Origin of the sequence: Peribacillus phoenicis (genome assembly GCF_047238085.1) — a bacterium.
Lineage (GTDB): Bacteria > Bacillota > Bacilli > Bacillales > DSM-1321 > Peribacillus.
On sequence record NZ_JBDFMF010000001.1, the window covers coordinates 762,228 to 819,898 of the forward strand.

At 41.5% G+C, this 57,671-nt stretch carries 59 protein-coding genes and 2 riboswitches (2 of these 61 cut by a window edge); of the genes, 35 read left to right on the top strand and 24 right to left on the bottom strand.

Annotated features, from left to right (window positions below; translation table 11 throughout):
* The 3 genes from ABC374_RS03800 to paaX form a co-directional block, all read left to right on the top strand.
* A protein-coding gene (locus tag ABC374_RS03800) for an acetyl-CoA C-acyltransferase (protein WP_413016039.1) crosses the window boundary here: on the top strand, positions 1-664 show its 3' portion. It extends 545 nt beyond the left edge of the window; only the last 664 of its 1,209 coding nucleotides appear in the window; the start codon falls outside the window, past its left edge; the stop codon is at positions 662-664.
* A 13-nt stretch (positions 665-677) separates the two neighbouring features.
* Positions 678-1,454, top strand: a complete 777-nt coding sequence (locus ABC374_RS03805; RefSeq protein ID WP_350301600.1) for an enoyl-CoA hydratase-related protein — start codon at positions 678-680, stop codon at positions 1,452-1,454.
* Positions 1,455-1,539: 85 nt separating this feature from the next.
* Positions 1,540-2,421: a phenylacetic acid degradation operon negative regulatory protein PaaX gene (gene paaX / locus ABC374_RS03810; RefSeq protein WP_413020261.1), complete on the top strand. Its 882-nt coding sequence runs from the start codon at positions 1,540-1,542 to the stop codon at positions 2,419-2,421.
* 77 nt (positions 2,422-2,498) lie between these two features.
* Here the strand turns inward: paaX and ABC374_RS03815 are convergent, their stop codons facing one another.
* Positions 2,499-3,011 (bottom strand): gamma carbonic anhydrase family protein, encoded by a 513-nt coding sequence (locus tag ABC374_RS03815; protein WP_413016041.1) that lies wholly within the window; start codon positions 3,009-3,011, stop codon positions 2,499-2,501.
* Positions 3,012-3,091: 80 nt separating this feature from the next.
* Between ABC374_RS03815 and ABC374_RS03820 the strand changes: the two genes are divergently transcribed.
* Both ABC374_RS03820 and ABC374_RS03825 read left to right on the top strand, forming a co-directional pair.
* A complete protein-coding gene (locus ABC374_RS03820; protein WP_413016043.1) occupies positions 3,092-4,057 on the top strand; it encodes an NAD(P)H-dependent flavin oxidoreductase in 966 nt (321 codons plus the stop codon).
* Positions 4,058-4,399: 342 nt separating this feature from the next.
* Positions 4,400-5,011: a DedA family protein gene (locus ABC374_RS03825; RefSeq protein WP_413016045.1), complete on the top strand. Its 612-nt coding sequence runs from the start codon at positions 4,400-4,402 to the stop codon at positions 5,009-5,011.
* Between the two features lie 45 nt (positions 5,012-5,056).
* Here the strand turns inward: ABC374_RS03825 and ABC374_RS03830 are convergent, their stop codons facing one another.
* The gene (locus ABC374_RS03830; RefSeq protein WP_350301603.1) at positions 5,057-5,200 is read right to left on the bottom strand and encodes a YjcZ family sporulation protein; all 144 of its coding nucleotides are present in this window, start codon (positions 5,198-5,200) and stop codon (positions 5,057-5,059) included.
* 216 nt (positions 5,201-5,416) lie between these two features.
* Here ABC374_RS03830 and ABC374_RS03835 point away from each other — a divergent pair, with 216 nt between their 5' ends.
* From ABC374_RS03835 to ABC374_RS03855, 5 genes are all read left to right on the top strand, one after another.
* Positions 5,417-6,160 carry a metallophosphoesterase family protein gene (locus tag ABC374_RS03835; protein WP_413016048.1) on the top strand — a complete coding sequence of 248 codons (744 nt, stop codon included), beginning with the start codon at positions 5,417-5,419 and terminating at the stop codon, positions 6,158-6,160.
* A gap of 99 nt (positions 6,161-6,259) precedes the next feature.
* Positions 6,260-6,391, top strand: a complete 132-nt coding sequence (locus tag ABC374_RS03840) for a hypothetical protein (protein ID WP_272492837.1) — start codon at positions 6,260-6,262, stop codon at positions 6,389-6,391.
* Positions 6,392-6,600: 209 nt separating this feature from the next.
* Positions 6,601-7,533, top strand: coding sequence for a cation diffusion facilitator family transporter (locus tag ABC374_RS03845; protein WP_413016050.1), 933 nt, complete (start codon positions 6,601-6,603; stop codon positions 7,531-7,533).
* Between the two features lie 277 nt (positions 7,534-7,810).
* Positions 7,811-8,500: a response regulator transcription factor gene (locus tag ABC374_RS03850; protein ID WP_350301606.1), complete on the top strand. Its 690-nt coding sequence runs from the start codon at positions 7,811-7,813 to the stop codon at positions 8,498-8,500.
* Positions 8,490-9,920: a HAMP domain-containing sensor histidine kinase gene (locus ABC374_RS03855; RefSeq protein ID WP_413020263.1), complete on the top strand. Its 1,431-nt coding sequence runs from the start codon at positions 8,490-8,492 to the stop codon at positions 9,918-9,920. Before ABC374_RS03850 ends, ABC374_RS03855 begins: the two co-directional genes overlap by 11 nt.
* Positions 9,921-9,975: 55 nt before the next feature.
* On the opposite strand, the gene spx is transcribed toward ABC374_RS03855, so the two are convergent.
* Positions 9,976-10,371: a transcriptional regulator Spx gene (gene spx / locus ABC374_RS03860; protein ID WP_034314875.1), complete on the bottom strand. Its 396-nt coding sequence runs from the start codon at positions 10,369-10,371 to the stop codon at positions 9,976-9,978.
* Positions 10,372-10,618: 247 nt separating this feature from the next.
* Between spx and modB the strand changes: the two genes are divergently transcribed.
* Entirely contained in the window at positions 10,619-11,272 is a 654-nt protein-coding gene (gene modB, locus ABC374_RS03865; protein WP_350301607.1) for a molybdate ABC transporter permease subunit, read from the top strand.
* Here the strand turns inward: modB and ABC374_RS03870 are convergent.
* On the bottom strand, positions 11,234-11,713 hold the full coding sequence (locus tag ABC374_RS03870; protein ID WP_413020265.1) for a GNAT family N-acetyltransferase: 480 nt from the start codon (positions 11,711-11,713) through the stop codon (positions 11,234-11,236). The genes modB and ABC374_RS03870 overlap by 39 nt on opposite strands.
* A gap of 115 nt (positions 11,714-11,828) precedes the next feature.
* Between ABC374_RS03870 and ABC374_RS03875 the strand changes: the two genes are divergently transcribed.
* Both ABC374_RS03875 and ABC374_RS03880 read left to right on the top strand, forming a co-directional pair.
* Positions 11,829-12,320: a hypothetical protein gene (locus ABC374_RS03875; protein ID WP_413016053.1), complete on the top strand. Its 492-nt coding sequence runs from the start codon at positions 11,829-11,831 to the stop codon at positions 12,318-12,320.
* 197 nt (positions 12,321-12,517) lie between these two features.
* Entirely contained in the window at positions 12,518-12,715 is a 198-nt protein-coding gene (locus tag ABC374_RS03880; RefSeq protein ID WP_028393295.1) for a cold-shock protein, read from the top strand.
* A gap of 41 nt (positions 12,716-12,756) precedes the next feature.
* Here ABC374_RS03880 and ABC374_RS03885 read toward each other — a convergent pair whose 3' ends face one another.
* The 4 genes from ABC374_RS03885 to ABC374_RS03900 form a co-directional block, all read right to left on the bottom strand.
* Positions 12,757-12,924 carry a hypothetical protein gene (locus ABC374_RS03885; protein ID WP_402941076.1) on the bottom strand — a complete coding sequence of 56 codons (168 nt, stop codon included), beginning with the start codon at positions 12,922-12,924 and terminating at the stop codon, positions 12,757-12,759.
* A gap of 121 nt (positions 12,925-13,045) precedes the next feature.
* The gene (locus ABC374_RS03890) at positions 13,046-13,483 is read right to left on the bottom strand and encodes a flavodoxin domain-containing protein (RefSeq protein ID WP_413016056.1); all 438 of its coding nucleotides are present in this window, start codon (positions 13,481-13,483) and stop codon (positions 13,046-13,048) included.
* Positions 13,455-14,507, bottom strand: a complete 1,053-nt coding sequence (locus ABC374_RS03895) for a ribonucleotide-diphosphate reductase subunit beta (RefSeq protein WP_137023613.1) — start codon at positions 14,505-14,507, stop codon at positions 13,455-13,457. The genes ABC374_RS03890 and ABC374_RS03895 overlap by 29 nt, the downstream gene beginning before the upstream one ends.
* Before the next feature lie 45 nt (positions 14,508-14,552).
* Positions 14,553-16,850 carry a ribonucleoside-diphosphate reductase subunit alpha gene (locus ABC374_RS03900; protein ID WP_413016058.1) on the bottom strand — a complete coding sequence of 766 codons (2,298 nt, stop codon included), beginning with the start codon at positions 16,848-16,850 and terminating at the stop codon, positions 14,553-14,555.
* Positions 16,851-16,988: 138 nt separating this feature from the next.
* Positions 16,989-17,169: riboswitch (cobalamin riboswitch) on the bottom strand.
* Between the two features lie 293 nt (positions 17,170-17,462).
* On the opposite strand from ABC374_RS03900, the gene ABC374_RS03905 reads away from it, so the two are divergent.
* Positions 17,463-18,392, top strand: a complete 930-nt coding sequence (locus ABC374_RS03905; RefSeq protein ID WP_214743462.1) for a manganese-dependent inorganic pyrophosphatase — start codon at positions 17,463-17,465, stop codon at positions 18,390-18,392.
* Positions 18,393-18,491: 99 nt separating this feature from the next.
* Here ABC374_RS03905 and ABC374_RS03910 read toward each other — a convergent pair whose 3' ends face one another.
* The 3 genes from ABC374_RS03910 to ABC374_RS03920 form a co-directional block, all read right to left on the bottom strand.
* Positions 18,492-18,638, bottom strand: a complete 147-nt coding sequence (locus ABC374_RS03910; RefSeq protein ID WP_155726446.1) for a hypothetical protein — start codon at positions 18,636-18,638, stop codon at positions 18,492-18,494.
* 85 nt (positions 18,639-18,723) lie between these two features.
* Positions 18,724-20,181 carry a SulP family inorganic anion transporter gene (locus ABC374_RS03915; RefSeq protein ID WP_413016061.1) on the bottom strand — a complete coding sequence of 486 codons (1,458 nt, stop codon included), beginning with the start codon at positions 20,179-20,181 and terminating at the stop codon, positions 18,724-18,726.
* A gap of 968 nt (positions 20,182-21,149) precedes the next feature.
* Positions 21,150-21,239, bottom strand: a riboswitch (cyclic di-GMP riboswitch).
* 214 nt (positions 21,240-21,453) lie between these two features.
* Positions 21,454-22,665, bottom strand: a complete 1,212-nt coding sequence (locus ABC374_RS03920) for an MFS transporter (protein ID WP_137019406.1) — start codon at positions 22,663-22,665, stop codon at positions 21,454-21,456.
* A gap of 200 nt (positions 22,666-22,865) precedes the next feature.
* Between ABC374_RS03920 and ABC374_RS03925 the strand changes: the two genes are divergently transcribed.
* Positions 22,866-24,173 carry a CitMHS family transporter gene (locus ABC374_RS03925; protein WP_413016063.1) on the top strand — a complete coding sequence of 436 codons (1,308 nt, stop codon included), beginning with the start codon at positions 22,866-22,868 and terminating at the stop codon, positions 24,171-24,173.
* Between the two features lie 169 nt (positions 24,174-24,342).
* On the top strand, positions 24,343-24,975 hold the full coding sequence (locus tag ABC374_RS03930) for a superoxide dismutase family protein (protein ID WP_413016065.1): 633 nt from the start codon (positions 24,343-24,345) through the stop codon (positions 24,973-24,975).
* A gap of 303 nt (positions 24,976-25,278) precedes the next feature.
* Here ABC374_RS03930 and trhO read toward each other — a convergent pair whose 3' ends face one another.
* Entirely contained in the window at positions 25,279-26,244 is a 966-nt protein-coding gene (trhO, locus tag ABC374_RS03935; RefSeq protein WP_413016067.1) for an oxygen-dependent tRNA uridine(34) hydroxylase TrhO, read from the bottom strand.
* Positions 26,245-26,385: 141 nt separating this feature from the next.
* Between trhO and ABC374_RS03940 the strand changes: the two genes are divergently transcribed.
* From ABC374_RS03940 to ABC374_RS03950, 3 genes are all read left to right on the top strand, one after another.
* A complete protein-coding gene (locus ABC374_RS03940) occupies positions 26,386-27,402 on the top strand; it encodes a nitronate monooxygenase (protein ID WP_413016070.1) in 1,017 nt (338 codons plus the stop codon).
* A gap of 17 nt (positions 27,403-27,419) precedes the next feature.
* A complete protein-coding gene (locus tag ABC374_RS03945; RefSeq protein WP_350302806.1) occupies positions 27,420-27,875 on the top strand; it encodes a GNAT family N-acetyltransferase in 456 nt (151 codons plus the stop codon).
* Positions 27,876-27,949: 74 nt separating this feature from the next.
* Entirely contained in the window at positions 27,950-28,093 is a 144-nt protein-coding gene (locus tag ABC374_RS03950; RefSeq protein ID WP_350301616.1) for a hypothetical protein, read from the top strand.
* Between the two features lie 46 nt (positions 28,094-28,139).
* Here the strand turns inward: ABC374_RS03950 and ABC374_RS03955 are convergent, their stop codons facing one another.
* Positions 28,140-28,718, bottom strand: a complete 579-nt coding sequence (locus ABC374_RS03955; protein ID WP_413016072.1) for a GNAT family N-acetyltransferase — start codon at positions 28,716-28,718, stop codon at positions 28,140-28,142.
* Between the two features lie 103 nt (positions 28,719-28,821).
* Between ABC374_RS03955 and pdxR the strand changes: the two genes are divergently transcribed.
* The gene (gene pdxR, locus ABC374_RS03960) at positions 28,822-30,213 is read left to right on the top strand and encodes a MocR-like pyridoxine biosynthesis transcription factor PdxR (RefSeq protein ID WP_413016074.1); all 1,392 of its coding nucleotides are present in this window, start codon (positions 28,822-28,824) and stop codon (positions 30,211-30,213) included.
* A 65-nt stretch (positions 30,214-30,278) separates the two neighbouring features.
* On the opposite strand, the gene ABC374_RS03965 is transcribed toward pdxR, so the two are convergent.
* A complete protein-coding gene (locus ABC374_RS03965) occupies positions 30,279-30,698 on the bottom strand; it encodes a MarR family winged helix-turn-helix transcriptional regulator (RefSeq protein ID WP_336863169.1) in 420 nt (139 codons plus the stop codon).
* A gap of 498 nt (positions 30,699-31,196) precedes the next feature.
* Positions 31,197-31,400 (bottom strand): hypothetical protein, encoded by a 204-nt coding sequence (locus ABC374_RS03970; protein WP_350301619.1) that lies wholly within the window; start codon positions 31,398-31,400, stop codon positions 31,197-31,199.
* A gap of 128 nt (positions 31,401-31,528) precedes the next feature.
* Between ABC374_RS03970 and ytvI the strand changes: the two genes are divergently transcribed.
* The gene (gene ytvI, locus ABC374_RS03975; RefSeq protein ID WP_350301620.1) at positions 31,529-32,572 is read left to right on the top strand and encodes a sporulation integral membrane protein YtvI; all 1,044 of its coding nucleotides are present in this window, start codon (positions 31,529-31,531) and stop codon (positions 32,570-32,572) included.
* A gap of 344 nt (positions 32,573-32,916) precedes the next feature.
* Here ytvI and ABC374_RS03980 read toward each other — a convergent pair whose 3' ends face one another.
* Positions 32,917-34,269 carry a hemolysin family protein gene (locus ABC374_RS03980; protein WP_350301621.1) on the bottom strand — a complete coding sequence of 451 codons (1,353 nt, stop codon included), beginning with the start codon at positions 34,267-34,269 and terminating at the stop codon, positions 32,917-32,919.
* 615 nt (positions 34,270-34,884) lie between these two features.
* Here ABC374_RS03980 and ABC374_RS03985 point away from each other — a divergent pair.
* The 4 genes from ABC374_RS03985 to uptA all read left to right on the top strand — a co-directional run bounded on the left by ABC374_RS03985 (position 34,885) and on the right by uptA (position 37,313).
* Positions 34,885-35,457 carry a YitT family protein gene (locus ABC374_RS03985; RefSeq protein ID WP_413016078.1) on the top strand — a complete coding sequence of 191 codons (573 nt, stop codon included), beginning with the start codon at positions 34,885-34,887 and terminating at the stop codon, positions 35,455-35,457.
* Between the two features lie 94 nt (positions 35,458-35,551).
* Positions 35,552-36,265, top strand: coding sequence for a FixH family protein (locus tag ABC374_RS03990; protein ID WP_413016080.1), 714 nt, complete (start codon positions 35,552-35,554; stop codon positions 36,263-36,265).
* A gap of 91 nt (positions 36,266-36,356) precedes the next feature.
* A complete protein-coding gene (locus ABC374_RS03995; RefSeq protein ID WP_157831095.1) occupies positions 36,357-36,521 on the top strand; it encodes a hypothetical protein in 165 nt (54 codons plus the stop codon).
* Positions 36,522-36,683: 162 nt separating this feature from the next.
* Positions 36,684-37,313: an undecaprenyl phosphate transporter UptA gene (gene uptA, locus ABC374_RS04000; RefSeq protein ID WP_350302807.1), complete on the top strand. Its 630-nt coding sequence runs from the start codon at positions 36,684-36,686 to the stop codon at positions 37,311-37,313.
* A gap of 53 nt (positions 37,314-37,366) precedes the next feature.
* Here the strand turns inward: uptA and ABC374_RS04005 are convergent, their stop codons facing one another.
* The 4 genes from ABC374_RS04005 to ABC374_RS04020 form a co-directional block, all read right to left on the bottom strand.
* Positions 37,367-38,698, bottom strand: coding sequence for a hemolysin family protein (locus ABC374_RS04005; protein ID WP_137019416.1), 1,332 nt, complete (start codon positions 38,696-38,698; stop codon positions 37,367-37,369).
* Positions 38,699-38,972: 274 nt separating this feature from the next.
* Positions 38,973-40,082 (bottom strand): histidine kinase N-terminal domain-containing protein, encoded by a 1,110-nt coding sequence (locus ABC374_RS04010; RefSeq protein WP_350301624.1) that lies wholly within the window; start codon positions 40,080-40,082, stop codon positions 38,973-38,975.
* Between the two features lie 236 nt (positions 40,083-40,318).
* Positions 40,319-41,206 carry a cation diffusion facilitator family transporter gene (locus tag ABC374_RS04015; RefSeq protein WP_350301625.1) on the bottom strand — a complete coding sequence of 296 codons (888 nt, stop codon included), beginning with the start codon at positions 41,204-41,206 and terminating at the stop codon, positions 40,319-40,321.
* Between the two features lie 394 nt (positions 41,207-41,600).
* Positions 41,601-42,125: a universal stress protein gene (locus ABC374_RS04020; RefSeq protein WP_413016084.1), complete on the bottom strand. Its 525-nt coding sequence runs from the start codon at positions 42,123-42,125 to the stop codon at positions 41,601-41,603.
* 293 nt (positions 42,126-42,418) lie between these two features.
* Here ABC374_RS04020 and ABC374_RS04025 point away from each other — a divergent pair, with 293 nt between their 5' ends.
* Complete coding sequence (locus ABC374_RS04025) at positions 42,419-44,452, top strand: transglycosylase domain-containing protein (RefSeq protein WP_413016086.1); 2,034 nt, start codon at positions 42,419-42,421, stop codon at positions 44,450-44,452.
* Between the two features lie 669 nt (positions 44,453-45,121).
* Here ABC374_RS04025 and ABC374_RS04030 read toward each other — a convergent pair.
* Complete coding sequence (locus ABC374_RS04030) at positions 45,122-45,430, bottom strand: hypothetical protein (RefSeq protein WP_241590726.1); 309 nt, start codon at positions 45,428-45,430, stop codon at positions 45,122-45,124.
* A 193-nt stretch (positions 45,431-45,623) separates the two neighbouring features.
* Between ABC374_RS04030 and iadA the strand changes: the two genes are divergently transcribed.
* The 7 genes from iadA (at position 45,624) to ABC374_RS04065 (ending at position 54,340) form a co-directional block, all read left to right on the top strand.
* Positions 45,624-46,799 (top strand): beta-aspartyl-peptidase, encoded by a 1,176-nt coding sequence (gene iadA / locus ABC374_RS04035; protein WP_413016088.1) that lies wholly within the window; start codon positions 45,624-45,626, stop codon positions 46,797-46,799.
* A gap of 378 nt (positions 46,800-47,177) precedes the next feature.
* On the top strand, positions 47,178-47,384 hold the full coding sequence (locus tag ABC374_RS04040; protein ID WP_413016090.1) for a hypothetical protein: 207 nt from the start codon (positions 47,178-47,180) through the stop codon (positions 47,382-47,384).
* Between the two features lie 368 nt (positions 47,385-47,752).
* A complete protein-coding gene (gene pdhA, locus ABC374_RS04045) occupies positions 47,753-48,865 on the top strand; it encodes a pyruvate dehydrogenase (acetyl-transferring) E1 component subunit alpha (RefSeq protein WP_413016092.1) in 1,113 nt (370 codons plus the stop codon).
* A complete protein-coding gene (locus tag ABC374_RS04050; RefSeq protein ID WP_350301631.1) occupies positions 48,865-49,848 on the top strand; it encodes an alpha-ketoacid dehydrogenase subunit beta in 984 nt (327 codons plus the stop codon). Before pdhA ends, ABC374_RS04050 begins: the two co-directional genes overlap by 1 nt.
* Before the next feature lie 29 nt (positions 49,849-49,877).
* Positions 49,878-51,158 (top strand): dihydrolipoamide acetyltransferase family protein, encoded by a 1,281-nt coding sequence (locus ABC374_RS04055; protein WP_413016095.1) that lies wholly within the window; start codon positions 49,878-49,880, stop codon positions 51,156-51,158.
* Positions 51,159-52,583 carry a dihydrolipoyl dehydrogenase gene (lpdA, locus tag ABC374_RS04060; protein ID WP_413016097.1) on the top strand — a complete coding sequence of 475 codons (1,425 nt, stop codon included), beginning with the start codon at positions 51,159-51,161 and terminating at the stop codon, positions 52,581-52,583.
* Positions 52,584-52,960: 377 nt separating this feature from the next.
* Entirely contained in the window at positions 52,961-54,340 is a 1,380-nt protein-coding gene (locus tag ABC374_RS04065) for an amino acid permease (RefSeq protein WP_413016099.1), read from the top strand.
* Between the two features lie 90 nt (positions 54,341-54,430).
* Here ABC374_RS04065 and hisC read toward each other — a convergent pair whose 3' ends face one another.
* Positions 54,431-55,543 carry a histidinol-phosphate transaminase gene (gene hisC / locus ABC374_RS04070; RefSeq protein WP_350301635.1) on the bottom strand — a complete coding sequence of 371 codons (1,113 nt, stop codon included), beginning with the start codon at positions 55,541-55,543 and terminating at the stop codon, positions 54,431-54,433.
* 173 nt (positions 55,544-55,716) lie between these two features.
* Between hisC and ABC374_RS04075 the strand changes: the two genes are divergently transcribed.
* Positions 55,717-56,184 carry an Lrp/AsnC family transcriptional regulator gene (locus ABC374_RS04075; protein ID WP_413016102.1) on the top strand — a complete coding sequence of 156 codons (468 nt, stop codon included), beginning with the start codon at positions 55,717-55,719 and terminating at the stop codon, positions 56,182-56,184.
* Between the two features lie 300 nt (positions 56,185-56,484).
* Here the strand turns inward: ABC374_RS04075 and ABC374_RS04080 are convergent, their stop codons facing one another.
* Complete coding sequence (locus ABC374_RS04080; protein WP_413016104.1) at positions 56,485-57,123, bottom strand: hypothetical protein; 639 nt, start codon at positions 57,121-57,123, stop codon at positions 56,485-56,487.
* A 91-nt stretch (positions 57,124-57,214) separates the two neighbouring features.
* Here ABC374_RS04080 and ABC374_RS04085 point away from each other — a divergent pair, with 91 nt between their 5' ends.
* Entirely contained in the window at positions 57,215-57,397 is a 183-nt protein-coding gene (locus ABC374_RS04085; protein WP_413016106.1) for a hypothetical protein, read from the top strand.
* A 120-nt stretch (positions 57,398-57,517) separates the two neighbouring features.
* On the opposite strand, the gene ABC374_RS04090 is transcribed toward ABC374_RS04085, so the two are convergent.
* A protein-coding gene (locus ABC374_RS04090) for a carboxymuconolactone decarboxylase family protein (protein WP_350301640.1) crosses the window boundary here: on the bottom strand, positions 57,518-57,671 show its end. 245 nt of this gene lie beyond the right edge of the window; 154 of the gene's 399 nt are visible here — the last part of the coding sequence; its start codon lies beyond the right edge, outside the window; it ends in the stop codon at positions 57,518-57,520.

Genomic DNA, 57,671 nt, shown 5'->3' on the forward strand with positions numbered 1-57,671 from the left:
AGATCAATTCGCGTATCAAAGCCAGCAAAGAGCGAAAAAAGCAGTGGAAAATGAGCGTTTCATTAATGAAATCGTACCTGTTCGATATACAAATCGTAAAGGGAATGAGGTCATTATCGAGAAGGATGAACACCCTCGTCCTGACACGACCATCGAAAAGTTGGAAAAACTCAAACCGATCTTTAAAGGCGGCACTGTAACGGCCGGTAATGCTTCAGGTGTAAATGATGGAGCCTCGGCATTACTTTTGATGAGTGCAGAAAAAGCACGGGAGCTTGGATTGAAGCCACTGGCCAAATATGTTGTAGGGGCGGTAGCGGGTTTGGAACCGTCCATTATGGGCCTTGGTCCGATTCATGCCACTAAAAAGGCATTGGAGAGGGCAAGCTTGGCGATTGAAGACATCGGGCTAGTGGAATTGAATGAAGCATTCGCTTCCCAATCCTTGGAGTGCATCCGCCAGTTGAAATTGGATCAGGGGAAAGTGAATGTCAACGGCGGAGCAATAGCGTTTGGCCATCCGCTCGGTGCAAGCGGGGCGCGTATTTTAACAACACTTGTCCACGAAATGAAAAAGCGGAAAGTACGCTATGGTCTTGCGACGATGTGTGTAGGCGTTGGCCAAGGCATATCCGCCATTATAGAAAATATCGAAACAAATTAAGGGGAGGAGACTCATGTCCAAGGTTATTTATGAAGTGATAAATCAAATCGGTTATATAACAGTGAATCGGCCCGACGTATTGAACTGCTTCGACTATGAGACACTTTGTGAACTTCAGGAAGTCATCGATGCAGTTTTTTATGACGGCGATATCCGTGTCGTCATTTTCACCGGTGCTGGGGAAAAAGCATTCAGCGCGGGAGCGGATTTGAAAGAAAGAAAGTCTTTGAATGATGCGGAAGTAAGAAGGAACGTTAAAGCGATTCGTGATGTTTTTAATAGTATCGCAGGGCTTCCGCAGCCAACCATAGCTGCCGTCAATGGATATGCATTGGGGGGAGGATTTGAATGGCTGCTTTCATGTGACTTTGCAATTGCTGCCGAAGGTGTTTCTTTGGGGCTCACTGAAACTAGCTGGGCCATTATTCCTGGGGCAGGCGGTACACAGCGGCTGCCGAGATTGATTGGAGAAATGAAAGCGAAGGAATTGATCTTCACCGCTAAAAAATTGACTGCAGAAGAGGCATATCAATTAGGGATCCTTTTGAAGGTCGTGCCAAGGGATCAACTAATGTCAGCTTGTGGAGAATTGGCAGCCAATATCATGAAAAACGGGCCGATTGCAGTCAAACAAGCCAAATATGCGATTGACCAAGGAATGAATACGGACTTGCAAACCGGAATGGCCATAGAAGGAAAAGCCTATGAATTGACCATCCCGACTCAAGACAGATCGGAAGCGCTCCTGGCATTTAGTGAACGGAGAAAAGCACGATTTACTGGTGAATAATATTGCGCTTTCATTTAAAAAAGATATAATAATTATTATGTCTTCCGTGTGAAAATAGTAACAATGTCAGGACGAGGTGAGAAAGATAGGTACTAATACACAATCCATGATTTTTACGATATACGGCGATTATATCCGTAACTATGGAAGTAAAATCTGGATAGGCAGTTTAATTCGTTTGTTAAAGGAATTCGGCCATAATGAGCAGGGCGTTCGTGTAGCCGTTTCACGAATGGTCAAGCAAGGTTGGATTCAATCAGAGAAGCAGGGAAATAAAAGCTATTACTTTTTGACTGATCGCGGTGTGCAGAGAATGGATGAAGCGGCCAACCGCATATATAAGATGAAACCGAATGAATGGGACGGTAAATGGCGTATCTTAATGTACACGATCCCTGAAGATAAGCGGCAATTACGGGATGATCTCCGTAAAGAATTATTATGGAGCGGGTTTGGCAGTTTTTCAAGTGGTTGCTGGATTTCCCCTAACGATTTGGAGAAACAAATCAATCGCTTGATCGAGAAATATGACATAGATGAATATGTTGATTTTTTCATTTCGGAGTACAAAGGTCCAAAGGAAAACCAATCGCTTGTCGAGAAGAGCTGGCATTTAGAAGAGATTGAAAGTAAATATGAAGAATTCATCGAGAAATACAGCAAACAATTCATCGTTCATCAAAGCATCATTAGCAGGGGCGAAATGTCCGATGCTGATTGTTTTGTGGAACGAACGAATTTGGTGCATGAATACCGGAAATTTTTATTTATCGATCCGGGCCTGCCAAAGGAACTTCTGCCTTTAAAGTGGAATGGGAATCATGCTGCTCTTTTATTTAGCCAGTATTATCAAGTCTTGGCTGAACCAGCAAGCCGTTTCTTTGAAAGCGTATTTCAGGAAAACAATGATTTATGCCGGAAAGACGAAACCTATGATGCCAAGGACCATCCACTGATCATTAAGTGAAAAAGAGCCTCAGCCAGTCACTAATGACGACTTGCCGAGGCTCTTTTAACATTATCATTTTCGACTCTTGCTTTTACTTAATCAAGTATCCCTTTGAAGTCTTTTCCTTTTTGAACATATGTATCGATTGAAAGTTGGATCAATTCAAGATCTTTATCATTCAATCTGCGAACCACTTTCCCCGGGGAACCAATAACCAGTGAACGTGGAGGTATGATTTTGCCAGAGGAAATCAATGTGTTCGCTCCGACGATGCATTCTTCGCCGATTTCTACATTATCCAATATCGTTGATCCCATACCGATAATGGAGCGTTTGCCTATTTTACAGCCATGCAGGATGACATTGTGACCAACCGTCACTTCGTCTTCAATGACAACTGGGCATCCTTCAAATAAATGAATGGTGGAATTATCTTGTATGCTGCATTTTTCACCTATTATAATTGAATCTTCATCACCGCGCAGTACGGAATTAAACCAAATGGTAGAGTCTTTCCCAATCGAAACATCACCGATTAGATGAGCACCGGGTGCAACAAAAACAGTATCATCAATGGATGGTTTTTTATTATTGTACGGAATAATCATAGTCTCGCTCCTTTTTGAAAAGTCAGAATTGTTTTTCTAATGAATATAGTATAACATTAAATTGACAGGGGGGGATGAAAGTGAAATATATTTGTGAACTTTTTGCGATAAAATATCCCATTATACAAGGCGGCATGGGGAATATAAGCAATGCAAGTCTTGCGGCTGCAGTATCCAATGCAGGAGGACTGGGGACAATAGGGTGCGGTACCATGAATCCTGAACAGGTGGAAGCCATCATTCTCGAAACCAAAGATAAAACCAATAACAATTTCGCGTTGAACATTCCAATAAATGTTAGTCCATATACAGATGAGTTAGTGAGTCTTGTCCTGAAGCATGAAATACCTGTAGTTTCCCTATCTGCAGGAAATCCTGCCCCTTTCATTCCGCTATTGCAAAAAAAGAATATAAAAGTGATTGCCATCGTTGCGTCGGTCAAGCACGCGCAAAAAGCGCAAGCGGCAGGGGCTGATGTGTTGGTCGCAGAAGGGTTTGAAGCTGCCGGCATCAATTCGAACCTGGAAATGACGACCTTTACACTCATTCCGCAAATCAGCAAGCATGTGACGCTCCCAGTTTTGGCAGCTGGCGGAATAGGCAATGGACAGGGTTTGGCAGCGGCATTGATGCTGGGGGCTTCAGGAGTCCAATTGGGAACCAGGCTGATCGCTACACAAGAGGCACCGTTCCATCCGTCATATAAACAGAAACTGATCGAAGCTATGGGCAATGATACGGTAATTTTGGGCAGAACGTTTGGCCAGGTCAGAAGGGTATTGAAGGACCCATATACCGAGAAAGTCCTGGATTTGGAAAAACAGGGGCTGTCTCCTGTGAATTATCGTGAAATGACCTCTGAGGTCCATCATATTAATGGGGCGATGAACGGGGATGTTAACAATGGTTTTATGAACAGCGGCCAGGTTGCCGGATTGATTGACGATATACCCACGGTAAAGGAATTACTTGATGGCATGATGAAAGATGCAAGAAAACAAATGGAAGATGGATTGAAGAGGCTCTCTGCTCCTTTTATGATTTGAGAGCTTGGTACCGATCTTGTCATGTGTACATCTCTACCAATTAGGGGCTATTCACTTGGTTAACTATATCGAATGCTTGAGGTCAATTCGTCCTCAAGTTTTTTTCGTTTCTGGACCATCTGATATTCTATTATCGTTCTTCTTACAAGCATAGTTCTATAGTAAATAGCCCGATAACAAAACATGACTCCATAAGAACATTGTTTTAGGATAACATTAAGGAAAAATGCGGGTTAACTTGTGATACAATGGACAATGTCCTTTTTGACATCATGGGTGCCCGGATTCATCTTGGAGCACCCCTTATTATATGTAATAAAAGTTAGAAAAGGGGAAACCTCATTGGAAACTTTAATAATGAATATGATTGAAGCGTTTAAATCTTTATCTTATTTCGGTGTTTTGCTAGCTTTGACTTTTGAATTCATTCCTGCTGAAATAGTTTTGCCACTGGCAGGATACTGGGTTTATCAAGGTGATATGAATTTATACTTGACTATCCTTGCTGGTTCGCTTGGTGGGGTAACGGGACCATTGACGCTTTATGCCTTAGGTAAGTATGGCGGGAGACCGCTTGTATTAAAGTTCGGAAAATACTTTTTGATCAAAGATGAGCAGTTGAACAAAGCTGACCGCTTCTTTGAAAGGTATGGTGGGGGAATTGCCTTCTTTGGACGGTTTGTACCAGGTATTCGTACCGCCGTGTCGCTGCCATGCGGAATATTGCAAATGAATATTTGGAAATTCATATTATATACCTATATGGCGATGCTTCCTGTTACAAGCGTTTATGTTTATTTAGGGTTTAAGTTAGGACCTAGATGGGAGCAGGCGGGAGCTATCTTTTCACAATATGCGAATTTCTTGCTTATCCCCATTGCACTTATAGTCATTTGGTTCATTATGAAGACTCGAAAACAAAAGCAAAGAGAAAAAATAAAAGTCAATTCATAACAAAGAAGGCGCCATGATCAGGCGCCTTTTTGATTTATGTCATTATTAGCAGCATCCACCGAAGCCGCCGCCGAATCCCCAACTGCATCCAATGATGATCAACAAGATGAATAATACGATCAGCAATGCGAATCCGTTATCGAAACCGCCGTGGCTGCCTCCACAACATTCGTTACCATTTCCACCCATTTGATTTCCTCCTCATACATATTATGAATTACATACCTAGCAAAACATCTTTACCGGGAATACTTCATACTATGTATTCTAGGCCGAAGTGTTTGCTTATTCATAAAAAATGGGCGTAGGCAAAATCAAGGGAATAAGCCCGAATATTTTTTTGATTTTGTTTTAAATGTTATAATATACCATGTGGATTGTGGGGGAAGGGAGCTGAACTAACTCATGAAAGTTGCCATTATAACGGATGTGCATGGTAATGCTTCAGCGTTGAAAGCCGTTCTTAAGGATATTGATCAAAGGGAAGATATAGATCGTCTCTATTGTTTGGGAGATATGGTCGGGATTGGCCCGGATACTAATGAAGTCCTTGAACTTTTATTTTCAAGAAATGATTTATCGATGATAACTGGAAATCATGATGAAGCTGTCCTGGCCATCGTTAACGGGGAGCCTCATCCGGACGGTCATATTCATGTTAAGGAGCATCATGAATGGATAGCTGAAAGGATGCATTGGAAATTCATAAATGAATTGGAAAAATTGCCTCGAACCATACATCATATCATTAATGATCACTCCGTTTACTTCACCCATTATCACATGGAATCGAAGAAATTGGATGAGCACATAAGCCAAAATCCATTTAGTAAAATCGTTGAACCGAGTTTAAATAACTTAGAAACGCTTTTCAAAGATCAGCATCATGATTTAATAGGATTTGGACATCATCATCCTATCCACCTTTTTAAAAATGACCGAACGATATTCCTGAACCCTGGTTCTCTTGGCTGTAATGGTGAACCAGTTGCTCCTTATGCGATTGTTGTGATTGAAAATACCGGTATTCAGGTAAAGCTTGAAAAAGTCGCCTATGATAATACATCGTTCCTGTCATCGTATCAAAGCTTACAAGTCCCAGAGCATGAATTCATTATACGTGCCTTCCATGGCGGCCAGCAGGTCTAGGACGTTTAAAAAAGATGAAGTATGGGGAAATGTTGAGGCATAAAGGTACATGCCTGTGGATACGATAATAGGCAAACTCAACGAAGGTGGAGGTAGGTCATGAAGGAAAAGGAACAGGTAGTAAATCAAGAGCAGGAAGAGATGGAACGGCACAGTTTTGTCTGTAATGATGAATTGTTCAATAAGGATCTTTACGCCATTGTCGATGATACGATGCAAGAGGAAGGATAAACGGGAAAACGCTGCAGGTAATGTCTGTAGCGTTTATTTTTACGTTGAAATGGCTGAAGCCAGAATTTTGGATTTCCGTAAAGGATCACGTCTCCTCCTGATTCCATCACTCTTTTTACAGCCAGTGAATCCCGGAAGTGAATCATTTGAAACCATTCTGGATTTATCCCATACTATATATAAGTTTCAAATCCGAGAGGAGGGATGGCATGGGACATCATCATGGTCACTCCCATGATCATGATCATGGGCACGGACACCACCACCATTCTAATAATAAAAAAGCCTTGTTGGCATCTTTCTTATTAATCTCCACATTCATGATCGTCGAGGTCATTGGCGGATTCTTGACAAATAGTCTGGCTTTACTGTCGGATGCAGGTCACATGCTTAGCGATGCTGCAGCTTTAGGGCTTAGTTATACAGCGATAAGGTTGGGGGAAAGGAAAGCGACATCGTCCAAATCGTTTGGATATAAACGGTTTGAAATCATTGCTGCTTGTTTGAATGGATTGACCTTGATCGTCATATCCGTATTCATTTTCGTAGAGGCAATTAAGAGGTTCCTGGATCCCCCTGAGGTGCAAAGCTTGGGAATGCTAATGATTTCAATCATCGGATTACTTGTTAATATCATTGCGGCCTGGATTTTAATGAGCGGAGATAAGGAAGACAATCTGAATGTACGGAGTGCTTTTTTACATGTTATTGGTGATATGCTTGGATCTGTGGGTGCCATTGCGGCCGCACTTTTGATTTACTTTTTCGATTGGGGAATTGCAGATCCGATTGCGAGCGTCATAGTCGCGATTTTAATCATTATCAGCGGTTTTAGGGTAGTGAGGGATTCTTTCCATATCTTGATGGAGGGCACACCAGAACAAGTCGATATGGATGAAGTGAAAGCATCCTTGATGGAATTGGAGGGTGTATCCGATGTCCATGATCTCCATATCTGGACGATCACCTCTGGCTTTTTGACAATGAGCTGCCATGTTGTCATAGATGAGAGCGGTAATCACGATTCAGTTTTAGCAGAAGCGCAAAAACTACTTCATGATCAGTTTGGGATTGAACATAGCACGATCCAAGTGGAAAGACAGGAAGCGGGCTGTCCGAATCCACACGAGACATGTAATTGAAAAGGGCTGGCTCAGTTTAGAGCCAGCCTCTTAAGAGTGTATAAGGGGATCATAGTTTTTTTCTGGATGATTTTTACGACCATGCAGAAGCATTCCTGTTAAAATGAATCGAGATCACTTACACAACAAGGTTACTATGTGAAAACATCGGTTAATTTTACTGCGAACATAATCCTGACACATAAAAATGGTAGGATTGAGGGAAAATGCTTGGTCTTTTTAATAGTTAGCATATATAAAATGATTCCACTATAATTCAGGAAGGAGGAATCCGTCAATGAAGAAAATTCTTGTCGTAGAAGATGAAATCGCCATATCGATGGTATTGAAAGCATATTTGGAGCGGGAAGGTTTTGATGTAGTCCAAGTTTACGATGGGCTAAAAGCCATTCCGGTGTTTGAAGAAACGAAGCCAGACCTTGTCCTGCTTGATGTCATGCTGCCTGGTAAGGAAGGCTGGGATATACTGAAGGAAATTCGGGAGGACGATACATGTCCGGTTATCATGTTGACTGCACTGACAGATGTCGATTACAGATTATCGGGATTTAAGTCAGGTGCGGATGATTACATCTCCAAACCCTTTGTTGCCGAAGAAGTCGTGGCCCGGGTGCATGCCGTTTTAAGAAGATCATCATCGGTTGTTACGGAAGATGGTCATGTACATCAATTTGGAAGTTTAACCATCGATGATCTGTCTTATATGGTTCATTTAAATGGGGAAGAGATAAACTTGACGCCGCGTGATTTGTCGCTGCTCGTTTTTTTCGCTAAGCACCCTAATCAAATTTTCACGAGAGAACAGCTGCTTGACCAAGTGTGGGGCATAGATTATGACGGCAGTGACCGTGCGGTGGACCTGGCGATCAAACGAATCAGGAAGGCGATAGATGCATGGCCTGTAACTGAGGGGGAAATAAAAACATTGCGTGGATTGGGGTATCAATTGAGTGTCTATGAAAACTAAAAAAAGAACCACTTTACAACGCTATTGGACAAAGAGGTACGTATTGACCTTGATTTCCGGTTTGATATTATTGTCTGTTTTTTCCTTATGGTGGATGGAAAAAACGGCTTTGGAATATAGGCTCAGCCTTCTTAAATACTTAGCTGATGAAACATCCGATCGCGCGATTAAGGAAAATGGCCAGATTGTCGTTGGCCCGGTCCTTTCGGAAATTGTTGAGGAAAGGGAGAAAATCCTCCATCTGAACCAACAGCCAATCATCTATATCGTCGATCCCGATGCCACCATCATATATACGATGCCACAATTGTATATCGATCCGGATGAAAATAAACTCCCGGACGTCATCATGAAAAATACGGAGTTAGTCCAGAAGGTCAAGATTTCCGACAACAAAGTATATGTCGTCAAATCCCCCATTACGTTTAACGATGAGACGAGAGGCTGGGTGGTCATTGCCCAGGAAGAAGGGGCATTGAAGGAAATCAACCAAGATCATGGCTTGTTGGCGATCATGATTGGAGGACTTCTGATTCTGGGAACGGGAGTCATTTATTTTCTTTCCAGGCAGATTTCGCGCCCCATCCAAGACGTAGCTAACGCCGCTGTCCAGGTTCGTGAAGGCAACTATGATATCCATTTCAAAGAGGAAGAGGAAATCAAGGAAGAAGAAATTTATGAACTGATAGAATCATTTAAGGAAATGACCAATCGATTGAAGGTCATGGAGAAGTTGCGGGCGGAATTGCTTGCAGGCGTAACCCATGATTTGAAAACGCCAGTCACTTCCATTAGCGGACTGATACAAGCGGTTAAGGATGATGTCGTTAAGGGAGAGCAAAGTAAGGAATTCCTCGATATTTCCTTAAAGGAAACTCAGCGTTTACAAGGTATGATAGAGGATTTACTCAATTATAATGCCATATCGGCAGGCGCTTTTAAAATCCGGGTGCAAAAAGAGAATATCAATATATTCATCAAGGAAATCGCCTATCGCTGGCAGGTGACCCAGGATGATGATCAAGCGTTCGCTTTTGAGATAAAAGTTCCTGATGAACCGGTCTTTGGTCAAATTGATTCATTGCGGATGCAGCAAATCGTCATTAACCTTTTGAATAATGCCAGACATGCACTTGACGGCAAAGGGAAAATAGCGATTCACCTTTATGAAAAGGATGAAGAACGGATCTGCATTGATGTACTGGACAGCGGGCGGGGGATTCCGAAACATGAACAGCAATATGTGTTCGAACCATTTTATCGAGGTGAAAACAAAAAGCTGAAGGTACGTGGGTTAGGTTTGGGACTGCCATTCAGTAAGATGCTCGCAAAAGCGCAAAAGGGAGATCTTGTGCTTAAGGATAGCGATGAACAAGGCACCACCTTCACGATTATCATAGAGAAAGCGGATAAGATATAAAAAAGGGTTGTCCGATGTAATGGACAACCCTCTTATTATGCAGAATGTTAACTGATTAAGCCAATTGGCTGATTGCACGCCATAATTGTACATGACGGACCTTCCTTGGAAGGAAGCGTCCCATTTCTTCTTCATTATATCCTGCATGCAAGTTCTTATGGTCGAAAATGATTGGCCGGCGAAGTAAATCCGGGTTATCTTGAATAAGCTTGCAAAGATCATTAAGTGGTGTATTATTTATATCGATATTCAGGCTTTTGAATTTTTTGGAACGGGTTGAGATGATTTCATCTGTCCCGCCTTCCGTTTTACGTAAAATCTCTTTTATTTCTTCTATAGAAAGAGGTTGGGAATATAGGTTACGTTCATTAAAGGAAATTTCGTTCTTCTTAAGCCAAGCTTTTGCTTTACGACAGGCTAAACTGCTTGGGGTAGTATAAATTGTTACCATTAAAATCGACTCCTTCAAAGTTTTCAAGTTTATTGGAATGAAATTATTTTTATATTTGTGATACTCTTACTTTAACGTTCCTTTGTGTCAGCAAGATGTCAAGAAAAATAAACTTAAATGTTATTTTAAAAAGAAAGGGAGAAAATGAAATGGAATCTGCCTTTAATGAAAAAGAAACGGTTTTGGTAATGATGCCGAAAAAGGACCTGCATAGACCGTTATTTAACAGTGATGTGCGGATGGTATCATGACAGGGGATTTTTGGTCACCAGTCAGGCTATCGATACAAGTAGCGGGACTATCGGGTATCCTTGTTTTCATTTTAGGAATTATCCTAGCGCGAATGATGGCTAAAAAGAAATTCAGGGGAAGAGTCCTGTTGGAAACAGCGTTTTTATTGCCGCTTGTTTTGCCGCCTTCCGTCGTGGGGTTTTTATTGATTGTGATTTTTGGCAAGAGTGGAATGCCGGGACAATTCATTGAAAGGGTTTTTGATCAGCCCCTAATGTTCACGTGGTGGGCGGCGGTCATTGCATCTACCGTGGTAGCGTTTCCGCTTATGTACCAATCCGCTAAAACGGGCTTTGAAGGTATCGATGAAGAAATCGAAAATGCAGCAAGGGTTGACGGGGCCGGCGAGTGGAGATTATTCCTGAATGTATCCCTTCCATTGGCGGTCAAATCCATCGTCACAGGTGCCATCTTGAGTTCTGCGCGTGCATTGGGGGAATTCGGGGCAACGCTCATGTTTGCCGGAAACATTCCCGGACAGACACAAACCATACCGACCGCGATTTATATCGCCATGGACTCCGGGAATATGACATTAGCCTGGCTATGGGTTGCCGTAATCATTGTCATTTCATTCATTATGCTTTTTATCGTGACATACATAAAATGAATGCTGTTTCTCGAATATGCTTATGAAAAAGAGAGGTGCGGCTTCTACGTCCTCTTTATGGGTGAATCCGTTTTTTTCGTAAAGGTTCCGTGCAGGCAGGTTCATTTTACCGGTCGAAACGGATATCTTTTCCCAGTCGCCGTGTAATTGAAGAGCATGCAGCAGTGCATCCGCGATACCCTGCCGAAAATAATCAGGATGGACGACCATCCGGCAAATCAGTATTTGACCATTTTCTTTTGTATAAGATATTGCACCCGCTAAGGCATCACCCTTTAAAAAGCATAAAAACGTTTCATGACAATGAATGAATTGTTCATATGTTTCCAATAATGGAGGGATATCGGCAAAGCCGATCATATCCGCTTCCACCTTATAGGCTTCTTTCTGAAGTTTAAAAAGCTGTAGGCCATAATCGGTGTCCAGGTCCCGAATTGTCATGATCAATCAAATCACTCCCTTTCCTTACATTATAATGGAAGAGGGAAATTATTGTTTCTAATCAGTCTATGTTATAATCGACAAACAATATGAACTAATGAAATGAGGAAGAAATTTGTTAACATTTGAAGAAAAATTGAGCATCATTGAAACTTTTCCGGAATTACAGCGAAAAGACGTTTCATTGGGACGTGTGAACTTCCATTATCCAGATAGCGTCCAGGAGAAAAAAATCGTCGTTCAGCACTTGCATCCCAATGGAAATGGATTCGTTTACGCAGGGCATATGAGAAAAAAAGACACTGACCGTAAAGGGTTTATCAATATACGTGACTATAATGAAGCGGAATTGAAAGAATTGATCCAAAAAAGCGTGGATTACCTATCGAAACCTCCGGTTGAAGTCGAAGAAGAGGAAAACGAGTTCGCTAGGTTGGAAGGGGCATGGATTGGCCCTGAAAAGCAAGAGCTTACACTTGAAAGGGAAAACCTGCTTTGGAATGTTTATTCAGGGTCGAATCTTGAGGAATGTTTCGAGAGTCCGATAGAGGCGGAGCGCTACTTATTGGACGAAGGCTTCCGACAAAGCAAGAAGAGGAATATGTAGAATTTTAGGATAATTTGTCGGTTGATTTACTGCGATATTCTTGTTTTTTTTGGATTTCCCATGATATAATATGAGTAATTATTTTTGTTCGGAAAAGTTTGATAGAAGGATTTACTGTAATAGGATTCCTCTTGAAACATTATCCAGAACCAAAAATAGTAATAAAATGGATTTTTCCAAACACAGGAGGAACTATCATGGTACAAGGTAAAGTAAAATGGTTTAACGCAGAAAAAGGTTTCGGTTTCATCGAAGTTGAAGGCCAAGACGATGTATTCGTACATTTCTCAGCTATCCAAGGAGAAGGCTTCAAAACGCTTGAAGAAGGCCAAGAAGTTTCTTTCGAAATCGAGCAAGGCGCTCGTGGACCACAAGCAGCTAACGTTCAAAAATAATTGAACGCATATAAAAAAAAGACTCCGATTTTGGAGTCTTTTTATTTTTCTTTTATTTCGGCGATTTCCTTTAATGCTTTGTCCAATTTTTCTTCGATCCGTTTAGAACGATTAAAATGACCTGACAGGAAAAACACGATGAATATAACGAATACGACAAGCACTAGCATAAAAAGGATAGGAAGGAACTGGGTTATATTTTCAGTCATTGGATATTTTCTCCTTTTTTCTTTCATTATACTTCATGCTTACGGCTGCTATGATGGAGGGAGCCAAGTTTTTTAAAAAAACACTGAAAGGGGATATGCGAACATGCATATCCCCTTTCAGTCAGTTCTGGAATCGCGAGGCGAACTTTTGAAGTCTGGGCAAGTCTGATTCTTGATACATCTGTTCTATCTTCAATGTCACCAATAACTGGCTCTTGGCAAATAACATGTCCCGGAAATGATCGACCGCCCCACAAAAATGATTATAGTTGGTTTCACCAGTGCCGAAGACTCCCGTTTTCAGATGAGCTATAGGCAATTGTTCCAGTTCTTTATAAAGGGCTGCTGTTTTAGCGGGAAGCTCCCCATTGCCCCATGTATAGGTGCCGACGATCAATGCATCGTAATCCGGCAATGTACGTAAATCGAATTCATTCATTCGAAATAGTCCAGCTTCAGGTATAAGGGAAGCGAGGGCTTCAGCAAGCGCTTTTGTATTGCCGCCGGCAGAATGATAGACAATGGCAACTTTACAGCTCATCGAACCCATTGCTGGCATTTACTTGACTGTATGTCCTTGATTTCTGTTCAAAGAAATCGGTTTTGGTAAGTCCGATGGATTCATCATCGAACGTTTTGATCCATGGCATCGGGTTCTCGCCATACTCTTTATACAAATTTTCAAGGCCTAGCATACGTAACCGTTTGTTGGCGATATATTCGATGTACTCATTGAATTCTTCCAAATCAAGATCGGCTTTGGTTTGGATATCTTCGAGCATATATTCAGACCATTCCTTTTCGAGTTCGACTGCTTTTTCAATCGTTGTATAGATGAACTTCGTGTTTTCTTCATTATTTAACTCAGGATATTCATACATCAAGATTTGAATGAGCATTCCAATGAAATCGAAATGGACCATTTCATCGCGGTGAATATAGGATATCATCGTAGCGGAACCGGTCATTAGATTTTGGCGACCTAAATTATAATAAAAGGCGAAAGCCAGATAGAAATAAATCCCTTCAAGGTTCGTTGAATGGATCAATGCCTCGAATAAATGCTGTGGGCTGGGATCGTCCACGAACGTTTGATAAGCATCAACGATCGGTTGGTTACGCTTAATCACTTCAGGATGTTCTTTGATGCGGTCGAAAAGCTGTTTTTGCTTGCCTACCGGAATCAAGGAAGCAAGGATATAGGAATAAGATTCATTATGGATCGATTCCTGCTGGGCCATGTTGGCCAGGATAGCTTTTGCCGCCGGATCTTTGATGTACCGAAGGATTTCTACTAATGTGGGCGTTTGAAGACTGTCCATTCCAGCAATCATCGTAAGGATATCGAGAAAAGCATCCTGGATATCTTCGTCCAATTCGCCCCACTGCTTTTTATCTTGAATCATGTTCACGCTCGAAGGCTTCCAAAAGTTATTGATGAGCTGTGTATAGGTATCATAGAATTTTTCATACTGAATATCGTTCCAAAGGAGGAAGCCTGAAGCTTCTCCTTTGAAAACACCGGTTGCCTTGGTTGGATGCGTCGGTTCAAGCATCCGAATTTTTTTGATATGATTGGTCATTCGTGAAAACTCCTTTAAGAATAGATTACTGGGTCATGATTGTCATTAACTTGAACAGCTTTCGCAGGCATTGTCATATTCGGAAGAAGTCGAACGAACATAATACGTTGATTTCAACCCGCTTTCCCATGCAGTTAAATGGATATCCAACAGGACCTTCGCTTTGATTGTATTGTGTACATACAGATTAAAGCTGATTGCTTGGTCAATATGGCGTTGTCGGGCTGCATTTTGCCTGATGCTTTCCAGTTGGTCCAAATTGAATCGCGTCTTTTTATAATATTCATACGTATTTGGCGTCAAGCCTGGTGCGGTCACCTTGAATTTGAAGTTTTTCTTTTCTTCGTAAAATTCAATTTCATACAAAGGGTCGATGCCATCCGTGGAATTACCGATTTTGGCTGTCGATGAATTGGGGGCAATCGCCATTAAATATCCATTACGGGTCCCGTGTTCCTGCACGTCTGCTTTTAAATCCATCCATTTTTGATCTGTATAGTCACGCAGTTCGAAATAGTCCCCTGTATGCCAATCAGATCCTTCAAAATATGGGTATGATCCTTTTTCCTTGGCCAATTCGTTGGATGCCTTGATTGTTAAGTAAGCGATCTTTTCGTATAAAGCATCGGCATATTGAACAGCCTCATCGGATTCCCAATAAATATTCTGTGTGGCAAGTAAATGATGCCATCCAAACGTTCCTAAACCAATTGCCCGGTAACGTTTGTTCGAGATGGATGCTTGTTTGACAGGAAGATTATTCACATCAATGACATTGTCCAGCATACGGATCTGAATGGGAATCAATCTTTCCAAAACATCGCTGCCCACCGCTCGTGGCAAGTTAATGGATGAAAGGTTGCAGACAACGAAATCGCCGCTTTTACGAACCACAACAACATCTCCATCTTCTGTTTCATATTCATCCGTGATCGTCGAAGGGCTTAGGTTTTGGGCAATCTCCGTACAAAGGTTAGAACAATAAATCATACCTTTATGTTTATTGGGATTCTTCCGATTAACTTCATCGCGGTAGAACATATACGGTACGCCTTCTTCTAATTGAGAAATCATGATGCTTTTCATGATGTCCATCGCATTGATTTTTTCAAAGCTATAGTTTGGAAGCGTGCCATTTTCTGCGGCCTCGACAGCAAGTGCATAATGATTCCTGAAGCTTCCTTCGCCTTTCTTCTCGTCATAAAGATCTTCAAGTGAAAATCCAAGGATTTGCTTAACGGTATGCGGATCAAAAAGATACCATTCTTTTCTGTCGCGTACAGCCTCCATGAATAAATCCGGTATGCATACGCCTGTAAAAATATCATGGGCTTTTAATCTGTCATCCCCGTTTTGTGTCTTCAAATCGAGGAAGCTCATGATATCTTTATGCCAGGCATCCAAGTAAATCGCGATGGCACCTTTACGTTGACCCAATTGATCGACACTTACAGCTGTCTGGTTGAATAGTCGAATCCAGGGCGTCGTGCCGGAACTGTTTCCAGAGAAACCCCGGATATCAGAACCAAGCGAGCGAACCTTACCAACGTAAAGGCCGACACCGCCGCCGAATTTAGATACTTTTGCTGCATCGTAGTTTGATAGATAGATGCCATCAATCGAATCTTCAATTGCGTCGATAAAGCAAGAGCTTAACTGTCCATGTGTTTTACCTGCATTGGAGAGTGTAGGAGTCGCAACGGTCATATAAAGGTTGGACATGGCCCAGTATGCTTCTTTTATAAGTTGCAGGCGGTGCTCCGTTTTTTCCATTCGCATGATTTCCATCGCAATGATCATGAAACGTTCTTGTGGCAATTCGTAGACCTTGTCCTTTTTTGGGCGGGCCAGATAGCGGTCGTTCAATAAGTAGATGCCTATGTAAGAGAATAATTTATCTTTTTCCGGGTCGATCACCGAACCCAATTCCTCAATTTCCGCTTTTGTATATGAAGATAGCAGTTCTGGTTTATAAATTGGATAACGCTGACCTTCCGAAAGCTGGGAGAGTTCTGTGATCAGCTCATAGAATGGGCCATAACTCTTGCCTTCATAACCTCGATTGGCTTGTGCATCCCTATACATTGTATTCAACAGTTCTGCTGCAGCAACGAATGTCCAATCCGGAGCATCGATATCCACACCTTCAAGAGCGAGCTGAATCAGTTTTTTTGATGCCTGTTCTTCGGTTGAGTCACTTTTGCGATCAAGCCATTTTGTAAAACGCTTTTTGAACTTTTCCATATCGAGACGGCCTTCGAATTCCTTCGATAACATCTCAAGCTGGATGGATTTCGTTTCTGTGTCATTTTCACTTATGGTAGAGTTATATGTTTGAGTCATTAATAATCCTCCTTGTTAACTTCCGCTAAAATAAAAAAACCGCCCAAAGAATTGAGCGGATCAAACGATAGAATAAAAGAGCCATGAAAAAATAGCCGTTATACTATCGTTTCATCATCTCAATCCCCGAAGAATAAGAAACGTGAAAAATTCAAGGCAGGTCTCCTGACTCATGATCATCCTACTTTGAGTCCTTCCCGTATAGAGAGCTATACAGTGGGTTTCTCATTTCGTCACATTTACAGTTGCGGGGACAGTTCCGGGTTTACACCGGATTCCCTTTTCAGCCATCACTGGCACCTTGGATTACAAAAAATTCTATATATAGTTATTGGTATTGTTTATGTAATCAATATCTAGTATTTCTGCTTATATTATCGTAAGCCATATACGATGATAATTCAACTAATATATTTGAAAAAAACCAACCCTTATCTATTGACAAAGTGATGGCAGAGGGTGAAGTAATGAAAGATTTTATTGGGGAATGGATAATTCAAGCGCTGATTTTACTGGATTTTGTGTTAAAATAAAGTGTCTAGTAAAGGTGGCTCTCCCTTATTGCGGTGAGGGGATTCGCGGAAAAATATTTATGAAAAAGGGGATAAAATCTTGGAAAAAGTATTAGTTTTTGGACATAAAAACCCGGATACAGACACAATCTGTTCAGCAATCGCTTATGCAGATCTGAAAAAGCAGTTAGGTATCAATGCTGAACCAGTTCGTCTGGGTGAAGTGAATGGTGAAACTCAATATGCATTGGACCAATTCAAATTCGAAGCTCCCCGTCTTGTGGAAAAAGTTGCAGGGGAAGCTGATGGAGTAATTTTGGTCGATCATAACGAACGCCAGCAAAGTGCTGAAGATATTGACCAAGTCCGTGTGTTGGAAGTTATCGACCATCACCGTATCGCTAACTTCGAAACGAGCGATCCTTTATATTACCGTGCGGAACCAGTTGGCTGTACGGCAACCATTTTAAATAAAATTTATAAAGAAAACGGCATTGAAGTTCCTAAAGCGATCGCAGGTCTTATGCTGTCTGCCATCATTTCCGATTCTTTATTGTTCAAATCACCTACATGCACGGAGCAAGACGTTGCAGCAGCTATGGAATTGGCTGCCATTGCGGGAGTCGACGCTGAAACATATGGCTTGGAAATGTTGAAGGCGGGAGCTGACTTGAGCGACAAAACGATTGCTCAGCTTATCACTCTTGATGCAAAGGAATTCTCCATGGGAATGGCTAAAGTGGAGATAGCACAGGTAAATGCTGTTGATCCGAACGAAGTCCTTGCTAAGCAAGCTGAATTGGAAGCGGCGATTGAAGCGGTAATCGCTGTGAAGGAATTGGACTTATTCCTATTCGTCGTAACGGATATCTTGACTAATGATTCTGTTGCCTTGGCTCTTGGTAAAGCAGCTTATGCAGTGGAAAAAGCATACGACGTGTCATTAAACAACAACATCGCCGTCTTAGAAGGCGTTGTATCGCGTAAAAAACAAATCGTGCCGGTCTTAACGGACGTATTCAGCAAGTAATAAAGGAAAAGGGATGATCATTAAAAATTTGGGCATCCTTTCTCTGTACATGCAAAAAAAAGACTCAACCATCCATTAAGGGTGTTTGAGTCTTTTTTCTTAATTCAAGGCTTCCTTTTCTTTTTCATAGGCGATGACAATCAATTCTTTATTGGCTTCCTCGCCAAGTTTGCTTTCAAAGCTTTTCAGTTCATTCAATAAATCCGGTGACAGATTTGCTGCTGTATAATCCTGCTCGGGTGTCATGCTTTTCGCTCCTTTCAAAAGGAAATGATTCATGTTATCTATTTTGTCGGTTTGAAAAGTTTCTATTCAGCAGAATGTTACTTCTTCAAGATATTTTACTTTCTGAGGTGGCGAGTTTTTCAAGCAATGACGAACTTTCTTCATCGAGCCCTTGGACTTGGACAGGAATTCCCAGAAGCTGATATTTAAGGATAACCGTATCAACAGCACCGACTGCTGAAGCATCCCAAATTTTGGAATGGTTGAAGTCGATGACGATTGCATCAGCTTTTTCCTTGAAGTCGAACTTCGAAACAAAGTCTTGGACAGAAGCAAAAAATATTTGTCCGCTGATACGATAAGTGATTTTCTTAGCCTGGATGTCTTCCGTTTTCTCTACTGCCACTTTAGAAATCTTAGCCGAGAAGAAAATCATGCTCAAAAGCACTCCGGCAAATACCCCTTTTGATAAGTCATGTGTATAAAGGACAATGAGGACCGTCACGATCATTACGGCTGCATCCGACTTAGGAGCTTTAGTGAGCCTCTTTAGGGAAGACCAGTCAAATGTCCCGATTGAAACCATGATCATGACTGCGACAAGTGCAGCCATCGGTATTTTAATAAGTACATCATTCAATACCACGATTAATACCATAAGGAATGCGCCCGCTACAAATGTCGAGAGCCGGCCCCTTCCACCCGATTTAATGTTGATACCGGATTGGCCGATCATCGCACATCCTGCCATGCCACCAAAACATCCGGCGATGATATTCGAAATCCCCTGGCCTTTGGCTTCCTTATTTTTATTACTGTCCGTGTCAGTCATCTCATCGACAATTTGAGCTGTCAATAACGATTCAAGCAGCCCAACAAACGCAAGGGCAATGGAATAAGGGAAAATGATCGCCAAAGTTTCGAAGGTCAAAGGGGTGTCTGGAAGCATGAACATCGGAAGCGCTTCGGTCAATTGCCCCATATCCCCAACCGTCCGCACCGTAGCCCCCGTGGTAACTGCAACGATCGTCATGAATATGATGGCGACAAGTGGTGAAGGTATGACTTTCGTGATCTTCGGAAAAAGATAAATGATAGCTAATGAAACGGCTGTCATGACATACATGATCCATGTTTCGCCCACGAAATGGGTGAGCTGTGCCGTGAAAATCAAGATGGCTAAAGAATTCACAAAACCAGTCATGACCGGCTTCGGAATGAACTTCATTAATTTCCCGATTTTTAAGACCCCTAGTAAAATTTGCAGCAAACCAGTCAATATTGTTGCAGCAAGTAAATAGTTCAAGCCATGATCTTTAACAAGGTCGACCATGACGAGTGCCATTGCGCCAGTGGCAGCCGATATCATTCCCGGCCTCCCGCCGACGAAAGAGATGACAATGGCAATGCAGAATGAGGCATATAGACCAACCATTGGGTCAACGCCAGCAATGATCGAAAAGGCAATCGCCTCCGGAATCAATGCCAAGGCAACGACAATTCCCGATAGAACATCTCCTCTAACGTTGCCGAACCATTCCTGTTTGTATGCAGATGTATTCAAAGAAACACTCCTTCTTTCTTTTATATATGTGTGTTGAATTCTTTTTTAAATGCACTAAATTATAGCATGAGCCGTTCTTTCTATCTATATGGATAATATAAACGACAAGTCGTGGGTCATTCATTTCTTATCAAATGGGGGTAAAATGCTTTAAGAGAGAAGAATTGGTTAAAAAGGTGCTTGAGTTATCATGTGAGGGAAGTCGATTATCATATGAAGGTAGGCGGTACCACTAGTAAGCTGGATCATTTATTATGTCTGCATACAGGTTCATGTAATAATGTCAGTCGAAATGGATTTCCGAAAAAATGGCTTGGCCATTTTTGACATAATGGGCTTCTACACGCTTTTATAAAATTCCCTTTAAGGAATATGGAGTAAAACAGTAGGGATCTATTTCATAACTAATCGCTTTGCATTCTAGACATGGGTTTTAGAAGGTAGTGAAACGAGATAGAATCTAATGATTACTTATAAATCTCATGATGATTTATATCAATCGAGCCAGTTATAGGGCTGACCGTACATTTACTATTCATATAATGAAAAAAGATAGTGCTTTAACTGTGTCAGTATAATTGGGCATGAGGTAAGAGAGTTTTTTACCGGAACTATATCTTCCTTCTTTTCATACAAGGAAGTGGTGAGGGTGAAAAAGTAGGGAACCGGAACCCCATACCAGTGTTAAGGGGCTAACCCTTATCAATGATACTGGATTTACATTTAGGACATGTCACTTCTTTATAATGCTTGAACCTGATCTTTCGAAGGTCGCTTCTGGACAGCATTGCGAATACATTATATCTTGTGCCGCATGCACAAGTATTTTTATCTTTAACTATGTGTCTCTCATCCGTAGTAGCTGAATAAATGGTTGGAAAGAACATATATAACCCTCCTTGTTTTAATTTTAGGCCAATTAAAAAGGGGCAAGAAATTGATAATGAAGTGATCCATTCAAGAAAAATCTTGGCAGCCCGGCAGCCATGACAACTAGTTGTTGGTTTAGGACCGTGGCTTTGCGTCTTTTACTTTAATAAAATTTGCCTATAATAATCTTAACATAAAATCTAATGTGTGATGAAGTGCAGTAAAAATACTTATCAGTTTATGGGTGGGACCAAAGGTTATCATTTTTGGACTCACTGCCTGTATCGGAATACGACCGAAACGAGATTCAGTTCCAAAAGTATCCAGAACTACAGCTGTATGAGCATTAAACATGAGAAAGCCTGCTTCCATCTGGAAGCAGGCTTTCTTGCCAAAGTGTAATTAATGTGATCTGGCCAACTCCGGATTGCGGTGCATCGCGAAATAGAGGACAAGTCCGGCAATGAGGAGTAACGTGCTGGTCGTTATGAAAACGGCAGAGAAACCATAGAAACCAGCAACCATTCCGCCCATTGCGGGCCCGATGATATTGCCTAAAAAGCGCAGGCTCGTATTATACCCAAGAACTTCCCCCTGCATTGCGACAGGCGCTTCTTGGCGAATGTAGGCAATCCTTACAGGGATGATGCCGCCTATTGCCATGCCTAGTATGAAACGTACAAAAACAAGCTGCCAAAAATGATTGATGAAGGCACCGGGCAAGTAGACTAGAGCGGTCAGAAAAAGAAGCAGCACAAGAATTTTCACATGACCATGCCGATCCCCTATCTTGCCCCAGTGACGCGCCATCAATAAATTCCCCAGGCCTGCTGCAGAAAAGGCGATTCCTGAATAAAATCCAAGATTGGAAGTTCCATGCAGCTCGCCAACGTATAAAGAAAGAATGGGCTGGATGCTGAAGTGGGCAACTTGGACAAGTGTCGAAATGAGCATGACATTCACTAAGATGGGGTTCCTTAAGATATGCGAGAGAACCTCCCTGCTTGTATAGCTCGACTTCGTTCCCTTCTGCTGTTCCATTCGGTACTCCTTGGTAGCAAAAACAAGAAGTCCAGAGATGAAAATGGTGATGGAGGTGAATTTAAAGGCGGTTGAATAGCCGAGTGTGTCTGCAAGCACGCCGCCAAGCAATGGTCCGAAAAGGGAACCGGTTATATTTCCCGTTTGTAAGGTTCCCAGTACACGTCCGGCAATTTCTTTTGGTGTCTGTGTTGATATGAAGGCCTGTGACATGGAAATGAAGCCAGTGAATATTCCTGTGAACATCCTTAAGACGAATAGCTGCCAAACATTTTCGACGAATCCCATCAGGAAGATGGACAGACCCATCCCAAAGGCGCAGGCAATCAAGATTTTCTTCCTGCCATACCGGTCACCAATCCGTCCCCAAATGGGGGAAAATAAAAAGGCTGTCACGAAAGTAATTCCAAAAGTCCATCCGGACCAATGCTGGATATATTGAGTCGAATAATCTCCGAATGTACCAATGTATAAGGATATGAATGGAAGAACCATCGTCATGCTTCCGCCTATGAAGAAATTGGCGAACCACATGATGAAAAGATTCCGTTTAGCTATTTTATGAGCGTTCATTTTACATACAACACTTCTTTCCTCCGAAAAAAACTTCGGGTTCCTAAATAATAGTATACAGAATTTGACTAATTTATTAAACGAATTTGTTTTACTGGTTTTTTAATGAATGTGCAAATGGTATAATGTGAAAATATTGATTTTTCAGAAAAATTAGAAATCGAAAGGTGTTCATTTTTTCAATTAAAGGAGTTTTTAACATGTTAACGATTTTAGGATTTTGCATGATTTTAACGTTTCTGGTCTTAGTCATCACAAAGCGCTTATCAGTGGTTGTCGCTTTTATCTTCACGGCGATAGCCTTTGGTCTGATTGGTGGGTTTGCTTCGGAAATGGGAGATATGATGGTCGCGGGTATTTTAAAAGTGACACCAACGGCAGTCATGATCGTTTTTGCTATTCTATACTTTGGTTTAATGATTGACGTTGGTTTATTCGAGCCCATGATCGCTAAAATACTGAGTTTTGTAAAAGGAGACCCGCTAAAGGTTGTCATGGCAACCGCCATTATAACCATGTTGGTAGGTTTGGACGGAGACGGTTCTTCCACATTCATGATCACCGTTTCAGCCATGCTGCCGCTTTATATCAAATTAGGGATGAACAGGCTCGTATTGGCCTGTGTCGTTGGTTTAGCCGCTGGCGTCATGAATATGATTCCTTGGGGAGGTCCTTTGGTCAGGGCGGCCGCGAGCCTTCAGGTTGAAGTATCGGAGTTATTCATTCCTCTCATACCTGTCATGATCTGTGGTCTTTTATGGACGCTTTTTTCGGCATATGTACTTGGCAAAAAGGAAAGGGAGAGATTGGGAGTCAGCTCCCTGGAGACGAACATGCAACCTGGTATGAGTGAACAGGCTGCAGCTGTTGAAACGGCATCTAAAGGAACATCCAAGCTTTTTTGGTTTAATTGGTTCTTGACGATTTTACTGATGGTTTTGCTGGTGATGGAAGTGCTGCCGATACAAATCTTATTTGCCTCCGCTTTTGCGATTGCACTATTCGTTAACTTTCCGAACCCAAAAGAACAGCAGGAAAGGATTTTAAGTCATGCCAATAGTTTCGTGATGATCTGTACACTCATTTTCGCAGCAGGGATTTTTACGGGTGTATTCACGGAAACAAAGATGATGGACTCGATGGCTGCTTCAATCGTAACCGTCATTCCGGAGTGGCTCGGGGCACATTTGCCACTGGTGGTAGCGCTGACGAGCATACCGATGGGGTTCATTTTTTCACCTGATGCCTATTATTTTGGCATTCTGCCAATAATAAGTGAAACGGCATCGAACTTCGGCATAGCCCCTGTAGAAATCGGAAGGGCGGCTTTATTAGGTCATTCGACCGCAGGGTTCCCCTTATCGCCATTGGTGCCTGCAACATTCATATTGATTGGACTTGTAGGTGTGGATTTTGGGGATCACCAAAAATTCCTGTTTAAATGGGCGTTTGGGACAACCATCATCATGACGATCGCAGCCATTACTTTCGGGGTCATCACTTTGTAAAATGTGAGCCCATTAAGCTATATTGTAAAATCCTTGTCTGTGAATTTAGTAAGGTGTTCACTCTCATTGGTGTAATCTATTTTCCTATTTATCCCGCTTTCTGTTTATTCTTCCATAATAGTGGAAAGTAATAAGAGGAAATACATATAAGAGAGTGAGGGAATTTATCATGAACTATAAACAAAAACTTGTACTGCCTATGTGTACTGCCTTTTTACTGTATGGATGCAATTCAGCGGATGATTCAAATCAGGCCGATAATAATGCCGAGGACATGACTACAGTGGGACAAGGAACAGATACAGCGGTTGATCCGCAGGTGAAAGCGGAAGTTAAAGATGTTGAAGGTAAAACCCTTGGGACGGTGAATTTTACCGCTGAAGAGAATTCTGTAGTGATCGAGACCGCTTTGGAAGGCCTTGAGCCAGGCTATCATGGATTCCATATTCACGAAAACGCAGCATGTGAGGCGGATGCCAAGGATGGCCCTTTCACTACAGCGGGAGGACACTTCAATCCAACTGATGAAACGCATTCTAAGCACGCAGGTGATATGCCTCCTTTATATGTAAAAGAAGATGGGACAGCAAAATATACGGCAACATTGGATAACATGACAATAGACCAACTGAAGAAAGAAGAGCTGGCTGTAATCGTTCATGCGAATCCAGACAACTTTGCCAATATTCCTGACCGCTATGAAGCCAATGGAGAAAAAGGACCGGATGCAGATACTTTGAAAACTGGTGATGCTGGCGATAGGCAAGCTTGCGGGATTGTTGTAAGTGCAGAGGCAAAATAGGTTAGAACATGAGCGATTCTTCTAATGAGGAATCGCTCTTTTCTTTGAAGGTAGAACTGCTGACAGCTAAAATCTTAAAGCTGACCATTCTTTTTACGATTTAAGAAGGTTTTTTCTATTGTGATATAGAAGTAAGAATGTAAGTAATATTGCAATAGAAGCAGTGTATTAAAAAGATCATAGTTAATTCTTGCAGTGGAATGAAGTCCAAGGCATAGGTTTAATATAGGAAAATAAGATTTGGTTTGAATCGATAAAAAAACCCGAACAGGGATCATGTCCACTGATTCGGGTATGCTAAAATTATTTTGCCGTAATGGAATCTTCGATTAGCTGTAATCTCTCAGCCACTTCTTCTTCAGAAAGGTTATGCTCGACTACATAGCGATTACGCGGATGCACTCGGCATTCATGAGTACAGCTGCGCATATGTTTGTGTTCGTTCTCTTCGCTGCAAAGGATTTTCTTGTTGCATTCAGGATTAGCGCAATTGACATAGCGTTCACAAGGTTCGCCGGAATAAATATCGCGTCCGACAATGACATGTTCCTTTTGATTGATAGGTACGGCAATCCTTTCATCGAAAACATACATTTGGCCATCCCATAGCTCACCTTGGACTTCGGGATCCTTCCCGTATGTTGCGATGCCGCCATGCAGCTGGCTTACATCTTCAAAGCCTTCTTCGACAAGCCAGCCGGAGAATTTCTCACAGCGGATACCGCCGGTGCAATACGTTAGGATTTTTTTGCCTTCGAACATTTCTTTATTTTCACGGACCCATTCGGGAAGTTCACGGAAATTCGTGATTTCTGGCTTGATTGCACCCCTGAAATGTCCTAAATCAAATTCATAGTCATTTCTGGCATCAAGGACGATGGTGTTTTCATCTTGCATTTGCTCGAAGAACTCCTTCGGGCTCAAGTATTTGCCTGTCGTCTGGGTCGGGTTGATGTCGTCTTCCAAGCGAAGCGTTACAAGTTCATTGCGTGGACGAACATGCATTTTTTTGAAAGCATGGCCTTCAGCTTCATCTATTTTAAACACGATATCGGCAAAGCGGGGATCGCTTTTCATCATTTCCATATATTTGTCGGTTTGTTCGATCGTACCTGAAACTGTTCCGTTGATACCTTCTGAAGCCACCAAGATACGGCCTTTCAATTCAAGGGCTTTACATGCCGCAAGATGCTCGGCTGCGAATTCTTCGTGATTTTCGATGGGTACATACAAATAATAAAGTAATACTCTATATGGTTTTGTTTCCATTTTTTATTTACCACCTATGTTTTATATTTGCAAGATATAAAGGGTGATTATTTAGACACTTTTCTCTTACAGATAATCATTATACCAAGAAAACGTAAAAATGATAAGGGCATGAAGAAAAATCAAGGGGAGTTGTATGGAATGTTGAAAGAGTTAATGAGATATCCAATCATTCAGGCACCGATGGCAGGAGGAGCTTCCACTCCGAAGCTTGCGGCTTCAGTATCCAATGCAGGAGGATTGGGCTTTCTCGCGGCTGGCTATAAGACTGCGGAAGAGATGAAGGACGAGATAGGGCAGACCCGTCAGTTGACTGAGCGCCCTTTTGGCGTGAATGTATTTGTGCCAGGCAACGAGGCGGTAGATGAAAATATATTATCTGGCTATCGTGAAAAGATCGAAAAAGAGGCCGAGAGCGTTGGGGCTGAGATTGGAAAAGCCGATAGTGATGACGATGATTGGGGAAATAAACTACATGTATTGAAGGAGGCTGGGGTCGCTGTCGTCAGTTTTACGTTTGGATGTCCAACGGAAGATGTAATAAGGGAGCTCCAAGATGTCGGTTCCCTTATAGCCGTGACAGTAACCAACCTTCAGGAAGCAAAAAAGGCGGCGGGAGCAGGCGCCGATGTTCTATGTGTACAGGGGTTTGAAGCAGGGGGGCACCGGGCCAGCTTTGATAACCGCACAGAAGATGATTACGGTCTTTTAGTATTGATACGGATGATAAAAGATGAACTGGACTTACCGATCATTGCCGCGGGCGGACTGATGCATGGAAAGGATATCGCGGCCGTGCTCGAAGCGGGAGCAGCAGCGGCGCAATTGGGAACCGCTTTCCTTCGCTGTCCCGAAAGCGGGGCAAGTCCGGTCCATAAGGCAGCGTTGGGAAATCCCCGATTTACTCAGACCTCCATTACCCGAGCCTTCAGCGGTCGGAGGGCACGCGGGTTGGTGAATCACTTTTTAACGGAATATGATAGCGTTGCACCAGTCGCCTATCCTTATATCCATCACATGACAAAACAAATGCGAAAAGCGGCTGGACAAAAAAACAATCCTGAATTGATGGCTTTGTGGGCAGGACAGGGATATAAGTTGAGCAGGGAACTTCCTGCATTTGAATTGGTTGAACTTTTTGTAGAAGAATTAAACTGAGAAGGGTTTGGATGCTGATGGAGATAAGGAAATTATTCAAGGATGAGACACCCCCGATGCATTTATTGCTTTTGGCAGATCCTTCAAGGGAATTGGTCGAGGAATATTTGGGGAGCGGAACGTGCTTTGTTGCCGTGAGTGATAAGCGAATGATCGGTGTTTATGTTTTACTGCAAAAAGGCCCGGAACTGATAGAGATAATGAACATCGCAGTGGATGAACGGCACCATGGAAGGGGAATCGGCAGGCAATTGATTGAACACGCCAAAGGCCATGCAAGGGAACAGGGATATAAAATGATTGAAATCGGAACGGGGAATTCGGGGATAGGGCAGCTTGCGCTTTACCAAAAATGCGGTTTTAGAATAACTGGGGTCGATCGGGATTTTTTTAAGAGAAACTATTCCGAGGCCATTTATGAAAATGGGATTCAGTGCCAGGATATGATTCGCCTGTCACAAAGCTTAGACTAAGGCAATGATCATCCAAGTTTGACGGAAAAGCTTTACAGACAAAAGTCGCGTCGCATTGCTTAGGGGGAATGAACTTGTTCTTTGGTGATATGATTTATCTTCTTTTTGCTTTACTAATGCCGTTTTTATTTGCGATTGGCGTTTTCATATTCATTCGATCAACGAAAAGGCAAAAGGATTCTTTAGCGAAAATTCGTAAAGACCCACATGAAAAATAGCAGCAAGAGAAAAGAGTGCAAAACAACGGCACTCTTTTTCTCATTTTCACCTTTCCAAAAAAGCTTCCAAATTCCTTTTCACCCTGGGCCATTCATGCTCGAGAATACTATAGACCACCGTGTTCCTGATCCTCCCATCTTGCAGTTTTTTCTCCATCCTCAAAATGCCTTCTTCAAGGGCGCCGAGCCTGGTTATTGCTGCACGCGATCTTTTGTTGCATTCGTCAGTCCTGAATTCAACCCGTTTCATTTGCCACTTTTCAAAAGCATGCAGCAATAGCAGGTACTTACATTCTGTGTTAATGGCTGTTCGCCATTTGTCGGGATGATACCAAGTCGCGCCGATTTCCAGGGATTGATTATGAAAGTGAATATTTCTTAAGCTCGTGCTGCCGACTATCGAATCATCAATCCGATCGATAACGACAAATGGATGATGAAGTTCCTGTTCCCTTGCTCGAATGCCTTCCTTTACATATGAGATCGCCTCTTCATATGACAAAATTTTTGTTGCACTCCATTCCCATATTTCAGATGGCAGGGAAGCGGCGTAAAGCGGTTCGATATGATGTTCCATCATCGGGGTGAGTATCACGTGTTTCCCGTATAATTCGATATGCTCCATAGTTTCCTCCTCTTGATTGATATCTTCATTATAAAAATATTCTGGTTCTGCAATAAGGACCAATGCTGATATAATTTATGGAACCAGTTTGAAGGAGGACCAAATGTTTGAAATCACTCTAACCTTAGATAAAACGAATAAAGAAGCTTTATATGTGCAATTGTATAAATACTTTATGAAGGAAATCCAGAATGGACAAATAAAGGCCGGAATGAAACTGCCTTCTAAACGAAAACTGGCCTTGCATTTAGGGATAGGCCTGAATACAGTGGATACGGCTTATCAGCAGTTGATGGCAGAAGGATATGTGGAAAGTCAATTAAGGAAAGGTTATTATGTAGCCGATTTAGAACCGATTTCAGCTTTGAATGAGCCGTTGCCTGTAACAGAAGGGATGATGTGCCCTCCGAATGAAAGAAATGAGATAGATTACAATCATGGCCGGGTGGACGTGGATTCTTTCCCGCATGCCGTATGGAAAAAATGCTTGAACAATACGTTGTATCTACAGGAAAGGGAAATGTTCATGAGCGGTGATCCTCAAGGGGAATGGGGGCTTAGGGCTGAGATTTCATCCTATCTATTTCAATCGAGAGGAGTTCGCTGCGGGGCTGATCAAATCATCATTGGGGCAGGTACCCAGCATTTCATCCATCTGCTGCGGTTACTTCTTGGAAATGAGCGGGTATTTGGGTTGGAAGACCCTGGCTTTCATCGGGTAAGGGAGGTACTGAGGCTGGAGGGAGCGGATATGGCATACATACCCTTGGATGAAAGTGGAATGAGTGTGGACTCCTTGAAAGAGAGTGCAGCGAATGTTGCCTATGTCACTCCTTCCCATCAATTTCCTTCCGGTATGATCATGCCGATAATTAGACGGGTGGAATTGCTCAATTGGGCAGTGGAAAAAAAGGGTTATATTATTGAAGATGATTATGACGGGGAATTCCGACATGCTGGTAAGCCGATTCCGTCATTGCAGGGGTTGGACACCAATGGAAGGGTCATCTACCTAGGCACGTTTTCAAAGTCGCTCATCCCATCAATGAGGGTGGGATTTATGGTGTTACCCATGGAGTTGGCTTGCCGCTATCAGCAGAAGTTAATAGGATACAAACAGACCGTTTCCAGACTGATTCAGGAAACGCTCTGTCTTTTTATGAAAAATGGACATTGGGAACGCCATCTGAATAAAATGCGAACGATTTACCGTAAAAAGAATAAGGTGCTGCTGAATGCCATTGAAGAGTGCTTCCATGATCGTGTAGCCGTAATCGGTGAAAAGTCAGGCTTGCACGTTCTTTTACAAGTGAAAAACGGTAGCAGTGAGGCAGAGCTCATTCATGAGGCTGCCAGTGTGGGGGTTAAAGTCCACCCAACATCGGTTTATCATTCAAAGAATGTGAAAGATCCGACTATTTTGATTGGGTACGGTGGTTTAACCGAAAGGGAAATCGAAACAGGAATCCGGCTTTTAAAAAAGGCATGGCTATAGCTTGGTGCGAAAGTAAGGAAAGGCCTTGCTTCACACTTATTCAACAATGATATAAGCTACCCATTTTAGTTTCTTATATTATTGAGGATTTTAAGGACCGTCTGGAAAAATACTTCCTGTTCCTCTTCAGTAATGCCTTCCAGGGCTTTCCCTTCGATTTTTTCGGCAATCTTAAGACATTTTGTATGTACCTCTTTGCCCCGGGGGGTCAGTTCGATTCGTTTTTCCTGTTCATCTTTACCAGGAACTTGTTTAATCATATTATTCTGTTCCATACTGTTGACCGAACGTGTGATGATAACACTATCTACATCCAGGTAACTGCAAATATCGGGGATTGTGGAATAGCCACAGTTCTTTAGGTAATTAAGGATTGTCCACTGATTATGGTAAATTTCAAGTGATGTAATTTGTTCATTCATTTTGCTGACTAATGATCTCGATACTTGTAAATATTGATGAAATAATTGAGTAGGGTTCGTCATATGCTTCTCCTTTATAATGGTCGACCAATCCATTATATTCTTTAATTCTTAAAAGTCTATTGTAAAGAATCATTTATTTCAGTCAATGTTTATTTTTGGAAGCAAAGCGGGAAAGGGAAAAATACTGGAAAAATGAATGAATTGAGGGAAAGCTCAGTCTTCTCAAATCATCAAAAAACAACGGGGAAGCATAAGCACAATCACAAGAAGAACCCTAATATATGATGGGAGATATTTCAGACTATAGGTAAATTCGAGTTTGCCAACAGTTTTTTAATGGTTTGTCCATTTGGGCGTTTATTTCCGCTCCAGGCACTCGCTTTCCGCGGACGGTCCGCCCTCGGCTTGCACCTGCGGGGTCTCCCTTGGACGCGCTTTTCCCGATTGTCCATAAGTGCCACTGAGAATTGGTGAAAGTCAATACGACACGTCACCTTGAAAGCTGAATGCAGAATATCCTGCAAACAAAAACCAGCCTCTAAAGTGGCTGGTTTCTGTTTAAAACTTCTCGCTGGTGGAGCGGTGCTTTGTTTCTTCTTTATTTCGTTCTTCTTGTTGTTCATATTTAATTTCATCAATTGGTAAATCATCAATGGGCATGACCACTTGATCACGTTCCAGCTGTTTTTCCTGATTTTTCTTGAAGGCCTTGGATTTATCATTACGCTCCTCAAGATACTTTTCTTTATCTTTATTATCCAATGTCAATCCCTCCATCTCTTTGTATCTCTTTTTCCCCTTATTGAGAAAATAAAACGTATAAGCGAAATATATGTGATCCCATTTCATAAATATAAGGAGAACAGGAAAGTGCAAGGAGGGTTTGTTCAGTGAATGTGGCCGTCTTTTTTCGCTGGTTTTGGAGGGGGATTCTCCTTTTAGTCATAGTTATCGTCATTCCCTATTCATGGGCTTTGATTTTAGCGTTGCTCACCGCCATTCTTTTGGATGGATTGGTCCGCATGATTGGTGAAACGGCAAAGCTGCATCGGTTTTGGGCAGTATTGATTTCATTTGTTTTATATGTAGGCGGGCTTATGAGCATCACTTATTTTTCCTTTTCGGTATTAATCAAGAAGGTCATTGTCTATTCGGAAGAATTTCCCGGTTTCATACGTGAAGTGTATTTGACGGCTATATTGCCAGTCATTAGGCAATGGGAAAGGTATTCCCAAACTTTACCGCCAAATCTCATTCAATCAATAGAACAAACGATGGAAAAGGGAGTCATGGCTCTGGAGGGGTTCACAGAGGGCTTTGTTCAGGATATGGTTCAATTCGTTACACTCATTCCGGGATTTTTCATTGACTTTTTAATTTACTTAATCGCTTTATTCTTATTTAGTCTTGAATTGCCAAAGTTAAGAAAAAAGGCAGTCCTTTATTTGAAGACATCCACCTATCAAAAGATTTCGCTAGTTTATCAAGATTTAAGTATGGCAGCCGTAGGCTTCATCAAGGCACAAATCACGTTGAGTTTAATAACGTTCATCATGGCTTATGGAGGACTATGGTTGTTAAATGTGAAGTATACGATTCCATTGGCACTACTAATAGTAGTTGTGGACATTCTTCCTATCTTGGGGACGGGATCTGTACTGGTTCCTTGGGCAGTAATCGTTTGGGCTCAAGGCAACCATCATCTAGGTATTGGCCTCATCATCCTTTTCCTGGTCATTACCATCATAAGAAGGACAATCGAACCAAAAATCTATTCAGCAAATATGGGGTTGAGCCCATTGGCATCGTTGATCAGTCTTTACTTAGGGTTTAAGATGCTTGGCTTCATTGGGCTTTTCCTTGGACCTTCGATACTGATTGTTTATGATACGTTAAAGAGGGCAGGTGTCATCAAAACCAATTTCAAAATATGAAAGATTATTAGATGTTTTTTGCCTGATTTCTTAAATTTGACATATCTTTTACCGCTTTACCTTGACCGTTGCAATGATTGCAGTCCCGGGAAAAAAATTGCAGATAACGGGTTTTCCCTTTCCCTTTGCAGTGCTGGCAAATGGTTATGAGTTTCATGATTCCTCACTCCTTCAAAAAGTATCGCTTTTTTAACAGTATGAAACAATTAAGGTAGAACTATACTTCATGTAATCATTCAATGTTAAAAGCAGCAGGTTTTATATAATATGTATTGATTTTATTTCATGTACCAGTAAAAAAAATAACCCCCGATCCTATTGTCTTTTAGGAACGGGGGTTATTATCATGAAACGATTTCGGTTTGTGATATGATCGGGAATTCTTTTACTTCGCTTACGACTTTTACTTGTTTATATATTTCAATATAACGAATATGGTGATCTTCCATTTCCTTTATCCTAAAGTTATAAGGACCGTAAGTCAGGATATCACCTTGTTTGGCCTCGTAATTCTCGGTAAGGATCCATCCGCCCATCGTATCAATATCTTCATCATTGATATCCAATCCAAGTAAGTCATTCACTTCACTGACTAATACCTTGGCATCGATGATGTAGTGATCTTCTTTTAATTTACGGACATCCGGCACTTCATCCAGGTCGAACTCATCGCGGATATCGCCAACGATTTCTTCAAGAATATCTTCAACGGTCACCAAGCCTGACGTACCGCCGTATTCGTCCATGAGGATAGCCATGTGGATCCGTTCCTTTTGCATTTTTAAAAGTAAATCGTGAATGGGGATACTGTCAATGACACGGATGATCGGACGAACATATCGATCGATCGTTGACGCTGCCTGATTGTTCTTGTCTATCATTTCAGTGAATAGCTCTTTGATATTGACCATTCCGATAACATGATCCTTATCACCGTCAATGACAGGATATCGTGTAAAGTTCTCTTCCGCCATAACGGTAAAAAACTGCTGGATCGTATCATCCTTGGATACCGTTGCAATTTCTGTACGTGGAACCATGATTTCTTTTGCGATCCGATCATCGAATTCAAAAATTTTATTCACATATTTAAACTCTGATTGGTTAATTTCGCCACTTTTGTAGCTTTCGGAAACAATGATACGCAGCTCTTCTTCTGTATGAGCCAAATCATGTTCGGAAACTGCTTTTAATCCTAGCATTCTTGTAAGCGTCCTTGCAGAGCCGTTCAGTACCCAGATGAATGGATACATGATTTTGTTAAAACCAATTAAAGGTTTGGAAACCAATAAGGTTACTTGCTCCGCTTTTTGAATCGCCAATGTTTTTGGTGCCAATTCCCCAACAACCACGTGCATGAAGGTAATGAAAGAAAAGGCAATTGCAACCGAAAGTGCATGTGAAGCTGAATTTGGAAGATTCAATTGATTCAAGAGTGGGTGCAAAATCTTTTCAACTGTCGGTTCCCCAAGCACCCCAAGCCCTAGAGCTGTAACGGTAATTCCGAGCTGGCATGTTGAGAGGTATTCATCCAGGTTGGATATGACTTTCTTTGCTGAAATAGCATTCGGCGTTCCTTCTTCAATTAATTGATCGACCCTCGTGCTTCTCACTTTAACAATCGCAAACTCCGTAGCTACAAAAAATGCTGTTAAAGCAATTAAAATGGCAATAAGAACCAAGTTTATTATGTCCAAATAGTCTCCCTTAACTCGCCTTCGAGACGAATAAGGAGTACACCTCCTACATTTTTAAAATATACAAGTATATTTTTTTTGCCGTGCTGAATATTTTTGGGATTACTTCAAAATGGCTGTGGTAATAGATGTGCAGCCGCTTGAACTCCCATTTCTTTTTGTGATGAAGAGAATAATAGTATATGCCGATTAGCGATGCGTAGACGGGAAATAGAAGAATTTCTGTCTGAAGGAGTGCAGCCATTTTCCAAAAGGATGCACATATCCGTTACGCAAAGCAGCGTTCGTCCGTCAAAACGAACATTCTTTAATGCCCCATCAAATCACCTCAATCTAATTAATTTAAATACTTTTATTATAGAAAGAGTTAATCATTCAGTCAAACAGCTTACGGCACCTTAAATCCGGTAAATTGCATGAAAAGGATTAGTTTGAGCTAATAATTAGCTGTTTTTGACTGTTTTCTCTACTTTATTGTAACATATTATAGAATATTCAGAAAACTGAGGGCCGTTTCCTAAAAAATTGGTCAATTTCATTATTTTTTGGATGGTACAAACATATTCTATAGAAACCAAGACAAGTTTTCATTGAAGATTAAAGGGGGTGGCGGCCATGAAAATCATGGAAAGGATGGCAGCAATCATTGCCGGCAGCATGCTAGTAGGAGTGGGAATCAATTTTTTTCTGATACCTTATCATTTATTGGATGGCGGCATGATAGGGATTGGGCTGATTTTTCATTACTATATAGGACTTCCGACTGGGCTGGGTGTGATTTTGAGCAGCATTCCATTATATATATATGCTTGGTATTTTGAAAAAAAATTATTCCTGAACAGCTTGCATGGCTTGCTTTTTTCCTCTTTATGCATCGACATTTTTTCTGACGCTGTCACAGGATGGAACCTTCCCATTTATGTAAGTGCGATAATCGGGGGAGGGTTGATTGGACTTGGAATCGGCTTGATGCTTCGGTATGGGACCTCTACAGGCGGAACGGATATGCTGGCACAGATCCTTTCCAGGAAAAGTGGACTCAATGTAGGGCTGCTGATTTTTTTCATTGATGGATGCGTATTGCTTTGCGGATTGAGCGTTGTGGGGACTACAATCTTTTTATATTCATTTTTAACGATCATCGCGGTAGCCATGCTGACTTCAGTCACCGTGATGCGAACCATTTAGTGTTAAATTATGTATAAAAATCCTAAAAATGGAAAGGATGGGCAATATGAAAAGGACAGATTTTTAGTCTAATAAATAGTAAAGGGAAGTTCATATGAAAAAACTCTATATGTGTACTGCATTGTTAGTTATGCTGGCTGGGTGTCAAGAGGCTGAAATGCCAGAGGATAAAGAAGTGAACAGTGCTGTTCCAGAATCGATGGATGCATCAATTGTCATAAAAGGGAAAGTGGAGCCTGGAAAAGAAGTCATTCTTGAAACGACAGTGAAACAGGGAAGCCAATTGGTGAATGAAGCTGATGAGGTACTGTTTGAAGTGAGAAAGTCCGGACAGGATAAACGGGAAATGCTTGAAGCGAAGAATACTGGAAGTGGCATGTATCAAGTGATGCATACTTTTGAAGAACAAGGCAAATATATTGTAGTCTCCCATGTAACGGCCAAAGGCCTTCATGTAATGCCTGAAAAAGAAGTTGTCGTTCCTGAACATGAAAGTGAAGGTGCATCGGTTCATCCTAGTACGGATGTATCCATCGAGTTTCAAAGTAACCCTGTAAAGGCAGGAAACAGTTCGAACTTTGAAGCGACCGTTGAATTGAATGGGAAACCACTGACAAAGGCAGATGTGAATTTCGAGGTCTGGAAGGAAGGCAGCGAAGAGAGTCATTTCACCAAAGCTGAAGAAGATGGGAATGGAACATATCTAAATAAGGTATCTTTCGAAGAATCGGGAACCTATAAGGTGCAGGTACATGTTGAAAAAGACGAAGTGCACGAACACCAACTGCAAACGATTCAAGTCAATTGATTGTTTTTTGGATGAATCGTTTAAACAGGTTTCATCTCTTCGTTAAATGGGAAGTTAAAGGATAACGGTACAGCAGAAAGGGAGGGTAAGCATGAATAATCAAAAAATCAACAAGTATAAAAATCTCGGGATTCATATTGAAAAAACGAAATCACGCCAAGAGATTTTCACTAATGTTTCACAAAATGATTCATCCTTACTCACCACAGCTGTTTTTTCTCAATTTTCCCAAAAACGGGAGCTAAAAGAATATTGATGCAATGAGACCGGATTACATATCAGCTGGTCTTTTTTTGTGCATTCTAAATGTGTTGCATTGTGAAGCTGGATATGAAAAATCGAATAGAACTTTATGAGCTGAAATAGGATAGAAGGACAAACAATTTGAAATTAGCGGTAAGGGGAGTCTGATAGCATGATATCACAGCTTATTATGACGATATTGAATTGGTTTGCGGAAATGGGGTATATGGGGATTTTATTGGGGCTGATGGTTGAAATCATCCCGAGTGAGCTTGTTCTCGGATACGGTGGTTATGTGGTCGGCCTTGGGAAAATGAATTTTTGGGGAGCTGTTCTTGCAGGAGTGGCAGGCGGGACGATGGCACAGCTATTTCTCTATTGGGCTGGTTATTATGGAGGACGTCCCTTTCTCTTGAAGTATGGAAAATATATTTTAATTAAAGAAAATCATATTGTACATGCTGAAGAGTGGTTTCAAAGGTATGGTGTAGGCGTGATTTTTACGGCTCGATTCATTCCAGTGGTTCGCCATGCCATTTCCATCCCTGCTGGAATTGCAAGGATGTCCGTATGGAAGTTTATATTTTATACGGTTGCGGCTGTCATACCTTGGACCATCTTGTTTCTGACCTTAGGGCGGATCCTCGGCGAGAATTGGCAGCAAATCCGGGAAATAACGGAACCTTATCTCATTCCGGCTGCTGGTTTTTCCTTTATCATTATCATGCTGTATATTTTATGGAAAAAAAAGAGTACACCTCCAATCGTAACGGTCAAAAAAATGGGGCGGTTTCCCGATAAATGAACAATCGAAAAAACAGCCACGTAAAAGGTGATTTACGTGGCTGTTTTTAATCATTATCCTTGGGTAAGGTCTTCCTCCAGAGGAAGCTGTACGACCTTTTTTGTCACCTCGATAGAACGAATGGCGTGATCTTCCATTTCAATCACTTTAAAGCAGAAGCCGTCTTTTTCCATGATGTCCCCTACCTTCACATCATAATTTTCAGTAAGGACCCATCCGCCTATCGTATCGACATCATCTTCTTCTAAGTGAATGCCAAGTAAATCATTCACTTCCTTTACAAGAAGTTTAGAATCTAAAATATAATGTCCATCTTTAATTTTCCTGATCGAGGCAACTTCATCGATATCGAATTCATCACGAATTTCGCCAACGATTTCCTCGAGGATATCCTCGACTGTGACAAGTCCGGAAGTTCCGCCGTATTCATCCATCAAAATAGCCATATGAATGCGTTCTTTTTGCATTTTTAACAGCAAATCGTGAATCGGGATATTTTCCATTACCCGAATGATCGGACGAGCGTAATTTTCTATTGCTTTGATATGGATTTCCCGATTCTTTATAAGATCCGAGAAAACTTCCTTTAAGTTCACTAAGCCGATGACATGGTCTTTATCACCTTCGACAACAGGATATCGAGTGTATTTTTCCAATTTGGCGACATCGACGAATTCCTGTACCGTATCATCTTTGGATATGGTCATGATTTCCGTCCTTGGAACCATGATTTCTTTGGCAACACGATCATCGAATTCAAAGATGTTGTTTACATATTTGAATTCCGACTGGTTAATCTCTCCGCTTTTATAGCTATCTGATAGGATGAAACGCAATTCTTCTTCCGTATGGGCTATTTCGCTTTCGGATGCTGGCTTGAAGCCAAATAATCCGACAACTAATCGGGAAGAATGATTCAAGGCCCATATGAAGGGAAAGGCTATCTTATGGAAAAATATCAGCGGGCTGGCAATTGCCAAGGCCACTTGCTCAGCCTTTTGGATGGCAACCGTCTTTGGAGCCAATTCACCTACAACCACGTTCAGGAACGTAATCAGGGAAAATGAAATGACGAATGTCAGAATGCTTGTGACTTCTTGAGGGATATTCAAGGCATTGAATAATGGCCCAACCAATTTGAGGACGGTCGGTTGTCCTAGCCAACCCAATCCAAGGGCAGTAACGGTAATACCAAGCTGTGTCGCGGATAGGTACTCATCAAGATCGGATGTAACCTTCTTAGCCGCAATGGCTTTTTTATTTCCCTCTTCAATCAATTGATCGATCCTGGAGCTGCGGACCCTTATGATCGAAAATTCAGAAGCTACAAAAAAGGCCGTTAAAGCGATTAAAATAATGACGAATAAAAAACTTAATATGTCCAATTAGTGTGGGACTTAATTGAATCGCCAAAACGATTTAATTATCCCAGTCACCTCCCAAAACCAATAATGAATGAAATGATATTTAGTGTATAAAATGTTAGATGAAAAATAAGTCTTGTCTATCTTGTATGAAAATTATGCTGGTTTATATTTTCAATCTATAGGATCATTCACCTCGATTAGTAGTGGAACCTACCTATTAGTATAAGTAACTGGACGTCAATCAGTCAAAAATTTCACACTAAAAACCTAAGTAAAAAAGGTTATTTATCCATTATTTAGTTTTCAATTGTATGGAAAAGGTCGTTAGGAAATCGGTAGAGTGGCAGGTTAAGGTTCCTTGATGCTTTAAAACGATTTCTTTACAGACGAATAATCCCAATCCCGTTCCCCTTTTTTTGGTGGTGATGAATGGTTCAAAAATATTCGGCAAAACGTCGTCAGGTATCTTCGGCCCGTTGTTCGATATATTTAAAGTAAGAATGCCGGGTGGTGATTCAGAGCCTGAAATGTAAATGGATGGGGAAGGCATCCCTGCAACCACATCAAGAGCGTTTAAAATAATATTAAGTAAAACTTGACGGAATTCTTCTTTAGAACCGGAAATTACGGCATCCTCGGCAATATTACATGTAATGGAGGCATTTACTTCCAAGATGCTCGGATATAAAAATTCGATTACCTCATTCACAAGCTGAGCAATGGAAAATAGATCAGGTGGTGATGCTGAAGTTTCCTTTTTGGAAATATTAAGGAATTGTGTGATCCGGTAATTGAGCTGATCCAATTCCTTTGAAATGATATCAAGGTATTTTATCTCAGGCTGTTCTGCCTGTAACAATTGTATGAATCCCATGATGGAAGTCAGTGGATTTCTGAATTCATGGACAAAGCTTGAGGTCATTTGGCCAAGTAGCGTCAAACGGTCTTTATGGTTTGGGCTTATGAATTGATAGCGTTCTTCAAGTTCGATCGTTTTCAATTCGGTATAATGGGATAATGCAAAATGAATGAGTTTATCGAAGTAAACGTTTATTTGCTTAATTAGAACCGATATTTCTTCTTTGGGTGCTTCGGAATTCAATACGTGCTCAATGATGGTGGATCTCCCGATGGTTGCAGTGGAAAAGAAATTTTCCATATCCAATTGCTTATTAACTCGATCAGACGCAATTTTTTCCCCTACGACCTTCAGTACATCACCAATTTCAGTATCCGATTTTCCAAGCTGATCCATTAGCAGATTAAAAATATTTTCCACTTCTCCTTTAAAATATCCCAGATATCCGTCCGGTAAATGCAGCAACTCATCTTTCCATTTGGAAATGATGCTGGTTTTTTGAGAAGATAAAAAGTGAATGGTCATTTCTCGATTAGATACCATTTTGCCCTCCATACTGTAGGAAAATGAATTTACTTTTGACCCAGAAAGTGCTTTATTAGAATAAAATTACAAAATATCAAAATAATTACATGATGTTTTCATGATAACAGATTACTGTTCTTTTAACATGTGTCAATTGGATAAATATTCGGCAATCAATCAATAAATACCTTTTTTTGACACAGTTTTATTACAGTAATTACAGGAATTAATAACAAAAAAAGGTATCCGTAAAGTTAATGACGGTTACCTTTTTTATGAAATGCATATGGTTCGATATGAACGATCACATGCTGGATATTATATTCCTTCAAAAGATTCTCTTCGATTTTAACCGTGATATCATGACCTTGAATGACGGTCAAAAGGGGGTTGACATGAACGGTAGTTTCGAGCAGGATTTCACTTCCGTGCATCCGGGCTTTGATTTCACTCATTTCTTTAACACCTTCTGTCAATATAATGGTTTGTCCGATCTTTTGCAGGAGCTGCTCGTCGAAACCATCGGTTAAAGAGATGGAGGCATCACGAAAGATATCCCAGGCTGTTTTGCAGATGATGACCCCCACGACTGCTGCAGCTATCGCATCCAGCCAAGGGATTCCCATCTTGGTGCCGATGATTCCAATGAAAGCACCCACACTGACAAGGGCATCGGATCGATTATCCTGTGCTACGGCATAGATGGAAGAGCTGTTGATCTTTTTACTTAGAGATAAGTTATAGCGGAAGATTCCGTACATGAAGATTGCAGAAAATAGAGCGACATAACCGGTCAGCATACTGGGAACGGTTGTTGAATCTTGGTGAAAGAAGGATTCAATGGCACTGAATACAACTTGGAGGCCCACGGTGATCATGATAAAGGCAGCTACCAACGAGGCTACGGTTTCCGCCCGTAAATGACCATATGAATGATTATCATCAGGAGGTCTCTTTGAAATTTTTAAACCGATCAATACGGCTATGGAAGCGATGATGTCGGTCGTATTATTTAAACCATCAGCCCAAAGCCCTTTGGAATCACCGAAATAACCAAATGACAATTTAAGAGCAGACAAGAATATGTACGCGGCGATGCTTATGTAAGCGCCTTTTTCAGCTGAAATCGAATGTTTATCCATGTCCACATTCCCTCCCCAATGTAAATTAGGCTTAATAAAGATACCAAATCAAACCTTAGTGAGTCTATAGAAAAATTGTCGTATTTAGCCATCTAACTTGGTTAATAGCAGGTGTATTGAAGGTCTGTAAAGAAGTTGGATAAATGAAAGATTACTGGGAATGGCAAGTTTTGATAACATGTGCATTTTCTTTAATTGTAATATTCTAACCGATGAACGAAAATTAAATACTTCCAAAGGGGAGCCAAAAAGGCTGAGAGTGAACAGTTCGAACTGATGCAGGGATGTGGTTTTGGATACAAGCAATAACTGAAAAATCCAACAAAAAGGCCGGATTCTATAAGAATCCGGCCTTTTTCGAAGCATGATCAAGTAGTGTGAACCGGCTCAATTTTCATTTTACAATGAATACCGAACAGGGTGCGTTTTTCGCAATGGTACTACTTGTACTGCCAAGGAAGAATTTTTCCAAACCGCTTTTAGCGCTATTGCCGACCACGATAAGATCAGCAGAAGTTCTTGCTGCAAAGTCACATACGCTATCTGGCGCATATCCTTCCAATAGTTCGAATTTTCCCTTGACTTGACATTCACTTAACAATCTCAACGTATTACTTTCTGCATTCTGAATACTATTCTCGACGGCGGAAGGGGTGTCATTTACCTTTTGATTTCGTGGCTGATCAACTTCAACAACAGGATGTGTCTGGACTGGATCTACATAAAATCCGGCAGCAGGTACGAACCCTGGAGCAGAGGCGTCTCCCATGATACGCTGTTCAACCTTATCATTTAGGACATGAACTATGGTCAACTCTGCTTTTGGAAAGGCCTTTTTCAATGTTGCTCCATATTCGACGGCCCATTTACTCTCTTCATTTCCATCAAAAGCGACGACAATATGTTTTAAGTCCTTCATTATATTATCTCTCCCCTTTTTAAGACCTTAAAGGTGTTATACCCACTTTTAAATGGCTTCACGCCTTTAATCTGTATATAGACTGCCATTTACGGGTAAAGGATAGATACGAGCATAGTTAAAATGGTAGGATGAAATCTGGTCCTTCAATTAGTTGTCATGCTCAGACGATGAAGAAATATCATCGGCAAGGGTGCGATATCCGAGTATAGTACTACAAGAAAAGGGCGCCTAGCTTCGGCCTTTTATTCAATCGACGAGTTTTCTTTAATAAAAAGGGTAAAATATTTTTAATGAAACATGTCGCAGATGGGAAAATGGGGGTACAAATGAGAGGGTTAGTGAAATTAGGTCTAATTATAATATTGGCGATTGTGGTTTTAGGCGCCGGTTCACTATTGTATTTCAGGCAGGGTGCTGATATAAGTCATCTTGAAAATAATCTTCAGCAACCGACAGGAATCTATGATCTGGATGGGAATCTTGCCAGTACGATCACGGCAAATAAATCCGAAGGTGTTGCGATAGATGAAATACCGGAACATATGAAACAAGCGGTGGTTTCCATTGAGGATCACCGTTTTTATGAACATCACGGCATAGATTATCAAGGGATTATGCGGGCTTTGGTTAAAAATGCGAAGGCTGGAAGTGTTGTTGAAGGCGGGAGCACGCTTACCCAGCAGCTTGTGAAAATCACGATGCTGGAATCGGATCGAACTCTGAAGAGGAAGATAGACGAGTTTTTTCTCGCCCAGGAAGTTGAAAATCAATATACAAAAGATGAAATCCTGGAAATGTATTTGAATCAAGTTTATTTTGGCCATGGAGCATGGGGAATCAAAAAGGCAGCAAATATTTATTTTTCCAAAGAGGTTTCTGAATTGACCGTTGCCGAGGGAGCTTTGCTGGCGGGAGTCATTAACTTGCCATCCAAACTTGATCCATACAAGAATTTAGACGGGGCAGTGAAGCGGCGTGATTTGGTTCTTTCGAGAATGGCGGAACATGGTTATTTGACGAAAGATGAAGAAGCAGCTGCAAAAAAAGATACGGTGACACTTCTTATGGGGGAGAAGGAAACCGATCCATTAAGAGGTAAGTATCCTTATTATGTCGATCATGTTTTATCGGAAGCATCGAGTAAATATGGAATTAAGCTTGAGGAGCTGCTTTCAAAGGGCTATAAAATTTACACGACTCTGGACCAATCCATGCAGCAGGCTACAGAAACCGTGTATGAGAATGCAGCCAATTTCCCAGTTGGAACGAGTACAGAAGAACTGGTTCAAAGCGGGTCTGTCCTCCTTGATCCTGAAACCGGCGGCATAAAAGCACTTGTCGGAGGGAGAGGTGAACATCAATTCATGGGATATAACCGGGCAACCCAGCTGACAAGGTCTCCTGGTTCATCCATTAAACCGCTTGTCGTTTACACGCCAGCTGTTGAAGAGGGATATGATATCACTGACCCTTTAAAGGATGAAAAAATGAGCTTCGGTGAATATGAGCCAACAAACCTGAGTGGTGAATATAAAGGAGAAGTCCCCATGTATGAAGCGGTGATGAATTCCTTGAATGTACCAACGGTTTGGCTATTGAATGAGATTGGCATCGATAAGGGGCTTGATTCACTTAAGCGGTTTGGGATTCCATATGACAAGGATGATCGAAACCTTTCGATCGCTTTAGGAGGGATGGAAAAAGGTGTGTCCCCGCTGCAGATGGCAGGAGCCTTTTCAGCTTTTGCCAACGAAGGGGAACGGATGGAAACCCATGCCATTGTAAGAATAGAAAATGCCGATGGAAAAGAAGTCGCCGCCTGGAAAGAGAAGAGCACCAAAGTGACCTCTGTAGGCGCCGTCGATAAAATGAATGCCATGCTGCTTGGAACAGTGGAATATGGCACAGCGAAAAACGCAGCAGTTTCCGGTTATGAAATAGCAGGTAAAACAGGCTCCACACAAGTTCCCATCGAAGGAATATCAGGGGTTAAAGATCAATGGTTCATCGGTTATTCACCTTCGCTGGTCGGTGCTGTATGGGCTGGATATGATAAGACGGACAAAAATCATTACCTAACGACACACAGCAGTCAGGGAAGTGCACTCATCTTCCAAAAAATAATGGCGCAAGCTTTACAGAATCAAGCGGCTCAATCTTTTAAAGCTCAGGATATCGGACCGCTAATAGCTGAACAGCAGGCACTTATAGCTGAGCAACAGGCAAAGGAAGAAGAGGAGAAAAGGAGACAATATTGGATTGATAAAGGAAATGAGATTAGGGAAGGTTTGAATAAATGGAGGGACTGGGAGGTTCCGTGGTGATTCTCAGGTAAGGCAATTTAATTAAAATTAACAAACTGAGACTGTCAATCATTTGACAGTCTCAGTTTGTCGGCGAATGGGAGCGGATTTAATACGTGGACCTTAAAATAAAATGCTCCGGAGTCTGAATAATGAGGTAAGGGCCGAATAAAGAGCGGGAAAGGTCGAATAAATCCGTGAACGGCCGGATAAAGAGCAGTGAAGGTCGAATAAATCCGTGAACGGTCGAATAAAGAGCGGGAAAGGTCGAATAAATCCGTGAACGGCCGGATAAAGTGTGGTGAAGGGTCGAATAAATCCGTGAACGGCCGGATAAAGTGTGGTGAAGGTCGAATAAATCCGTGAACGGCCGAATAAAGAGCGGGAAAGGTCGAATAAATCCGTGAACGGCCGGATAAAGAGCGGGAAAGGTCGAATAAATCCGTGAAGGGTCGGATAAAGAGCGTGAACGGTCGAATAAATCTGTGAACCGCCCAAAAAAGCTCAGGATGAAATCAACTGGAACGTTTTTAAAATAAAAAAACTGCAGGCAAACTTGCGTTTGGCTACAGTTCTTCTTTTATTTTAAAAAATTAGATTTGCTATTATGCCGATCACGACAATTGCGCCTATCACCATTAAAATGGTTCTCATATCTATACACCCTCTTCATAACGTAGTTGGAATCATTTAAATATTAACGGTTTGGTTTGATTGGAAAGCGAATGCACTTTCATCATTTTCTTTACAAATGGCCTGTACTTTTTCCAGCATGGCATGTACATTCTCGCCTTCAAGGATGACTTTCATTGTTGCACACTCTTGAAGAATGAGCACAAAGGATACGAAAGTCGAAAGTTTCTTGGCGTCGACCAATTTATGGTTGCAGATAAAATATATATTCCCTTTAAATTCTTTTGTAACTTGATATAGGTTCATGATTTGTCGCATGGATAATCTTTTATTTGTTTTAATGTCAGAAGAAATCACTTTATTCATGTCGTTTGCTCCTTTTGTTTTTATACTTTTGGAAAAGCATAATCAAGATGTCAATTCGGCTACAACTTTAAAAAAATGAACAAGTATGTTTGGTCTTTTTTATGTAATTGTTAGCGGGTCATGTTGTATATTTACCCGAGTGAAAGATTTTGAAACCTATTTGAAAATTTCTATTTTTGAAGGGAGAAGGAGAATGCTCACACTTATTAAAAATGGGGAGCTATATGGTCCCGAATATATGGGCCAAAAAGATATCCTCTTGGTTGGAAAGCAAATTGGCTTCATCGAAGACAAGATTGAGGTACCTGACAATTTCGTTGAATTGGAGGTGATTGATGCGAGTGGCCAAATCGTGGCTCCGGGTTTTATAGATGGTCACGTACATATTATCGGCGGAGGCGGGGAAGGGGGCTTTAAAACGAGGACTCCTGAAATCCAATTAACAGATGCCACTTTAGCGGGTATAACGACATTGGTAGGGGTCATCGGAACAGATGGAACGACAAGGACGATGCCAGCACTGCTTGCTAAAGCGAGAGCTCTTGAAGAAGAAGGAATTAGCTGCTTCGTTCAGACTGGTTCCTATCAAGTTCCAGTCAAGACGTTAACCGGTAAGATCGAAGATGATTTGATTCTTGTGGATAAAATTATCGGCGTTGGCGAGATAGCCATTGCCGATCACCGTTCCTCGCAGCCGACTGCAGCTGAGCTGGCTAAACTGGCCTCTCAGGCGCGTAATGGAGGTCTGCTGTCCGGGAAAAGCGGTATCGTCAACATTCATGTCGGGGACAGTCTTGATCATTTGCATGTAATTGAGGAAGTTGTCGAGACAACGGAAATACCGATCACTCAGTTCTATCCTACACATATAAACCGAAATCCGCATTTATTCAATGCAGGGGTGGAATATGCAAAAAAAGGGGGTTATATCGATTTTACGACAAGTACGATCGAGAAGTTCCTTGAAGAAGGGGAGGTTAAAGCAAGTACAGCAATAAAAAGGGCACTGGAAGAAGGCGTTGAAATCGGGCAGATCACCATAACTTCAGATGGACAAGCCAGCCTGCCTGACTTCGATGGAAACGGCAACCTGCGGGGTTTGAACATTGGTACATGCATGTCCTTATATGATTGCGTTGTCGATGCGGTCCTTGAGGATGGAGTGACAATTGCCGATGCCATACGAGTTGCGACGGCAAACCCGGCAAACATTTTAAAACTTTCTGCAAAGGGACAGCTTGCGGCAGGTAAGGACGCCGATATCATCATAATGAAGAAACAAACTTTAGAAATAAATAGTGTTATCGCGATGGGGCAGATCATGGTCAAGGATGGTGAAGCAGTCGTGAAAGGAACATTTGAAAAATAGATCTTTCTAATTTTGGGTGCTATTTCCGTGCGAGTTCTACCCATTTATCCTGAATTGAAAAAAGGGGTAACATTGATCTAATTTCGGATTTCTGAAAGAGGGTATGTGTAATGATTTCCACTCCAGGCACTCTCTTTCAGCGGGCGGTCCGGGAGCCTCTTCGGCACTCGCCTGCGGGTCTCCCTCGACGCGCTTTTCCCGCAGGAGTCTCGAACACCCGCTCCAATCAACTGGAACTTCTTTTTAAGAAGTATTATAGGGAAACTTGCTCTTCACCAATTCGTCTAGAGTCTGGCGATTTCATCAATTTTTCGACAAAAGGAGTTTCGGATTTCTCGCCCTGAACCAAGATTTTAAAAGTAAACTTGATTATCTTTCATGTTTATTACTGTAATCCTCATTGGATTGAAGAAATTTGCGATACTCCTGCCGAATAACTGGCTAGCCGAGACCCCACAGGCGCATGCTTTGATGCGGCTTGGCAGACAGTCGGCGGAAAGGGAGCGGATTTCTGAAATCAACTGGAATATTCTGTTAGAAAAAACCGTATGCAACTGGATTTCTTGGAGTTTGTATACAGTCTAAGACCCTTATTATATAATGGGTCTTTTTTTGTGCTGGATACTTTTTGGATGAGGTCGTGAATCGATCGAGCATATCAACAATTTGTAGGAATAAATGGAAATTAATCCATTAAAGGTTCTCATTTTCAAAATGAAGGTGAAGTATCAGAAAACATATTCTAAATAAAGGTAATTTACGAAAAATTCATTCTATTTAACATATTATTAAAAACTTGGATGTATTATCCTTTTATATAAGGCACTGTAGTTTATGAAACAGCATTTAATCACAGACATAAAAACCAATAAAACATTTTGGGCTGTTATTTCATGACTGTTCAAAACCTTGGTATGTTTGCGAATCAAATCTATCTTAAGGGGAGAAATGAAATGGAAAAGACGGGAAACCCAATAATGAAAGCGCATTCAGGTGGAACTGAGCCGGAAATGTTTCGTGTATTGACTCCTGAAGGGGAAATCATTGAAACGATTGATGGAAAAATCGATAAATCACTTATGTTAAAGATGTATGAGAGCATGCTCCTGCTCAGAACATTTGACCGAAAATCAATTAATCTCCAGCGCCAAGGCAGGATTGGAACATATGCACCTTTCGAAGGACAGGAAGCATCACAGGTAGGAAGCGCTTTAGCGTTGTCGGCAGGTGATTGGATGTTTCCCACATACCGTGATCATGGAGCTGCAATCATTCATGGACAGGAATTATACCGCGTTTTCCTATATTGGATGGCACATTTTGACGGCTCAATTTGTCCAGAAGGAAAAAGGATTATGCCTCCAAGTGTTCCCATTGCCACTCAAATGGTTCATGCGGTTGGTACAGCTTGGGCAAGTAAGCTTAAAGGCGAACAGAATGTTAGCATTGCTTATTTTGGTGATGGAGCCACTTCTGAAGGGGACTTTCATGAGGCACTGAATTTTGCTGGCGTTTATAAAACCCCGACAATCTTTTTCTGCCAAAATAATGGCTACGCAATCAGTGTCCCTTTTGAAAAGCAATCGGCATCCAAAACGATATCCCAGCGGGCTGCTGCTTATGACATCCATGGAGTAAGGGTGGATGGAAATGATATTTTTGCAGTATGGCTGACTGTTAAGGAGGCTGTCGAAAGAGCGCTTAAAGGGGAAGGGCCTACATTGATCGAAGCCATTACCTTTCGCTATGGCGCCCATACTACTGCAGACAATCCGAACATATACCGCGATCAGGACGAAATTTCAAAGTTCTGGAGGGAAAACCGCGATCCCATAACACGTCTTAGAAAGTATTTGATTAAAGAGGGTCACTGGAATGAAGAGCAGGAGGAATTGGTGATAAAACAATTCAACGAACTGATCGATGCTCACCTTCAAAGAGCCGAAGGGCATCCAAAATCCGACCCGCTCGAAATGTTTAACCATGTATATGCCAAGGAGTCATGGCATCTAAAGGAACAGAAGCAGGAATTGAACCAAATCTTAAGGAAAGGCGGGAAGAAATAATGGGCAAAAATTTAACGATGCTCCAGGCTATTACGGAAGCGCTGGACCAAATGCTGGGTCATGATGATCGCGTGATGATTCTGGGTGAGGATATTGGAGTGAATGGCGGGGTTTTTCGATCGACGGAAGGGCTTTATGAGAAGTATGGAAAAGATCGTGTTGTCGATACGCCATTAGCTGAATCCGGAATCATCGGCTCTGCCATTGGTTTAGCCCTTAACGGAATGCTGCCCATAGTTGAGATCCAGTTTCTCGCCTTTATTTATCCGGGATTCGAGCAACTCGTTTCCCATGCTGCCCGTATGAGGTATCGTACTCGTGGGCAATTTGGGGTGCCCCTCGTAATCCGTACGCCATATGGTGCCGGAATCAGGGGTCCTGAACTTCATTCCGAAAGTGTCGAAACCTTCTTTGCCCATACTCCGGGTTTAAAGGTGGTTGCACCCAGTAATCCATATGACGCAAAAGGGCTGCTCATTTCAGCGCTCGAAGATCCAGATCCGGTGATTTTTTTGGAACCGACTAAATTGTATCGGGCCTTTAAGGAAGAAGTTCCCGACGAAATGTACCGAATACCCATCGGTCAAGCAAAAGTGGTCCAGGAGGGAAGCGACCTGACCATTTTTGCATGGGGGGCCATGTTAAGGGAGGCATTGAATGCCGCGAAAAAGATTGAAGCGGAAAAAGGCTGGCAGTGTGAAGTGGTCGATCTAAGGACATTATATCCTCTGGATAGGGATACGATCGTGCAATCCATTAAAAAGACAGGTCGTGCATTAATCGTCCATGAAGCCCATAAGACTGCCGGATTAGGTGCGGAGATCATCTCCATCATTAATGATGAAGCTCTTATTTACCTGAAAGCGCCGATTAAGCGTGTAACAGGATTTGATGTTCCGGTTCCGCCGTTTACAATAGAAGATCATTATTTACCGACTGTTGACCGGGTAAAACAAGGAATAGTCGAAACGATATCATTTTAATTGTGATCAAGGGAGAAGGAGGATGACGCATGATGGAATTTAAACTTCCTGATGTAGGGGAAGGGATGCATGAAGGGGAAATTATCCAATGGCTCATCAAAGAAGGGGATGCTGTAAAACAGGATCAACCCATTGTTGAGGTGCAAACGGATAAAGTCAATGCGGAATTGACTGCTCCCGCAGCGGGAGTGGTCAAGAAGATATTTTTTTCCGAAGGGGATATCGTGGAAGTGGGGACCACAATATTCACAATTCAGGAAGAGAACGATATGTCAGTTCCGGATACAGGCATTATTGAAGAAGAAAACCAAATCGTGCAATCTGGCGATGTAAAAGTGAATGCAGAGCATATTACGACTAAACAGCATCATGAGGCTGTGCGTGCGCTGGCAACACCATTCGTGCGCCAATTGGCGAGGGAAATGAAGATTGATATCGAGAAGGTTAAAGGCTCCGGTCCATCTGGGCGAATTACCGAAAGTGACTTGAAGCAGGTTAAAGAAAATAATTCGGTTACACGGGAAAATGCCAAACAGCTTGATGACAGGATTGTTCAAGATATGGCCCTGATGAAGGATGCCAACCAGGCAAAAGGTTTGGAAAATGAGCGGGAAGAGCGGATTCCGCTTAAAGGCATTCGTAAAAAAATCGCTGAACATATGGTAAAGTCGGTTTCGACCATTCCTCATGTAACCCATGTAGATGAATTGGAAATGGACCGATTGAAGGAATTTAAAAATCAATTAAAGGAGTACTCCGATGATAAGGATATTAAATTGACCTTTTTGCCATTTTTCGTTAAAGCCATTGTCATCGCCTTAAAGGAGTTCAAAACATTAAACGCTTCAATTGATGAAAGAACCAATGAGATCATCCTGAAAAATTATTATCACATTGGGATTGCGACGAATACAAACGAGGGTCTCATTGTACCGGTCATAAAACATGCCGATCAAAAAACCATTTTCCAACTAGCTGATGAAATCAGGCGATTGGCAGCCCAAGCCCGTGAAGGGAAGTTGAACATAGATCAAATCACAGGCAGTACATTTACCATCAGCAATGTAGGACCTATCGGAGGCATGCACGCGACCCCGATCATTAACTATCCGGAAGCGGCCATATTAGCTTTGCATAAAATGGAACATCGCATGGTCGTTCGCGATTTGGAAGGTGTCATCCGTTTAATGATGAATATGTCACTTTCTTTCGACCATCGTTTGATTGATGGGGTAACAGCGGTGCATTTTACCAATAGAATCAAGGAATTGCTGGAAAATCCAATTCGTTTAGTTGTGGAGATGAGATAAATGGTAGTTGGGGAAGTTGCTGTAGAGACGGATGTTGTCATCATGGGAGGAGGTCCGGGAGGATATGCTGCGGCTATCCGTCTCGGCCAGTTAGGAAAATCGGTCGTGCTTGTTGAAAAGGATAAGCTGGGCGGGGTATGCCTTAATCGGGGCTGTATACCATCAAAGGCATTAATTCACGCAGCAGATCAATACCAAAGTCTTAACGATTTAGGGAAAATGGGAATCCGGCTGCCTCAGGAAAAAACCATTATGGACTTGGGAGTTTGGCAGGATTGGAAAGCGGGCATCACATCTCAATTGAGGCAAGGTATTGCCCATTTGTGTAAGGAAAATGGAGTGACGGTGGTTAAAGGTCAAGCAACCTTTTTATCTGATGACCGCATTGGAGTCGAAACCGATGGCGATTTTGAAACCTATAAGTTTGAGCAGGCAATTATTGCGACGGGGTCCAGGCCTTTCATTCCATCCTTCATTAAAGTCGATGGAGAATATATATTGGATTCGACTTCATCTTTGCAGCTGCAGGAAGTTCCTTCAAGCTTGTCAATCATTGGCGGAGGATATATCGGAATCGAATTGGGTATGGCATTTGCAAAGCTAGGTACTAAAGTGACCATCATTGAAATGGCCAATCGCATACTCCCCCAAGTTGCTGAAAACCTGGTAAAGGAAGTCACAAGGAATGCCAAGAAGCTTGGGATGAATATCAAAACCTCCTCGAGGGTAGAAAAGGCGACAGTAGTGGATGGCCAAGTACATCTTCATGTGTCCTCGGAAGAACAGGGGACGGAAGTGGTCGTGAGCGAAAAAACCCTGGTTACAATTGGAAGGATGCCTAACACTGAAGAAATTGGCCTGAATCGGGCTGGAGTTACGGTTGGCGAGAAAGGCCATATAGCAGTGGATATGGAATGCCGTACAAATGTGCCGCACATCTTTGCCATCGGCGACACTACACCTGGTCCGGCTCTTGCCCATCGAGCATCCAAACAGGGAATCGTGGCAGCTGAAGTGATAGGGGGGCTGGCAAGTGCCGTAGACTCACCTTATGTTCCCTATGTAATCTTCTCGGAACCACAAATAGCTGGTGTTGGTTTAAGCCGTGAAGAAGCTGAACAACAGGGATACAGCGTCAAGGTCGGCAAATTTCCGTTCAGTGCCAACGGAAGGGCGCTTGCAACGAATGAAACGGAGGGATTTGCTGAAGTGATCGTGGATGCCAATAGCCACATATTGCTCGGGATGCATATGGTAGGTGCTGATGCTTCCAACCTTATAGGTGAAGGGGTCCTTGCCCTTGAGCTGGCGGCTCGGGTCGAGGATATAGCCCTCAGCATGCATCCTCATCCAACTTTGACCGAGGGGTGGATGGAAGCGGCTGAGGCAGTTTTGGGACATGCGATTCACATCGTAAATAAATAACATAACTGGAATATGTATCATGGGGATTACCAATGTAGTCCCCGATTAGAATGTTTCATTATAATAGAGTCAGAAACCCAATCATTGGTCCCCGTAAGGCAGGGCTATCTTCAAGTCACTCCATTTCGAAAATCTGACCCGGCGTTTGACCAAACGGGAGCCGTATTAGCCTGCAATGATTCCACTTGTAAAACTAATGGCTTATTGATATCATTTTTACTTTGGGGAAGTATGAGAAGAGTTTTCAAGAAGGCTTTGCATCCTTCCACTCCTAAACCATAACGGTTGATGAGATAACTTATCTATTCGCCATTCAACGATTGAAATGGGTTTGATTTTTTATATGAGAAAATTATGGAATGAAGGAGGCAAATGTAATGGAGTCAAATGGTGGGTCACTGCAAAAGAAATTATTGCCGCGGCATATAAGCATGATGGCAATGGGAGGGGCAATAGGTACTGGGATTTTTAAAGGAAGTGCCGAAACCATATCGTTAGCAGGGCCAGGAGTCATATTCACTTATATTTTTGCAGGATTATTACTGCTTGTAGTCATGGGTGCTATAGCAGAAATGGCAATTGTCTATCCAAATACAAATATGAAGGGTTTCGTTCAGAAAGCATTCGGTAAGCGCTTTTCCTTCATCGTAGGCTGGATGTATTGTTTCATGTGGCTGTCCGTATGTGTCATTGAGGTAGTGGTGGCAGGAAGCTTCTTGCAGTATTGGCTCCCGGCAATCCCGCTATGGGTATTAAGTTTAGGGTGTGCGGCTTTCATCATTGGGATTAACATGATGAATGTCAAAAATTATGGTGAATTCGAATTTTGGTTTGCTGGCATCAAAATTACAATGATCATCTTATTCATCATATTGGGAGCCTGTATTTTATTTGGAGCCATCCCAAGCGGCGGATCTAATTATCTGCAAAACTTCACAGGGCATGGAGGGTTTTTCCCAAATGGGTGGATGTCCATCTTTTCGGCATTACTGATCGTCATGTTCTCGTATGGCGGTTCCGAGTTAATAGGGGTGACGGTAACGGAAGCAAAGGATGCGGAACGCATTTTACCGAAGGTCATTAAAAACTATATTTGGAGAGTCGTATTATTTTTCACCTTACCGATACTTGTAATCTGCGGTTTGATTCCATGGAACGAAATTAGCGACCAGGCAAGTCCGTTTGTACAAGTTTTGTCAATGTCAGGTTTTCAAGGATCTGCACATATCATGAATTTCATTTTGATTACGGCCGTCTTATCAGCCGCTAACTCTGGAATATATGGGTGTACCCGAATGCTGCATTCTTTAGCTGCAGAAGGGGAAGCTCCCAAGTCGTTCTCTTATGTATCAAAAAATGGCGTTCCATTGTATAGTTTGATATTAAGTGCAGTTGTATTGGTCGTCGGTTCCATGATTACTTTCGTTGCACAGGACCAGGCATTTACTCTGTTAATGGCTTTTCCGGGTTTTGTAGTATCACTTGTATGGATCAGCATCTGTTTAGCGCAGCTAAAACTTCGCAATTCATATCCCAAGGCTCCGAGTTTTAAATTGTGGGGCTTTCCATATGTTACCTTGTTTACCGTAATCACCTTAAGCATCATTTGTGTCACGTTCGTGTTCAGTGAACAGAATCGGATCAGTATCATTGCTTGCCTGATTGTGTTGGCTGCATTAATCTCGATTTCGATTTTTAAATTTAAAAGTGTGGATGCACAGGAAACTCCTATAATAGAAAAGGATATTGCTAAATAAATCCACGTAAAAGATACGGCATGGGCAAAGGCGTCCATGTCGTATCTTTCATTAATGATCATTGTTATACAGCAACTTCATTTCAATCGGTCATGCACCAGACGTTTTATTGATTATATGTTGTAAGGATGCTATGAATCTCTCGTTTTCAGGCGGAGTGCCGATGGTCACGCGGATCGTATTTTCATAGCCTAGCAAATGACCTGAACGGATGATGACACCCTGAATTAATAACTTCTCAAAAATATCCCTGCCAGGCTGGTTCAATTTGACCATCAAGAAGTTGGCATGTGAAGGGAAGAATGTTAATCCCATCTTGCTTAGTTCGTTTTCTAAATATCTTCTTCCTTCCCCATTTTTACGGACACATTTCTCAACGAATGGATGGTCGTCGAGGGAAGCGAATGCCGCAGCCTGTGCTAAACGGTTGGTATTGAAGGGTTCCTTCACTTTAACTAGCTCTTGTATGATGGATGCATCCATTAAACCGTATCCAATCCTTAATGCAGCCAGGCCATAAATCTTAGAAAAGGTGCGTAAGATAACCAGATTTGAATGCATATTTAGAAGTGGCAAGGTTTCTAAATATTCTCCATCTTCGACGTATTCATAGTATGCTTCATCAACGATCAGCAAAATATGTTTCGGCACCTTTTCGATAAAAGAGCGCAACTTTTCTTTTTGAACGATCGTTCCTGTTGGATTATTAGGATTACAGACAAATATCATTCTTGTTTTTTCTGTTATGGCCTCATACATACCTTGCAGGTCATGTACACCATTAATAAGAGGTATCTTTACAGGTGTGCCGCCGTCAATCAATACATTCGTTTCATACCGTGGAAATGTCACATCAGCCATGATGACTTCATCATTTTGTTGAATATAGGTTCTTGTTAACAAACGTATCACTTCATCAGAACCATTTCCCAAAATGATATGATCTTTATTGATATTCAATTTCCTTGCCAGCTTTTCAGCTAATGCCGGTGCCATACCTTCAGGATAAAAGGAGGTTTGCTCCATCTCGGTAAGCATGGCTTCTTTTGCTAGAGGTGAGTAACCGAATGGGTTCTCATTGGATGCCAATTTAACGATCGTTTCAAGACCAAGTTCACGTTGCACTTCTTCAATTGGCTTGCCGGAAACATATGGGCTAATGCTTTCAATGTTTTGTCGAACCGGGATTTTCGTAAAGGTCAATGCGGGTTCCTCCCTTTGGTAAATTCTGAATTTTCTTTTTCTATTTGATTATTTTAATGATAGAATATTAACTGGTAAAATTACATACAAAAAAGAATGTATTTATTGCTATCCATACAACATTTTAAAGAAATATATGCTTATATTCCTTCATTATGAAAGGCGGTTGCTTCATGGATGAAATAGATGTCAGGTTACTGGAACTTTTACAAAGAGATGGACGCATTACGATTAGTGAACTATCGAAGAAATTGGCTCTCAGTCGACCTAGCATCTCTGAACGGATGTATCGCCTGCAAGAAAAGGGGGTCATTGAGGGGTTCAGCGCAAGAGTTTCACCTCTGGCAATAGGAAGGGGTGTACTTGTGTTCATTCAGGTGAGTGAACTTAAGGTTCCTGTTTCCGATTTTGAAACATTGGTGAAAAATGATTTAGACATTATCGAGTGCCATCGTGTAACAGGAACAGTTGGATATTTTTTGAAAGCGGCTTTAGCTGATATGGACAGTATGAGATTACTGATAGATCGATTGATACCCTATGGACATCTTAATACATCCGTGGTTTTGACATCCCCGGTACCTTCCCGCTCCATTCTTCCAAGGATCAATGAAATGGAGGATCATGGGGCGAAATCCTAGATAAATCGATTCGTTCAAGTTATTGAAGTGTTTTGAACTAGGTCTTTTTCAGAAAGGAACGAGCAAGATGCTCGTTCCTCAGAGTGTAGAAAAAACCCTTTTCCCAAAATAACACTAAAGAAAAAGGGGTTTTTCTTCTTTTCATATAGTTTGTTGCTCGGATGGATAATACTATATATTGACGCTTATTGGGATAAAAAAACAGCTGTCGACTACAGTCTGAGAGTTCATCATTTAATTAGATGAACTCTGTATACTTATACTGTTTTAGTTCCCGATGATTAATAAATTAATCATATTTTATTTATATTTAACTTTTATATAGGGAGCACCTACACCATATGCAGTATTTGAATAATACGTATTTATAACCTTTCCGGTAGGGCTTTTTACTACGTGTTTAAATCTCTTGAAAGTAATATCTGCCCAAACACCTAATCTACTATATTTTTTTGAATTAGCTGGGATTGTTGTAGAAACTGAGGTATTATGAGCTACGCTAACGCCCACATTATAACCACCATAACTATAAGAACCAGAAATAGTATAAGATTTTCCACGAGAAATAGTATAACTGCTTGCTTTAGCCCAAGCGTTTGTAAGAGGGTGGTAGTTTACCCATTTTTCTTTTGCTGTATTAGTAGTAATGGTTTTTGTTGTAGTTTTATTACACGTTGCGCATGTAGGAACAATTTTTATAATTTGGCTATCTAAATAAGCACTATAGTCTTCTACTGTATCAAAAAATACTAAGGTCCCATCGTTTTTTGTTAAACTGTACGGAGCATCAACTGTTAATTCCACATTAGCTCCTTCAATTTCAACAATAGAACCGTCTACATTTTCTGCTGAAACCTTTGCTAAATTCCAAGAACAGATTAATAAAATAAACAGACTGAAAAGGCTAAGAAGTTGAATGTAAAACTTTTTGTTATTCATCCTCATTTTAATCCTCCTTTTTTCTGAATTTTCTGTGTATGGTATACACCTTATAGTATATAATACAAATTAACTAAATGGAGGTAATATTATGAAATTATTAGCCGGTACAATAGCATTGTCTGTTTCTTTTATACTATTTATTTATTTGTATGGTTTAAAAGTTGATCACTCTATTAAATACAACGGAAGTTTTTATACCTTTCCAGCAATACTATTATTGATAGCCGTATTTTGTTTTGTATCAATTATGGCGAAAAACAACAAAGATTGAACGAAAAAAGTGATTAGTAAAAAAGCCCCTAATCAAAAAGAGTAAGGGCTCAGATTGTAGAGAAAAATATACTTTCTCTACGAAATGAGGAACAAGCAAGATGCTCGTTCCTTTTTGTCGTTACTTTAAATCCATCAACGCCCCGAAATATTGCTGGGCGGTTGTAAAACAAATGAATGCCAATAGTTCAGAAATCTCTTCATCACTGAATGCCTCCTTCAATACTTGGAAAAACATTTCCTCCGTTTTTTCACGTTGCAAGAGGAATACCTCC

Bases quoted from the DNA above. Each gene is read 5' to 3' on its own strand.
- ABC374_RS03805 (WP_350301600.1), top strand. From the start codon at position 678: ATGTCCAAGGTTATTTATGAAGTGATAAATCAAATCGGTTATATAACA.
- ABC374_RS03815 (WP_413016041.1), bottom strand. From the start codon at position 3,011: ATGATTATTCCGTACAATAATAAAAAACCATCCATTGATGATACTGTT.
- ABC374_RS03830 (WP_350301603.1), bottom strand. From the start codon at position 5,200: ATGGGTGGAAATGGTAACGAATGTTGTGGAGGCAGCCACGGCGGTTTC.
- ABC374_RS03835 (WP_413016048.1), top strand. From the start codon at position 5,417: ATGAAAGTTGCCATTATAACGGATGTGCATGGTAATGCTTCAGCGTTG.
- ABC374_RS03840 (WP_272492837.1), top strand. From the start codon at position 6,260: ATGAAGGAAAAGGAACAGGTAGTAAATCAAGAGCAGGAAGAGATGGAA.
- ABC374_RS03845 (WP_413016050.1), top strand. From the start codon at position 6,601: ATGGGACATCATCATGGTCACTCCCATGATCATGATCATGGGCACGGA.
- ABC374_RS03850 (WP_350301606.1), top strand. From the start codon at position 7,811: ATGAAGAAAATTCTTGTCGTAGAAGATGAAATCGCCATATCGATGGTA.
- ABC374_RS03855 (WP_413020263.1), top strand. From the start codon at position 8,490: ATGAAAACTAAAAAAAGAACCACTTTACAACGCTATTGGACAAAGAGG.
- spx (WP_034314875.1), bottom strand. From the start codon at position 10,371: ATGGTAACAATTTATACTACCCCAAGCAGTTTAGCCTGTCGTAAAGCA.
- modB (WP_350301607.1), top strand. From the start codon at position 10,619: ATGACAGGGGATTTTTGGTCACCAGTCAGGCTATCGATACAAGTAGCG.
- ABC374_RS03870 (WP_413020265.1), bottom strand. From the start codon at position 11,713: ATGACAATTCGGGACCTGGACACCGATTATGGCCTACAGCTTTTTAAA.
- ABC374_RS03880 (WP_028393295.1), top strand. From the start codon at position 12,518: ATGGTACAAGGTAAAGTAAAATGGTTTAACGCAGAAAAAGGTTTCGGT.
- ABC374_RS03885 (WP_402941076.1), bottom strand. From the start codon at position 12,924: ATGACTGAAAATATAACCCAGTTCCTTCCTATCCTTTTTATGCTAGTG.
- ABC374_RS03890 (WP_413016056.1), bottom strand. From the start codon at position 13,483: ATGCCAGCAATGGGTTCGATGAGCTGTAAAGTTGCCATTGTCTATCAT.
- ABC374_RS03895 (WP_137023613.1), bottom strand. From the start codon at position 14,507: ATGACCAATCATATCAAAAAAATTCGGATGCTTGAACCGACGCATCCA.
- ABC374_RS03900 (WP_413016058.1), bottom strand. From the start codon at position 16,850: ATGACTCAAACATATAACTCTACCATAAGTGAAAATGACACAGAAACG.
- ABC374_RS03910 (WP_155726446.1), bottom strand. From the start codon at position 18,638: ATGACACCCGAGCAGGATTATACAGCAGCAAATCTGTCACCGGATTTA.
- ABC374_RS03920 (WP_137019406.1), bottom strand. From the start codon at position 22,665: ATGAACGCTCATAAAATAGCTAAACGGAATCTTTTCATCATGTGGTTC.
- ABC374_RS03925 (WP_413016063.1), top strand. From the start codon at position 22,866: ATGTTAACGATTTTAGGATTTTGCATGATTTTAACGTTTCTGGTCTTA.
- ABC374_RS03930 (WP_413016065.1), top strand. From the start codon at position 24,343: ATGAACTATAAACAAAAACTTGTACTGCCTATGTGTACTGCCTTTTTA.
- trhO (WP_413016067.1), bottom strand. From the start codon at position 26,244: ATGGAAACAAAACCATATAGAGTATTACTTTATTATTTGTATGTACCC.
- ABC374_RS03940 (WP_413016070.1), top strand. From the start codon at position 26,386: ATGTTGAAAGAGTTAATGAGATATCCAATCATTCAGGCACCGATGGCA.
- ABC374_RS03945 (WP_350302806.1), top strand. From the start codon at position 27,420: ATGGAGATAAGGAAATTATTCAAGGATGAGACACCCCCGATGCATTTA.
- ABC374_RS03955 (WP_413016072.1), bottom strand. From the start codon at position 28,718: ATGGAGCATATCGAATTATACGGGAAACACGTGATACTCACCCCGATG.
- pdxR (WP_413016074.1), top strand. From the start codon at position 28,822: ATGTTTGAAATCACTCTAACCTTAGATAAAACGAATAAAGAAGCTTTA.
- ABC374_RS03965 (WP_336863169.1), bottom strand. From the start codon at position 30,698: ATGACGAACCCTACTCAATTATTTCATCAATATTTACAAGTATCGAGA.
- ABC374_RS03985 (WP_413016078.1), top strand. From the start codon at position 34,885: ATGAAAATCATGGAAAGGATGGCAGCAATCATTGCCGGCAGCATGCTA.
- ABC374_RS03990 (WP_413016080.1), top strand. From the start codon at position 35,552: ATGAAAAAACTCTATATGTGTACTGCATTGTTAGTTATGCTGGCTGGG.
- ABC374_RS03995 (WP_157831095.1), top strand. From the start codon at position 36,357: ATGAATAATCAAAAAATCAACAAGTATAAAAATCTCGGGATTCATATT.
- ABC374_RS04010 (WP_350301624.1), bottom strand. From the start codon at position 40,082: ATGGTATCTAATCGAGAAATGACCATTCACTTTTTATCTTCTCAAAAA.
- ABC374_RS04015 (WP_350301625.1), bottom strand. From the start codon at position 41,206: ATGGATAAACATTCGATTTCAGCTGAAAAAGGCGCTTACATAAGCATC.
- ABC374_RS04020 (WP_413016084.1), bottom strand. From the start codon at position 42,125: ATGAAGGACTTAAAACATATTGTCGTCGCTTTTGATGGAAATGAAGAG.
- ABC374_RS04025 (WP_413016086.1), top strand. From the start codon at position 42,419: ATGAAACATGTCGCAGATGGGAAAATGGGGGTACAAATGAGAGGGTTA.
- ABC374_RS04030 (WP_241590726.1), bottom strand. From the start codon at position 45,430: ATGAATAAAGTGATTTCTTCTGACATTAAAACAAATAAAAGATTATCC.
- iadA (WP_413016088.1), top strand. From the start codon at position 45,624: ATGCTCACACTTATTAAAAATGGGGAGCTATATGGTCCCGAATATATG.
- ABC374_RS04040 (WP_413016090.1), top strand. From the start codon at position 47,178: ATGTTTATTACTGTAATCCTCATTGGATTGAAGAAATTTGCGATACTC.
- pdhA (WP_413016092.1), top strand. From the start codon at position 47,753: ATGGAAAAGACGGGAAACCCAATAATGAAAGCGCATTCAGGTGGAACT.
- ABC374_RS04050 (WP_350301631.1), top strand. From the start codon at position 48,865: ATGGGCAAAAATTTAACGATGCTCCAGGCTATTACGGAAGCGCTGGAC.
- ABC374_RS04055 (WP_413016095.1), top strand. From the start codon at position 49,878: ATGATGGAATTTAAACTTCCTGATGTAGGGGAAGGGATGCATGAAGGG.
- lpdA (WP_413016097.1), top strand. From the start codon at position 51,159: ATGGTAGTTGGGGAAGTTGCTGTAGAGACGGATGTTGTCATCATGGGA.
- ABC374_RS04065 (WP_413016099.1), top strand. From the start codon at position 52,961: ATGGAGTCAAATGGTGGGTCACTGCAAAAGAAATTATTGCCGCGGCAT.
- ABC374_RS04075 (WP_413016102.1), top strand. From the start codon at position 55,717: ATGGATGAAATAGATGTCAGGTTACTGGAACTTTTACAAAGAGATGGA.
- ABC374_RS04080 (WP_413016104.1), bottom strand. From the start codon at position 57,123: ATGAATAACAAAAAGTTTTACATTCAACTTCTTAGCCTTTTCAGTCTG.
- ABC374_RS04085 (WP_413016106.1), top strand. From the start codon at position 57,215: ATGAAATTATTAGCCGGTACAATAGCATTGTCTGTTTCTTTTATACTA.